At 65.1% G+C, this 50,873-nt stretch carries 41 protein-coding genes, 1 pseudogene and 1 riboswitch; of the genes and pseudogenes, 21 read left to right on the top strand and 21 right to left on the bottom strand.

The window, feature by feature from the left end; all coding sequences use genetic code 11:
• Positions 1–229: 229 nt before the first annotated feature.
• The gene (locus EB835_RS17225) at positions 230–1,321 is read left to right on the top strand and encodes a DoxX family protein (RefSeq protein WP_240688816.1); all 1,092 of its coding nucleotides are present in this window, start codon (positions 230–232) and stop codon (positions 1,319–1,321) included.
• A 25-nt stretch (positions 1,322–1,346) separates the two neighbouring features.
• On the opposite strand, the gene EB835_RS17220 is transcribed toward EB835_RS17225, so the two are convergent.
• On the bottom strand, positions 1,347–2,546 hold the full coding sequence (locus tag EB835_RS17220) for a DUF6882 domain-containing protein (protein ID WP_135810678.1): 1,200 nt from the start codon (positions 2,544–2,546) through the stop codon (positions 1,347–1,349).
• Between the two features lie 215 nt (positions 2,547–2,761).
• On the opposite strand from EB835_RS17220, the gene EB835_RS17215 reads away from it, so the two are divergent.
• The 4 genes from EB835_RS17215 (at position 2,762) to EB835_RS17200 (ending at position 9,469) form a co-directional block, all read left to right on the top strand.
• Positions 2,762–4,495, top strand: a complete 1,734-nt coding sequence (locus EB835_RS17215) for an ABC transporter ATP-binding protein (RefSeq protein ID WP_135810677.1) — start codon at positions 2,762–2,764, stop codon at positions 4,493–4,495.
• Position 4,496: 1 nt separating this feature from the next.
• Positions 4,497–6,617: an ABC transporter ATP-binding protein gene (locus tag EB835_RS17210; RefSeq protein ID WP_135810676.1), complete on the top strand. Its 2,121-nt coding sequence runs from the start codon at positions 4,497–4,499 to the stop codon at positions 6,615–6,617.
• 401 nt (positions 6,618–7,018) lie between these two features.
• Complete coding sequence (locus EB835_RS17205; protein ID WP_135810675.1) at positions 7,019–8,719, top strand: LPXTG cell wall anchor domain-containing protein; 1,701 nt, start codon at positions 7,019–7,021, stop codon at positions 8,717–8,719.
• 255 nt (positions 8,720–8,974) lie between these two features.
• Positions 8,975–9,469: a peptidoglycan-binding domain-containing protein gene (locus EB835_RS17200; RefSeq protein WP_135810674.1), complete on the top strand. Its 495-nt coding sequence runs from the start codon at positions 8,975–8,977 to the stop codon at positions 9,467–9,469.
• Positions 9,470–9,539: 70 nt separating this feature from the next.
• On the opposite strand, the gene purQ is transcribed toward EB835_RS17200, so the two are convergent.
• The 11 genes from purQ to purD form a co-directional block, all read right to left on the bottom strand.
• Positions 9,540–10,277, bottom strand: coding sequence for a phosphoribosylformylglycinamidine synthase subunit PurQ (gene purQ / locus EB835_RS17195; RefSeq protein WP_135810673.1), 738 nt, complete (start codon positions 10,275–10,277; stop codon positions 9,540–9,542).
• Positions 10,274–10,531 carry a phosphoribosylformylglycinamidine synthase subunit PurS gene (gene purS / locus EB835_RS17190; RefSeq protein ID WP_135810672.1) on the bottom strand — a complete coding sequence of 86 codons (258 nt, stop codon included), beginning with the start codon at positions 10,529–10,531 and terminating at the stop codon, positions 10,274–10,276. Before purS ends, purQ begins: the two co-directional genes overlap by 4 nt.
• 118 nt (positions 10,532–10,649) lie before the next feature.
• Positions 10,650–12,086 (bottom strand): NAD(P)/FAD-dependent oxidoreductase, encoded by a 1,437-nt coding sequence (locus EB835_RS17185; protein ID WP_135810671.1) that lies wholly within the window; start codon positions 12,084–12,086, stop codon positions 10,650–10,652.
• A gap of 103 nt (positions 12,087–12,189) precedes the next feature.
• Positions 12,190–13,053, bottom strand: coding sequence for an ABC transporter permease (locus EB835_RS17180; RefSeq protein ID WP_135810670.1), 864 nt, complete (start codon positions 13,051–13,053; stop codon positions 12,190–12,192).
• Between the two features lies 1 nt (position 13,054).
• Positions 13,055–13,993 carry an ABC transporter permease gene (locus tag EB835_RS17175; RefSeq protein ID WP_135810669.1) on the bottom strand — a complete coding sequence of 313 codons (939 nt, stop codon included), beginning with the start codon at positions 13,991–13,993 and terminating at the stop codon, positions 13,055–13,057.
• On the bottom strand, positions 13,990–15,153 hold the full coding sequence (locus EB835_RS17170) for a polyamine ABC transporter substrate-binding protein (RefSeq protein ID WP_135810668.1): 1,164 nt from the start codon (positions 15,151–15,153) through the stop codon (positions 13,990–13,992). The genes EB835_RS17175 and EB835_RS17170 overlap by 4 nt, the downstream gene beginning before the upstream one ends.
• Before the next feature lies 1 nt (position 15,154).
• On the bottom strand, positions 15,155–16,342 hold the full coding sequence (locus EB835_RS17165; RefSeq protein ID WP_135810667.1) for an ABC transporter ATP-binding protein: 1,188 nt from the start codon (positions 16,340–16,342) through the stop codon (positions 15,155–15,157).
• Complete coding sequence (locus EB835_RS17160) at positions 16,339–17,988, bottom strand: amidohydrolase (RefSeq protein ID WP_135810666.1); 1,650 nt, start codon at positions 17,986–17,988, stop codon at positions 16,339–16,341. The genes EB835_RS17165 and EB835_RS17160 overlap by 4 nt, the downstream gene beginning before the upstream one ends.
• Positions 17,989–18,860: 872 nt before the next feature.
• Positions 18,861–20,255, bottom strand: coding sequence for an IS1380 family transposase (locus EB835_RS17155; protein WP_135810665.1), 1,395 nt, complete (start codon positions 20,253–20,255; stop codon positions 18,861–18,863).
• Between the two features lie 268 nt (positions 20,256–20,523).
• Positions 20,524–21,726, bottom strand: coding sequence for an IS110 family RNA-guided transposase (locus EB835_RS17150; RefSeq protein ID WP_135810664.1), 1,203 nt, complete (start codon positions 21,724–21,726; stop codon positions 20,524–20,526).
• A gap of 340 nt (positions 21,727–22,066) precedes the next feature.
• Positions 22,067–24,403, bottom strand: a complete 2,337-nt coding sequence (purD, locus tag EB835_RS17145; RefSeq protein ID WP_135810663.1) for a phosphoribosylamine--glycine ligase — start codon at positions 24,401–24,403, stop codon at positions 22,067–22,069.
• Positions 24,404–24,436: 33 nt separating this feature from the next.
• On the opposite strand from purD, the gene EB835_RS17140 reads away from it, so the two are divergent.
• From EB835_RS17140 to EB835_RS17125, 4 genes are read left to right on the top strand one after another with little or no spacing between them, the layout of a single operon-like run.
• Positions 24,437–25,567: an asparaginase gene (locus EB835_RS17140; RefSeq protein WP_135810662.1), complete on the top strand. Its 1,131-nt coding sequence runs from the start codon at positions 24,437–24,439 to the stop codon at positions 25,565–25,567.
• Positions 25,567–25,962 (top strand): sterol carrier family protein, encoded by a 396-nt coding sequence (locus EB835_RS17135; RefSeq protein ID WP_135810661.1) that lies wholly within the window; start codon positions 25,567–25,569, stop codon positions 25,960–25,962. The genes EB835_RS17140 and EB835_RS17135 overlap by 1 nt, the downstream gene beginning before the upstream one ends.
• Positions 25,963–25,964: 2 nt before the next feature.
• On the top strand, positions 25,965–27,422 hold the full coding sequence (locus EB835_RS17130; protein ID WP_135810660.1) for an aldehyde dehydrogenase family protein: 1,458 nt from the start codon (positions 25,965–25,967) through the stop codon (positions 27,420–27,422).
• 52 nt (positions 27,423–27,474) lie between these two features.
• Positions 27,475–28,371 carry an EamA family transporter gene (locus EB835_RS17125; RefSeq protein ID WP_135810659.1) on the top strand — a complete coding sequence of 299 codons (897 nt, stop codon included), beginning with the start codon at positions 27,475–27,477 and terminating at the stop codon, positions 28,369–28,371.
• A 16-nt stretch (positions 28,372–28,387) separates the two neighbouring features.
• Here EB835_RS17125 and EB835_RS17120 read toward each other — a convergent pair whose 3' ends face one another.
• Complete coding sequence (locus tag EB835_RS17120; protein ID WP_135810658.1) at positions 28,388–29,365, bottom strand: universal stress protein; 978 nt, start codon at positions 29,363–29,365, stop codon at positions 28,388–28,390.
• A 174-nt stretch (positions 29,366–29,539) separates the two neighbouring features.
• Between EB835_RS17120 and EB835_RS17115 the strand changes: the two genes are divergently transcribed.
• Genes EB835_RS17115 through purM form a run of 3 tightly spaced genes read left to right on the top strand, consistent with a single transcriptional unit; the run spans position 29,540 to position 32,620 of the window.
• Complete coding sequence (locus EB835_RS17115) at positions 29,540–29,995, top strand: hypothetical protein (protein ID WP_205749972.1); 456 nt, start codon at positions 29,540–29,542, stop codon at positions 29,993–29,995.
• Positions 29,996–30,039: 44 nt separating this feature from the next.
• A complete protein-coding gene (gene purF / locus EB835_RS17110; protein WP_135810657.1) occupies positions 30,040–31,521 on the top strand; it encodes an amidophosphoribosyltransferase in 1,482 nt (493 codons plus the stop codon).
• A 1-nt stretch (position 31,522) separates the two neighbouring features.
• The gene (purM, locus tag EB835_RS17105; protein ID WP_135810656.1) at positions 31,523–32,620 is read left to right on the top strand and encodes a phosphoribosylformylglycinamidine cyclo-ligase; all 1,098 of its coding nucleotides are present in this window, start codon (positions 31,523–31,525) and stop codon (positions 32,618–32,620) included.
• Positions 32,621–32,895: 275 nt separating this feature from the next.
• On the opposite strand, the gene EB835_RS17100 is transcribed toward purM, so the two are convergent.
• Entirely contained in the window at positions 32,896–33,102 is a 207-nt protein-coding gene (locus EB835_RS17100; RefSeq protein ID WP_135810655.1) for a DUF3073 domain-containing protein, read from the bottom strand.
• A 127-nt stretch (positions 33,103–33,229) separates the two neighbouring features.
• Between EB835_RS17100 and EB835_RS17095 the strand changes: the two genes are divergently transcribed.
• The 3 genes from EB835_RS17095 (at position 33,230) to EB835_RS17085 (ending at position 35,649) form a co-directional block, all read left to right on the top strand.
• Positions 33,230–34,045, top strand: coding sequence for a hypothetical protein (locus EB835_RS17095; RefSeq protein ID WP_135810654.1), 816 nt, complete (start codon positions 33,230–33,232; stop codon positions 34,043–34,045).
• A gap of 129 nt (positions 34,046–34,174) precedes the next feature.
• The gene (locus EB835_RS17090; RefSeq protein ID WP_135810653.1) at positions 34,175–34,750 is read left to right on the top strand and encodes a hypothetical protein; all 576 of its coding nucleotides are present in this window, start codon (positions 34,175–34,177) and stop codon (positions 34,748–34,750) included.
• Positions 34,747–35,649: a hypothetical protein gene (locus tag EB835_RS17085; RefSeq protein ID WP_240688815.1), complete on the top strand. Its 903-nt coding sequence runs from the start codon at positions 34,747–34,749 to the stop codon at positions 35,647–35,649. The genes EB835_RS17090 and EB835_RS17085 overlap by 4 nt, the downstream gene beginning before the upstream one ends.
• Here the strand turns inward: EB835_RS17085 and EB835_RS17080 are convergent.
• Positions 35,646–36,572 carry a LysR family transcriptional regulator gene (locus EB835_RS17080; protein WP_205749971.1) on the bottom strand — a complete coding sequence of 309 codons (927 nt, stop codon included), beginning with the start codon at positions 36,570–36,572 and terminating at the stop codon, positions 35,646–35,648. The genes EB835_RS17085 and EB835_RS17080 overlap by 4 nt on opposite strands.
• Before the next feature lie 72 nt (positions 36,573–36,644).
• On the opposite strand from EB835_RS17080, the gene EB835_RS17075 reads away from it, so the two are divergent.
• Positions 36,645–37,598 carry an EamA family transporter gene (locus EB835_RS17075; RefSeq protein ID WP_135810651.1) on the top strand — a complete coding sequence of 318 codons (954 nt, stop codon included), beginning with the start codon at positions 36,645–36,647 and terminating at the stop codon, positions 37,596–37,598.
• A gap of 59 nt (positions 37,599–37,657) precedes the next feature.
• Positions 37,658–38,980, top strand: coding sequence for a hypothetical protein (locus EB835_RS17070; RefSeq protein WP_135810650.1), 1,323 nt, complete (start codon positions 37,658–37,660; stop codon positions 38,978–38,980).
• Between the two features lies 1 nt (position 38,981).
• Here the strand turns inward: EB835_RS17070 and EB835_RS17065 are convergent, their stop codons facing one another.
• From EB835_RS17065 to EB835_RS17050, 4 genes are all read right to left on the bottom strand, one after another.
• On the bottom strand, positions 38,982–39,860 hold the full coding sequence (locus EB835_RS17065; protein WP_135810679.1) for an AraC family transcriptional regulator: 879 nt from the start codon (positions 39,858–39,860) through the stop codon (positions 38,982–38,984).
• Between the two features lie 115 nt (positions 39,861–39,975).
• Positions 39,976–41,457 carry a phytoene desaturase family protein gene (locus EB835_RS17060; protein WP_135810649.1) on the bottom strand — a complete coding sequence of 494 codons (1,482 nt, stop codon included), beginning with the start codon at positions 41,455–41,457 and terminating at the stop codon, positions 39,976–39,978.
• A gap of 41 nt (positions 41,458–41,498) precedes the next feature.
• Positions 41,499–42,200, bottom strand: coding sequence for a TenA family protein (locus tag EB835_RS17055; protein WP_135810648.1), 702 nt, complete (start codon positions 42,198–42,200; stop codon positions 41,499–41,501).
• Positions 42,195–42,301, bottom strand: a riboswitch (TPP riboswitch). (Overlaps the previous gene by 6 nt.)
• A 126-nt stretch (positions 42,302–42,427) precedes the next feature.
• On the bottom strand, positions 42,428–43,468 hold the full coding sequence (locus EB835_RS17050; protein ID WP_135810647.1) for an ATP-grasp domain-containing protein: 1,041 nt from the start codon (positions 43,466–43,468) through the stop codon (positions 42,428–42,430).
• Between the two features lie 149 nt (positions 43,469–43,617).
• Here EB835_RS17050 and EB835_RS17045 point away from each other — a divergent pair, with 149 nt between their 5' ends.
• Positions 43,618–43,980, top strand: coding sequence for a VOC family protein (locus EB835_RS17045; protein WP_135810646.1), 363 nt, complete (start codon positions 43,618–43,620; stop codon positions 43,978–43,980).
• A 119-nt stretch (positions 43,981–44,099) separates the two neighbouring features.
• Here EB835_RS17045 and EB835_RS17040 read toward each other — a convergent pair whose 3' ends face one another.
• Positions 44,100–45,506: an MFS transporter gene (locus tag EB835_RS17040; RefSeq protein WP_135810645.1), complete on the bottom strand. Its 1,407-nt coding sequence runs from the start codon at positions 45,504–45,506 to the stop codon at positions 44,100–44,102.
• A pseudogene (locus EB835_RS17035) lies at positions 45,491–46,403 on the bottom strand (IS5 family transposase). Before EB835_RS17035 ends, EB835_RS17040 begins: the two are co-directional and overlap by 16 nt.
• A gap of 364 nt (positions 46,404–46,767) precedes the next feature.
• On the opposite strand from EB835_RS17035, the gene EB835_RS17030 reads away from it, so the two are divergent.
• From EB835_RS17030 to EB835_RS17020, 3 genes are all read left to right on the top strand, one after another.
• Positions 46,768–47,301 (top strand): HutD family protein, encoded by a 534-nt coding sequence (locus tag EB835_RS17030; protein WP_135810644.1) that lies wholly within the window; start codon positions 46,768–46,770, stop codon positions 47,299–47,301.
• A 199-nt stretch (positions 47,302–47,500) separates the two neighbouring features.
• Entirely contained in the window at positions 47,501–48,853 is a 1,353-nt protein-coding gene (locus EB835_RS17025; RefSeq protein WP_135810643.1) for a hypothetical protein, read from the top strand.
• A 236-nt stretch (positions 48,854–49,089) separates the two neighbouring features.
• Positions 49,090–50,568 (top strand): catalase, encoded by a 1,479-nt coding sequence (locus EB835_RS17020; RefSeq protein ID WP_135810642.1) that lies wholly within the window; start codon positions 49,090–49,092, stop codon positions 50,566–50,568.
• Positions 50,569–50,873: the final 305 nt, after the last annotated feature.

Raw genomic sequence — 50,873 nt, 5'->3', positions numbered from 1 at the left:
TCACGTACGTGTGCGCTCGTTCAAGGCTTACCGCGTTTGTCGATAGGTGCACTTGTTGATGGATGCGCTAAGGCTTGAACGAGGTTGAAGATGTGGGCTGCTGGGTGGTGGGCAGCCGGCGGTGTGGACTCGCCGCACCTTGTAACACCGCAGTTGTCAGGGCCTCTCGTCTGCGACTGTTGGGAAAACCACACATCAGGCAGGACGCCTTGTCGGTAGTGTATGGTTCATGACTACATCTGATTCAACGAACACCACCGACGAACAGTTCACTGCGTCGGCGTCACGTGTCGACGGTACGGACTCCGCTTCCACTTCAGCTTCCATGACACGACCGGTCCGACGTCGCTGGGTCGGAGTCCTGTGGGCACTCCACTGGTTTCTCCGGTTGACGCTCGCCATCTCGCTCCTGCCGTACGCCTGGACGAAGGTATTCCACACCCAGATGGGATACGCCGACTATTCCGATGCTCTCGTCCAGTACGGAGAAATGAGCCCGATGGGCCTGCTGTGGCGGTTCATGGCCTTCTCTCCGACCGTACAGGGGCTGGCCGGCGCGGCAGAACTCATCGCAGTGATTCTCCTTCTGTTCCGTCGCACAGCCTGGCTCGGCGCGCTCATAGCTGCCATCGACATGAGTATCGTCTTCCTTCTCAACCTCACCTTCGACGTCCCGGTGAAACAGCTCTCGGGAGCGATGGCGCTGGCCGGCCTGATTCTGCTCATTCCCAATGTCCCCCGCGTCGTACGGTTCGTCCTCGGGCGGGCGACGGGTCCTGCCGTCAGCGGGGTCGTATCCCACAACCGCATCTTCGCTGGAATCACCCGGTGGGCCTCTCCGATCCTCGCGGTCATCATCATCGTCGGCAGCGGACTTGTATCCGGCGTCGGCCTCAACTGGGGCCGCCCCGGAACCCCGGAAGAGATCTCGGGAGTCTACGCCGCCGAAACCGAGGGCCAGGCGGCCGCGATCAAGGGGACGGATCACACGACTGACGACATCACTCAGATCGCCTTCGGCCAGATAGGGGAGGGTATGAAGCGGATGAGCATCCGCTACGACAACGGCGACTACCAGGACGGCACCTACACCGTGGACGGTGACGCGATCACCGTCAAGCTGTTCCCGATCCGGAAGGGCGCGCAGGGCCTGCTGCGCGACTATTCCGGAGCGATCGGATTCACTGCCGAGCGGAGCGGCAACGGGTCGTTCTCACTGCGTACCGGAGATGCAGAGCTGACGATCAGCAGCGATGCCGAACGCCGCTTCCTCTTCGACCGGGGTTTCCGGTGGGGACCGGACACCCCGATCAATCGCTGACGATCGAGGCGTCGCAGAAGCGACCTCAGCGACCGAAGAGCTTGGAAAACAGCCTCTTCTTCTTCGGCTTGTCTTCCTTGGCCGAGCCGTCCGCGGGTTCCTGCTGATCCGCAGTACCGGATACGGGCCGGGATGCGGCCGGTGCTTCTTCGTCGGCGACCGGCTCAGGCTTCTCTGCGGCCGGGGCATCGATGTTCTCTGACACATCCCCTGTGGATGTCGCCTGCGCCGAGGCGGGCGCTGTCTCCTCGCCGACCGTTTCGTCTGCTGTCGTGCTGGCAGCTTCAGTACCGGTTCTCGACGAATCGGCCCCGGTGGCGGCGCCCGCCCTGGTCTGAGCGCTGTCCCCGGTTTGAGCGCCTGCTCCGGTCGGGGAGGGCGCTTCGGTGGGGGCGGGCTGTGTCTCGGTGACGGACGGTTCCGAAGTCGCGGCGGCAGCCGTTTTGGCGGTCGGGTCACCTGCGGTCGTTTCACCGGGAGCGGAAGCAGCCTCGGCGGGGGTGCCTGACGAGGCTGCGGCGAACTGCTCGGCGGCCTCGCCCTCAAGCGGTTCGTTCAGGTCGCAATTGGAGATGCGGCGCTGGTCGTCGAAGGACAGGTCTGCGGACCCGTCGGAGAACAGCATGCGCAGACCGCCCTCGGGGAGCTCTGCCGTCGGAATGCCGCGCTTGGCGACATACGACTCGATGGCCGCGCGGTGGTCAGTCACCGTCGTCTGCGTCAGTCCCTGCATGAGCGCACGCACAGAGACCTTGACCTGCGGGGCGGGTAGGGCGATCTCGGCAGCATCGACGAGCAGCCACACCGTGGTTCCGGCACCGGCGCCGGCAGGGTAGTGGGCCCACTTGTCGGTGGCTTCCTTCGCAGCCAGGGTCAGACGCAGTGCGAGTTCTTCGTCGAGGGAGAGCTCAGGGGTCGTGAGCTCGCTGACATCCTCAGCGGCACCGAACCTGCGCACCTCGTGGGAGAGACCGACGACGGCGTCGGGGAACTCGTTGACGTTCTCCCATCCCCACAGCCACGTCTTCTCCCGGTCCGACTCCGAACCGAGCAGATGCGGCCTGGCGCGCAGGACGACATCGTCGGCAGACGTGAACGTCAGATGCGGGTCGGAACTGAAGTCGACCTCCCACTCGGCGTCGGCGATGAGCGCACCGAAATGCGTCTGCACCTCAGTTGAGTAGAAGACGGCGCGATTGACCAGGTCCTGCAGAGTTGAGCTCATGCTTTCAAGCGTATGCGGGAGCGCTCGAGAATCGAGGAGGCACGCGGTACGGGGGTCGTGTCAGTGCCTCATGGTGAGGTAGAGATCTCAGCAGACCGGCCCGTTCCGTCGTCTGAGCGCCTATCTCCGGGAGGGGAATCCATGTAAGGTAGTCTGTTGCGCTTTGCAACTCTCACGACTCATTCATCAGTCACTCTTCACTCAGGACGTTCAACGTGGCATTACTCCGCCTGTCCCTGAAATACGCTAGAAGCTATTGGCCGTTCATCATTCTGGTCGTCATCCTGCAGCTGGCCTCGACCATTGCTGCGCTGTACCTTCCCAGCCTCAACGCTCGGATCATCGACGAAGGCGTGGCCAAGGGAGACACCGACTTCATCTGGTCGACGGGCATGACGATGCTGCTCGTCTGCCTCGTCCAGGTCATCACCGCGATCACCGCAATCTACTTCGGCGCCCGTACGGGAATGGGGGTGGGCCGGGACCTCCGCCGTGCCATCTACCGGCAGGTCGACGACCTGTCGATGCTCGAAGTCGGCAAGTTCGGATCCGCTACCCTCATCACCCGCAACACCAATGATGTCCAACAGGTGCAGATGCTGGTGCTCATGACCCTGAACTTCATGGTCTCGACACCGATCATGTGCATCGGCGGCATCATCATGGCCCTGCGTGAGGATGCGGGGCTGTCCTGGCTGGTGTGGGTCTCCGTGCCCGTCCTCTTCATCGTCGTCGCCATCCTCGTCTACCTCCTCATGCCGCTGTTCCGCCGCATGCAGGGTCAGGTCGACGACATCAACGGCGTTCTGCGCGAACAGATCACCGGTGTCCGCGTCATCCGCGCGTTTGTCCGCGAACCCTTCGAAACCGACCGCTATGCCGATGCCAACCGCGCCCTGACCGAAACTTCGGTCAAGGTCGGCAACCTGTTCGTCCTCATGTTCCCCGCCATCATGATGATCCTCCATCTCGCGACCGCAGCCGTCCTGTGGTTCGGCGGTCATCGCGTCGACGCCGGTCAGATGGAGGTGGGATCGCTGACCGCATTCCTGCAGTACCTCCTGCAGATCCTCGTGGCCGTGATGATGGGCGTGTTCATGATGATGATGATTCCGCGCGCCGTCGTCTGCGCCGAACGCATCGCAGAGATCCTCGACACCCGCAGCACGATGGCGATTCCCTCCGGTGTCACAGAGATGCCCGGCCGCGGCGAGCTCGAATTCCGCAATGTCACCTTCGGATATCCCGGCGCCGAGGTGCCCGTCCTCGAAGGACTGAACTTCACTGCCCAGCCAGGTACGACCACCGCGATCATCGGCTCCACCGGTGCCGGCAAGTCGACGATCGTCAACCTCATCCCCCGACTCATCGACCCGCAGGAAGGCGAGATCCTCATCGACGGCACACCCGTCACCGAGTTCAACCGCCACCAGCTGGCTCAGCTGATCGGTCTGGTGCCGCAGAAACCGTACCTGTTCTCCGGAACGATCGCCTCGAACCTGCGATTCGGCAATGAGGACGCCACCGAAGCAGAGCTGTGGGAGGCCCTGCGCATCGCCCAGGCCGACGACTTCGTGGCCGAGAAGGACGCCCAGCTCGAGGAACGCGTCGCCCAGGGAGGCACGAACTATTCCGGCGGGCAGCGCCAGCGCCTGTGCATCGCCAGAGCCCTGACGGTGAAGCCGCAGGTCTACGTCTTCGACGATTCGTTCTCCGCCCTCGACGTCGCCACCGATGCACGGCTGCGGGCGGCACTCGACGAGTCGACTGGGGAGGCCACGGTCATCGTCGTCGCCCAACGCGTCTCGACGATCCGCGACGCCGATCAGATCATCGTCCTCGAAGCCGGGAAGATCGTCGGCCGCGGCACTCATGAGGAACTCGCGGAGACGAACCCGACCTACCGGGAGATCATCGAATCACAGCTGACCACGGAAGAGGTGAACTGACATGGCCAACGACACCTCAACCGAGACCGTGGTGGCTGCGGAAGACGAATACATTCCCAGCGGCGAAGAGCTCGAGACGAGCGGAGGCGCGCCTCCGCGCAAGGCCAAGCACTTCTGGCCCTCGGTCAAGCGGCTGTTCGGACTCATGGCCAGCGAGAAGAAGGGCATGATCTACGTCGTCGCCCTCGTCGTCGGCTCCGTCGTCCTCACTGTCATCGCCCCCAAGGTGCTCGGCAAGGCGATGGACGTCGTCTACTCCGGAATCATCGGCGCTCAGCTGCCCGAGGGCGCGAACATCGATGACATCATCGCCGGTGCCCGGGCCGAGGGCCGGGACGACTTCGCCGATATGCTCGCCACCGCCGAGGTGGTGCCCGGACAGGGAATCGACTTCACTGCGCTCGGGCAGATCATCATCATCGTCCTGCTCATGTACCTCGTTGCCTCGATGCTCATGTGGGCGCAGGGCTATATCCTCAACGCCCTGGTGATGCGCGTGGTCTACCGACTGCGTGAGGATATCGAACGCAAGATCAACCGCCTGCCGCTGCGCTACTTCGACACCCGGCAGCGCGGCGACATCATGTCGCGAGTGACCAATGACGTCGACAATATCCAACAGGCCCTGCAGCAGGCGTTCTCGCAACTCGTGCAGTCGGCGCTGACGATCATCGGCATCGGCGTGATGATGTTCATCGTGTCCTGGCAGCTCGCACTGCTCGCTCTCATCGCCCTGCCGCTGTCGGCGATCATCGCCGGTGTCATCGGCACCCGATCACAGAAGCTGTTCAAGGCGCAGTGGAAGCACACCGGTGAAGTCAACGGACACGTCGAAGAATCGTTCTCCGGGCTCGACATCGTCCGCGCCTTCGGCCGTGACGAGGTCATGCTCGAGGAGTTCGACCGTCGCAACGAATCGCTGTACAAAGCCTCTGCGGGGGCACAGTTCGTCTCCGGCATGATCATGCCCTCGATGCAGTTCGTGTCCTATCTCAGCTATGTCCTCATCGCCGTCGCCGGCGGCCTCAGAGTTGCCACGGGACAGATGACGCTCGGCGATGCAACCGCGTTCATCCAGTACTCACGTGAGTTCTCACAGCCGATCTCCGAGATGGCCGGTGTCGCGAACATGCTCCAGTCCGGTGTCGCCTCGGCGGAACGGACCTTCGAGCTGCTCGACGCCGAGGAGGAGGACCCGGACGAGGTGCTGCAGCAGCTGCCGCCGCGGACGCCCGGAAAGGTCGAATTCTCCGAGGTGAGCTTCCGCTACGCTCCGGAGACGCCCCTCATCGAAAAGGTGTCCTTCACCGCAGAGCCGGGTCATACGGTGGCGATCGTCGGCCCGACCGGTGCCGGCAAGACCACACTGGTCAACCTCGTGATGCGCTTCTACGAGATCACGGGAGGCACCATCTTCGTCGACGGCATCGACACCCGCGAGCTCAGCCGCGCCGACCTGCGTTCCCACGTGGGCATGGTCCTCCAGGACGCCTGGCTGTTCGAAGGCACGATCGCCGACAACATCCGTTACGGTCGGCTGGGTGCCACCGATGAGGAAGTCGTCGCGGCCGCCCAGGCGACGATGGTCGACCGGTTCGTGCGGCAGCTGCCCGACGGCTATGACACCGTCATCGACTCCGACGGCGGCAGCGTCTCGGCCGGTGAGCGTCAGCTGATCACCATCGCCCGAGCCTTCCTCGCCGACCCCTCACTGCTCATCCTCGATGAGGCGACCTCTTCGGTCGACACCCGCACCGAGGTGCTCGTGCAGCAGGCGATGGCGGCACTGCGGACCGATCGGACGTCGTTCGTCATCGCCCACCGGCTGTCGACGATCCGCGACGCCGACACCATCCTCGTGATGGAGGACGGAGCGATCGTCGAACACGGCAATCACGATCAGCTGCTCGCGGCCGAAGGCGCCTACTACCGCCTGTACATGTCACAGTTCCGCGGGGAGGATGCCGAGGAGCAGTTCACCGCCGAAGTCCTCGCGGAGACCGAAGCCGGTGCACCGGTCGACGAGGCGGGGACCTCCGATGATGACGGAGCGGACGGGACGAACTCGGACGCTGAAAGCGCCGAGTCGCCGGCAGAGGCAGATCCCCCGCAGCGGGCCTGAACCTTCAACACAGTCGCAGGGTCCACGAGTTCGAGCTCGTGGACCCTGCGTCGCATTCACCGCAGAAATCAGGCGACGGGCAATAATCCGCCATAACGTTTTCTCCGCCCGAAACGCCGAATTCAACCTGAACGTGACACTGTTCTCAACGATGGTCCGTGCGGGTTCTCGCCCTGTATCGACGTTGCTGTGCAGGTGAGAGCACAGCCGTCGGCACACACAGACATGTTGCTGGAAACGCGATGAGCGAACGATGTTGCGAAGTGATAAATATTCGGCAAAACGGCTCTATCACTTCTGTCATGACCTAAATGAACTAAAGTCGTGCACTCGCCATTGCCTGCGTATGGTCCTTGCCACAACTGAAAACGGCAACCGGCCAGAACTCTGGAAGGACCATCATGAAACGGTTGGCAATGGCGGCAACATTCGCCTTGGCTCTCTCCCTCGGAGGACTGAGTCCGGCGGTTGCGCAGGCTGACGACAGTTCAGCCACCGAGACGACGGACATCCAAGCTGCGGGGGATGCAGGAAACGCAGAAGCCGACACCCCGGGCACGGAGAACCCGCCCACTGACCCCGGTGAGGACGCCGGTGACGACGGCACACCCACCGAACCCGGTGACGGGGAGCAATCCACTGACCCGGGAGGCGACGAGGACGCAGCTGATCCCGGCGACAGTGACGAATCGACCGACCCCGACGAAGGCTCGGATGAGCCGACTGAGGACTCGACCCCGATCGATGCCTCATTCTCCCTCGACCAGTCGACCATGCCTGTTGACGAGGCGGCGAAAGCCATCCCGTACACCATCACCGGCCTCAAAGCAGGAGACACCGTCACTGCCGAGCCAGGCGAGAACGGCTCGATCACCGTCGACAGCGACGGAACGTTCGCCGGAGACCTCCGCGGAAACACGGAGCTCAAGGTCGGCGACGTCGTCGATGTCACTGTGACTGTCGCCCGCGACGGTCAGGAGTCGAAGACGTTCACCGGAAGCGTGGAGATCACCGAAAACGATGACGGCTCGGAGGCAGCCGTCAGCGTCGATCCGCAGAGTCAAGGGATCGATTCGTATCTCGACAACGGTGTCGACATCACCGTGAACGGCTGCGAGGCAGGCGAAGACGTGACCGTCACCATCGTCCGCAAGGGCGACGACACAAACATCTGGGAAGAGACGAAGACCGCCGGTGACGACGGTTCGGTGTCCACATCCTTCATGCCCGGCACCGGTGGCGATGGATGGATCGATGACTTCGTGGTCAGCGCGACGTGCGGTGACACGAACGTGGAGACGACGTACTCGGTCACTGAGGACGACGACGGAGCCGACGCGGACCTCACCGTCACGCCGAAGATCCAGAAGCTGCACGATTTCCTGGAGAACGGTGTCAACATGACTCTGGTCAACTGTCACGTCGATTCAGATGTGACGTTCCGGGTGAGCACCAAACGCGATCCCGACACCGAGGTCTGGAAGGAGACCCAGAAGGCCGGAGAGGACGCAGCCGGATCCGTCCAGTTCACTCCGGAAGAAGGAGGAGCCGGCTGGGCCGACGATTTCCTCGTCATGGCATCCTGCGGTGACAAGAGCGCAGAGACCACCTTCACCGTCACCGATGACGGCAGCGTCGTCGACCCGAAGCTCTCTATCGACCCCGAACGAATCTCCGGAGTCGACTTCATCGACAGGGACAAGGGTGTGCAGATGACAATCACCGACTGCGCAGCCGACGCCGAAGTGCATTTCGAGGTCTACTCCGGGGACGAGAAGCTCTACGAGCAGACGGCAACGGCTGATGAGGACGGCGCGGCCGGAATCCAGGTCTATGGCCTCGGTGACGATCCGGCATACTATGTCGGCAGCTACAAGGTCGTTGCCGATTGTATGGATGTCAGCAGGTCGGGCGAGTTCGTCGTCACCGGCGGTGAATCCGGCGGCGGAGACGGAGGCGACTCCGGTGAAGCAGGCAGCACCGGCGGAGGCTCATCGATGCCGCGCACCGGCGCTGAGCTCACCGGCCTGACCGCAGGCGCACTGCTCATCCTCGGCGGTGGGGCGGCCATCGCCTTGGCCCGCCGGAAGAACAAGAACTGACAGTGACCGGCGCCCCGTCGGGTTGGTGACTCCACCCGGCCCGACGGCGAGAGGCGGTCCTGGCGGCAACGATCGGCCCCGGTTCCCCGACTTCGAGTCGAAGAACCGGGGCCGATCTGTGGCACTGCCGAACCATTTCGCGTGCACTCAGGCTGAGTCTCGTCGGAGCCTTGATGGGGCAGGACCAACGGCCCTAGCTTTGTCGTCATGGCGGCAAGGAAGCTTCCATGACACTGATGACAGAGGAGCAGAATCATGTCCAATCCCGGACAGCCCACAATCAAACGCGGCGACACAGGCACCGCAGTCCTGCGAGCTCAGCGAGCCCTTCGGAGGACACCCGATCTCAGCGTCGATGTCGACGGTGATTTCGGGCCGGACACCGAAGCAGGGGTCAAGAGGTTTCAGAAGAGTGCCGGACTGAAGGACGACGGGATCGTCGGCGACGAAACCTGGGAAGCCCTGCCCAGCGGCGGACCGATGCCCCTGCTGAAGACCGGGTCGAAGGGCGACGTCGTCCGCGATCTGCAGGAGGTCCTCATCGCAGGAGCTGACAGCGGCGACTGGCCCTCGCCAGGCGAAGCCGACGGCGACTTCGGGGCCGGCACCAAGAAGTCCGTGGAGGGCTTTCAGAAATGGGGTGGGGTCGACACCGACGGCATCGTCGGAGATAAGACCTGGGCCGTCCCGCTGCATGCGACGAACAGCACTCTCGAGACCGCCGTCGGACTCGACTGGGCCGACGACTGAGTCCAGGCAGAGCGCAGAACTCAGGCCCCGCACTTCAGTATGGAACCGAAGCGCGGGGCCTGACTCCCAATCAGCCCTTGGCGACGAGCGTGCGCACGGCCGAGGAGAAGAACCCCTGACCGTCGATTCCACCGCCGTCCTCGGGGCCGAAGCCGGCCTCGACGGCGTGCTCAGGGTGCGGCATGAGGCCGACGACGTTGCCTGCTTCGTTCGTGATCCCGGCGATGTCACGCAGCGAACCGTTCGGGTTGGAGCCCTGGTAGCGGAAGACCACACGCCCGGTGGACTCGAGCTCGTCGAGCACCTCTTCGGGTGCGACGAACCCGCCCTCACCGTTCTTCAGCGGAATGCGGATCGTCTGTCCCCGCTCATAGTCGCCTGTCCATGCAGTGTCCGTGTTCTCCACGACGAGGTCCTGGTCGCGGCAGATGAAGTGCTGGTGATCGTTGCGAATCAGCGCACCGGGCAGCAGGTGGGACTCGCAGAGGACCTGGAAGCCGTTGCAGATGCCGAGCACCGGCATACCGGCATTCGCCGCGGCGACGACGGACTCCATGATCGGAGCGAATCCGGCGATCGCACCGCAGCGCAGATAGTCACCATACGAGAATCCACCAGGCAGGATGACGGCGTCGACTCCGGACAGAGTCGAATCCGCATGCCACAGGTTCACCGGGTCCGCCCCGGCCAGGCGCACCGCGCGGGCGGCATCTCGGTCATCGAGCGTTCCCGGGAACGTGACGACACCGATGGAGACTCCGGACTCGGCCCCCGCCTCGGCGACGGGTTCAGCAGCGACAGCAGTCACGATGCATCCTCGGCCACACGCACCGCCACAACGTTTTCGATCACGGGGTTCGACAGAAGCGTCTCCGCGGCTTCGCGCGCCTGGGCGAGGACTTCCTCGGTGGCTTCGCCTTCGACCTCGAGTTCGAACCGCTTGCCCTGACGGACCTCACCGAACCCGGTGAAGCCCAGACGGGCCAGTCCGCCCGAGATCGCCTTGCCCTGGGGGTCTAGGATCTCGGGTTTGGGCATCACCTCAACGACGACACGTGCCATGCGTGTACTGCTCCTTTGTGAAAGTGTTCGGGAATTCCTCCCGCGCTCGCCCAAAGTCTATCAAGCGCGAAAGGTCCCTCTCCCCGGTGCTCGCACCCCGGACCGGCCCGATGCGAGCTCACGAATCAAAGCCCATTCCCACTGCATCGAGAACCTTGAGCAGAGGCCCACGCCGGCCTTCGTTCTCATCGGATTTGATCAGCGCATTCGTCGTCATCTTGATGCCCAACCACGCGGCGGGTTCGGGTGGGAACGGCAGGGGCAGCCGGCGCACCATCTCGAGCTCCGTCAGCTCTGTGTCCTCACCGGAGAGCAGATCGAGCATGACTGTGCCGGCGAACCGGGACGCGCCCACACCGAGACCGGTGAACCCGGCGGCCATCGCGACCTTCTTCCCATAGGCGGAGGTGAAGAACGAGAAGAACCGTGAGCACGTGTCGATCGGTCCGCCCCACTTGTGCGTGAATCTCAGGCCGGCAAGCTGCGGGAATGTGGCGAAGAAATGCTCGGCGAGAGTCTCAAAGGTCTCGGGCCGCTGGTCGTACTTCCATGACACCTGCCGTCCGAAGTGGTAGACGGCGTCCCAGCCGCCGAAGAGGATCCGGTTGTCCGCGCTCAGCCGGTAGTAATGGAAGCGATTCGCACAGTCGCCGATGCCCTGGCGGCCCTCCCACCCGATCGCGGCCATCTGCTCGTCGGTCAGCGGTTCGGTCATGAGCGCATAGTCGTAGACCGGGACCGTGTGGAGGCTGACGCGTTTGAGCAGGGAGGGGAAGGCGTTCGTCGCCAGAGCGACGCGCTCGGCTGTGATCGTCGCACCGGACGGCGCCGAGTCGGCTGAGCCGCCTGCTGTCGTCCCGGTGCTCCCAGTCGCTTCGACGCGCACCTGCACATACGACTTCCGATCGCTGACGTCGGTGACCTTCGTGCCTTCGAAGACCTCGACTCCGAGTTCGCGGATGACGCGCAGCAGCTCCCAACACAGCTTGGCGGGGTTGAGCATCGCGACCTCGCGAGAGTCCCACAGGGCACCCTTGTATGTCGGGGACTTCACGAGCTCGGCCAGCTGCTGCTGATCGTAGAAGACGAATCCGGACTCAGGATCGTGGGCCTCGCGCAGCTCGGTGACCTGGTAGTCCTCGGTGGCGACGTCGAGCTCACCCGTACGTTCGAACTCGACGTCCATCCCATACTTCTCGACGGCCGCCTCGATCGCGTCGAGGTTCTCCCGCCCCAGCTGCGCGAGCCGCTCGTTCTCATCCGGCAGGTGTGACTCACCGTTGTCATAGCCGTGGGTGAGGCTGGCCGCGCAGAATCCGCCGTTGCGCCCCGAGGCGGCCCACCCGATCGAGTTCGCCTCGACGAGGACGACGTGCCGGTCAGGGTCGCGTTCCTTCGCCTGGAGCGCGGTCCACAGACCCGTGAATCCGCCGCCGACGACGAGGAGTTCGGCGGTGCGGTTCCCGGTCAGCGGCGGCAATGGTGCGGGGCGCTCTTCGGAGTCGAGCCAGAACGGAACGGTCGAGGCGTCGGCCAATGCGGCGTGCACGTCCATGTCACTTCACTTTCCTGGTGGTGCGGTCGGTGTGCACCCCACCGGACGGCGGGTGCGGTTGGGCAGAGCCCGGAGCCCTGCCTCGGCGAGGGGATGGCAGACATCATCCGGCCATCGTCTTGATGATCTCCGTGGCGTTGCCGCCGGCCTTGCGCAGGACGAATCCCACGAAGCCGAGCGCGGCGAGGGTGAGCACGAACATCACCGTCGACATCGCCGCGACTTCGGGGCGCAGAGCCACGCGGACGGCGGAGAAGATGTAGACCGGCCAGGGAGTGTAACCGGGCTGTTGGACGAAGCTCGAGAGGATCGTGTTGTCGAGGCTGACGGTGAACGACATCAGAGCGCCGGCGAGGATGCCGGGAGCCGCGATCGGCAGGGTGATGTCCTTGAACCGGTTCCACGGGGTCGCTCCGAGGTCGGCGGCTGCATCTTCGAGCTGGGTGTCCATGCCGGCGAGCCGGGCTCTGACGATGAAGGTCACGATCGCCATGGAGAACATCGCATGCGAGATGATCAGCCTGACCAAGCCGTTGTTGAGCGGAGTGATGCCCCAATCGACGCCGACGGTGACGAACCACGGCAGGAATGAGATGCCGTCGACGATCTCGGGCGTGACCAGGGTCAGTCCGAGGATCGCGGTCAGGCCCAGCGCCCACCATGCGCCCCTGCGAGCCCTGGCCAGGGCGACTCCGCCGAGCGTGCCGAAGATCGTTGAGACGATGGCAGTGCCCACGGCGGCCTGCAGGCTCGTGACGATCGAGGAGACGATGATGTCGTTGTTGATGCCGCTGATGTACGCGTGCAGGCCGAAGCCGCGGAAGTTCGCGAGCACCTTGCCGTTGTTGAACGAATAGGCGATGATCACAGCGATCGGCACGAACAGGTAGACGAAGACGAGGATGCCCCAGACGTGCAGAGCGATATCGGTCGGTGTCCGGCGTGCGAATGTGTTCTTGCTTGGCATCTCAAGCCCTCCCGTCGTGCAGCGGAACACTGTTGAGTCTGGCCGTGATCGTCTGCCCGAGCTTGAGCAGAGCGAAGCCGACCCCGACGACGACCAAGGTGGAGATGATGAGGATCATCGCCATCGCCGCACCGACCGCCCAGTTCTGAGCGGTGTTGAACTGATTGGCGATGAGCTGACCGACCATCGATCCGCTCGCCCCGCCGAGGACGGTCGCCGTGACGTAGTCACCGTTGAGCGGGATGAATACGAGCAGGCAGCCGGAGACGACTCCTGGCATCGCCATCGGCAGCGTCACCCGCAGGAACGTCTTCACTTTCCCGGCACCGAGGTCGTAGCTGGCCTCTCGCAGCTTCTTGCCCGAGGCATCGATGGCGACGAACAGGGGCAGGATCATCAGCGGCAGATAGTTGTAGACGACGCCGATCTGCACGGCCGTTCGGGTGTAGAGGATGTCGAGTGGGCCGTCGAGGAGCCCGAGGCTCTGCATCCAGTTCGACAGGAACCCGTCGGGGGAGAGCATGATCTGCCAACCGAGGGTGCGGACGAGGAAGTTCGTCCAGAACGGCACCATCACCAGAGCCAGAGCCAGAGACCTGCGGGCGGGTGCGACCTTGATCGCCAACCAGTAAGCGAACGGCAGGGCGATGAGCAGACACAGCAGGGTGCCGAGCAGCGAGATGCGCAGGGTCGCGAAGAACGTCGAGACGAAGCTTGCGCTCATCGCCTCGGGATACCGGTCGAAGGACAGGTGGTCGGTGGCGATGGCGGTGAATTGGTCGGGCTTGTACCCGAAGCTGTAGAAGACGATCAGCGCCAGGGGAATGATGAAGAAGAACAGTGCATAGGCCCACGTCGGAAAGGACATGGCCGCTGGGCCGAAGAACTTCGTCGCGGGCCTCTTCGATCGAGGCTGCTTCGGTCGTGTCTGAGTGCTCATGCTCCGCTCCTGGCCTGGGCGTCGGTGAGGATCTTCGTCCGGATCTGATCGGCCGGAGTCTGCTTGCTCGGTTCGAGACGGTCGAGGACCTTCTGGTCAGGGAAGATGAGGTCCTGCTCGTCGAGTTCAGCCTTCTTCGCCTGCTCTGCCAGTCCCTTCGTCCCGATCGGGTAGCCGATGTAGTCGAGCTGCTCGACCGCAGTGTCCGGGGAGATCATCTGATTGATGAAGGCGTGGGCGGAATCCGGGTGCGGGGCCCCGGTGGCGATCGCCCAGCAGTCCATCCACAGATTCGCCGAGGGGGTGGGGAACACGAACTTCCAGTTCTCCGGATCCTTGACCTCGGTCAGACCCTGCCGGGCGTCGCCGTTGTAGGCGTGCAGAAGAGTGAAGCTGCCTTGGATCATGCTGGTGGCGGCATTGCCGACATAGGCTTTCACGTTCGGGGCCAGATCGTCGACGATGATGTCCCGGGCCTCGTCGAGCTCCCCTTCGTCCTCGGTGTTGAGGCTGAAGCCGAGCGCTCCCAGAGCGATCGCCGAGACCTCCCACGGATCCTCGAGCAGCGCGGTCGTGCCGGCGGCTTCCTTCTGCGCGGCGTCGAGGAAGTCCTGCCAGCTGGTGAGATCCCGGTCGATCTTCGTCGTGTTGAAGACGAACCCCGTGGTGCCCCACGCCTTGCAGATCGAGTATGTGTTGTCGGGGTCGAAGTACTGATGCGTGAAGTTCGGGTCCATATGCTCGAAGTTCGGGATCAGGCTGAGGTCGAGTTCCTGGAGCAGATCGTGTTCGAGCATCTGCGGAATGTTCGAACCCGTCGGCACGACCACGTCATAGCCGGAGGTCCCGCGCGAGGTCGAGAGCTTCGCCACGAGCTCTTCATTCGACCCGTAGGCATCTACCTGGACGAGGATGTCGTTCTGTGATTTGAAGGCTTCGAGGAGCTCGGGATTGTCGTAGTCGCCCCAGGAGTAGAGGTTGAGCTTCGACTCGAGCTCGCCGTCCGTCGGCGGCGACGCCGCCATCTTCGTGGTCTTCCCGCAGGCACTCAGCGCCCCGAGGCCGACCACGCCGAACCCGGCCAACAGCGCTCGCCGGCTCAACCTCGCCGAGGCGGCCCGCGGCGCCAGGAACGTCACATCGGGTCTCACCGGTGCCATCTCAGGCACCACCTTCGCGCGCGGCGCCGAGCGCTCCGGGCTCCCCGTCGTAGACGGCGACGGCGTCGACATCCCAACTCAGCTCCACCTCGGTGCCGGCGCTGATCGGCTCCCGCCCGGCGGCGGGGACGCGGGCAAGGATCTCATCGTTGTCACCGACGGAGATCATGTACTGGATGACATCGCCGAGGAACGAGTACGAGATCACTGAACCACGCGCCGTGTTCGCCTCACCGGAGTTCTCACCTGCCGGGGCGACGTGCATCCGTTCGGGGCGGATGGCTGCACGCACCCGGTCGCCGATCTCGAGAGGTCGGGGCTCACCAGCGGCGGTGGCCGGTCTGAGAGTCAGCGTCGGGGCTGTGAGCACGGCGTTGGCCGTGCGCAGGGTCGCGGTCGTCGAATCGGTGGCAGCCACCTCGGCGGGGATGAAGTTCTGCTTGCCGATGAAGCCGGCGACGAAGCCGTTGTGCGGATTCGCGTAGATGTCCTCACCGGAGCCGATCTGCTGGATGACGCCGTCGTACATGACGACGATGCGGTCGCTCATCGCCAGCGCCTCATCCTGGTCATGGGTGACGAAGACGAAGGTCGTGTCGAGCTTCGTATGCAGACGTTTGAGCTCGAGCTGCATCTCCTCGCGCAGCTTCCGGTCGAGCGCTGACATCGGCTCGTCGAGGAGGAGGACCTGCGGCCGGTTGACCAGCGCCCGGGCCAAGGCGATGCGCTGCTGTTGGCCGCCGGAGAGCTGTTCGGGCCTGCGCCCGGCGAAGTCCTCCATCTGGACGAGCTCCAGGGATTCGCGGACCCGCTGTGCGATCTCGGGTTTGGGCACCTTCGCCTGCTTGAGTCCGTAGGCGATGTTGTCGGCGATGTTCATATGCGGGAAAAGCAGGTACGACTGGAACACCGTGTTGACGGGCCGGCGGTGCGGCGGCAGGGACACGATGTCCTTGCCGGCGAGCAGAATCGCGCCGTCGGTGGGGGTCTCGAAACCGGCGATCATCCGCAGCAGGGTGGTCTTGCCGCAGCCGGAAGGGCCGAGCAGGGAGAGGAATTCGCCCTTGCGCACGGTCAGGTCGAGGCGTTCGATGGCGGTGTTCTCGCCGAAGACCTTCTTCACGCCTTGGATCTCGAGGTGGTCGAATCCGGTGGGCTGAGTCGTCTCGGTGGTGACTGTGGTGGTCATGATGGCCTTTCGGTCGAGGCAGGCGAAGCGGACGGTGCGTCGTGCGGGGCGGCGGCGTCGAAGACGATGCGGCCGTCGACGATGGTCAGCGTGTTCGCGATGCCGGCGATCTCACTCGGGTCGAGGGCGAAGGGGCTGCTTTCGGCCAGGGCGAGGTTCGCTGGTCTGCCGGGGCGGATGCGTCCGTTGATCTCCGAGCGCAGCAGCTCGGCCGAACCTGCCGTGTAGGCGCGCAGCGCGGTTGTCAGGTCGAGGGCCTCGGCAGGCAGCAGCGGCGCCGTGTCCGCGGCTGTCGGGTGTGAACGGTTCACGGCGACGTGGATGGCTTCCCAGGGGTTCGCCGTCGATACCGGCCAGTCAGAGCCCATCGCCAGATGGGTGTCTGCGCGGGCGAAGGAGCCGAAGGGGTATTGCCAGTCGGAGCGCTCGGGTCCGAGGACGGGGATGTTGAGGTCGATCATCTGCTGGTCGAAGCAGGCCCACAGTGCCTGGAGGTTCGCGGTGATCCCGAGCTGGGCGAAGCGCGGCACATCGGCGGGATCGACAACCTGGACGTGGGCGATGTGGTGACGGCGTCCGTCGTCCGGGTTCGCACCGATGGCCCCGAATGCATCGAGTGCGGCCTTCACTGCCGCGTCGCCGATGGCGTGGCAGTGGATGTCGAAGCCGGCGGCGGCGAGGGCCGCGAAGGAGGCCTCGAGGTGGTCGCGGGTGAAGTAGTTCGTCCCGAATCCGCCGCAGGCGCAGGTGTATTCGGCGCTCATTGCGGCCGTCTGTGATTCCACGATGCCGTCGAGCATGAATTTCACCGAGGTGGTGCGGAAGCGGCCATCGGTGCGGCGTCGGTCGCTCAGGCGGGCCACCTCGGCGTCGATGTCTTCGGCTCCACGCGGCCACCACAGGCTGCCGACGACCTCGGAATGCAGGTCACCGGTCTGTTCCGCGCGGACGTAGGAATCGAAGGGATCGCGGTGGCCGCCGTAGTCGCCGACGATGGCGTCCATCCAGGCTGTGACGCCGAGGGTGCTGAGGTAGTTCTGGCCTGCGAGCAGCCCGGCCCGGACTGCGGCCTCGTCGGCCTGTGGGACGTGGGCGGAGACGAGGTCGATGGCCGCTTCGTGCAGGCATCCGGTCGGTGCTCCCGATTCGCTGCGGACGATGATCCCGCCCTCTGGGTCCGGAGTGCCGGCGTCGAGGTCAGTGATCTTCAGCGCCGCAGTGTTCACCCATGCTGAATGGTGGTCGGCGCTGAGCAGGATGGTGGGGTGGTCGGGTGTGACCTCGTCGAGGATCTGCGCGGTCGGGTTGCCGCCGGGGAAGTCGGCCATCGACCAGCCGCCGCCGGTGACCCAGGCGTCAGGTGTGTCCATGGCGAAGCAGCGGACCGTCTCCAGCGCGTCGGCGAGTCCGTCGGCGCCGCTGATGTCGCAGGCCAGGGACTCCTGACCGCCGAAAGTCGTGTGCACGTGGGCATCGACGAACCCTGGGGTGAGGAGGCTGCCGGTTGCGGTGATGGTGCGGGCGGCAGGGGAAGCAGCGGGTCCGGTGCCGATCTCGGCGATGAGGCCGTCACGGATGCTCACACGATTATCCGGCAGTATCGAGTGCCCGTCGAAGATGGTGACATCGAGGATATCGAGGTCCACTGGCTCTGCTGGGTCCACGGGGACGACTGGGTCCACTGCTGCCTCCCGACTGCGTTGTCGTGACAAGGGCGGACCCACGATGTCCGCGCCCTGCAGGATGTCATTGTCGGTTCGGAGAGCGGGGATCGCAAGATCCCGCGCTCAGCCGTTACCGGTTCGTTTCACTGCGGGTGACCAAGGGCAGAATGTGTCCTGCGTCACCGGTAGACCACCTTAACGGAATTTGCGGCGTTACTCCACCGATTCCGTCGCAGTTTTCATCTTCTTTTGCTGGATATCGCAATGTGGATTGTCTATGCCGCTGAATCGGTGTCTCAAACTGCGATATCCGCATAGCAGGAGGAGAGTGCGGGAGGGGCGTGTGGGAAGAGGGGGCCGTGGCGCACGGAGGATGCGCGGGAGGCCGGAACCGTGAAATGAGCCCGGTCGAGGAATTGTCTGGTCGTTCCACGTGGATTTCGACGCCGAAACCGCCGTGGATCGACCAGTAAATGCCGTATTGCGTGCGCGAGGCCACTTGGGGCCCGGAGGTGAAGCGGCACACTCTGCGCTGGGCTGCCCAAGTTTGGAACTGGGCTGCCCAGCGTCAAGTGTGCCGGTTCGTCGGTGGGCGTCGCGGGAAGTCGTCGCCGGACGGTGCTGCGGCCGGGGAGGATCGCCGGACGGTGCTGCGGTCGGGGGGGGGTGCCCCTATGTTTTAGCCTTGATCCACCGATCTGCTTGATGTCCGGGAGTTCACTCGAATTTGAGTTCGGACGCGATGAGTGGGCAGGAAGTAGTGTCCCGGTCTCTCACCGGTCTCTTCCACACTGAGCTTCCCCGAGCGTCCTCCATGACTGCGGTCTCGGGCCCCCTTTTCAAGGGCGGATTGGTCAGGCCGACACCGTCCGGGGTGGTCCCAATGCCGATTGCCATAACCGGGAGAATTCTGTCGCCCACGGCCAGGCTCTTGGCAGGTGGAGGATGAGTTTCCTGGCTCGGTGAGCAACCCGGGCCGGAACCCCGATGATTCGTGTCCGCAGCGTCTGGGCGCGCACTTTGGTCATTCGCCCGCCGATGAGTCCGGCAGCAGCCCGCAGTAAGTTGTGAGTGATCGCTGCGACTGCGAGCCAGGCGGCGTTGGCGTTGAACACCCCGGAGGGCATATGCGCCAGGGCACCATTCTTCAGCTCCGCATTGATCTGCTCGATGATCGCGTGCTTGCGGTGCATGTGATCAGCAGCGACAGCGTCGAAACGATTCCGATCGACGGTGGTGAAGAACGCGTGGTACCGGAACAGATCGAACAAAGCGTCTTGTCCGGCAGCGCGTTTGGTCTCATTGAGTTCGGGGATGCGTCTGACCACCAGACGGCCCGTAGCTTGCAGCGCTTTCTTCTTCGAGGTGAACGCGGTGAATGGGACTTCAGCGACTTCAGCCTTACTGACCCAGGCACCGGTGTCCTCGTCATAGATCGCATCGGGATACTCGATGCCAGTCCATGCGTCATCGCTGATCGTTCCGATCGCTGCTTTGACCCTCTTGTCCATACGTACCGTGATCGACACATTGGCCCCGGCATCATGGGCGGCTTTGGTCACGGTCGACGAGTAGTACGCCGAATCAGCGCGAATGAGCACCGCAGCACCAGGGCTGATGCGTTTGGTGGTGGCCACAGCGTCGGAGACGAACTTGTCAGCACCACGTGCTGACGACGTTGAGCCTTTGCGCAGACGCTGGCCCACGATGAGCTGGTTGGAGCTGCTGGTTGAGGCGGTAGCCAATAGTGCGTTGAGGCCGCGACTGCCCTGGTAGCCGAACCCAGCTCCCTGCTTCGACGCGGAGTGAACGTCGATGACGGTGTCGTCGACATCGACGAAGACTGTCGATGATTGCGCGTTCTCCTGACTGGCCGGCAGCAGCGGCGTGTGTTCATTGAGATTGGTCAGGAAGCGGGAGGAGATCGCGTCGAGTTGTCTCACATGGCCGAAGGCAAAGGAGCGGAGGAATGAACCCAGAGTCGAAGGGGCATAGACGCGGTCGAAGAGGTGTTTCATGCCGCCGTGGCGGAGGATGTTCATGTCATCGATCGAGTCAGCCCCGGCAGCCATTCCGCCGACGAGGGTGGCGAGTTTCGCTGCCGGATTCGCGCCTTTATCGGCCCCGGTAGTGGTCACGGTCAGACGGTCATCAGCAAGGTCTGGCAGGCCAGCGTTCTGGGCCAGTGCCATGATCGGGACCAGCCCGGTGGTCGCGGTGAGATTCTCATCGTCGAAGGAATGGGACACAGTCGTGGGTGTGTGGTTGAATAGCACCTGAGAGGTGCCCCTTTCTGTGCGGGATATGGAGACTTAGAACATCACCATTTTCCCAGTTCAGGAGGGGCATTTCCATTTCACGCGCGGCTTGATCCGGCTACTCGCATCGGTGGATCAAGGTTTAGGTCAAGGGGTAGCGGTCAGATTCTTCAAGAATATTCGCCGGGTCTCGGACGGCAGGGATGATCGGTCCGGGAACCATCTCCCAGACTGATCAGGTGCTTCGTTTCAGTACGGTTCAGGCAGCAGTGACCGCCTCAGACACATGGAAGTAGGCACCGTCACGCAACATGGCGTAGAGGACGTTGCAGCGCCTGCGCGCTAACGCGATCAGTGCCTGGTTGTGCTTCTTATGCTCGGCACGTTTCTTGTCGTAATACGCCTTCGACAGCGGGTCTTTCAACGCCGCGAATGCAGACAGAAACAAGGCTCGTTTGAGGACCTTGTTGCCCCGACGCGAGGAATGATCACCTCGAATCGACGTTCCCGACCGCCACGTCACCGGTGCCAGTCCGGCATAGGATGCGAGGTGTCCGGCTGATTCGAAGTCCTTACCTACCACTTCGGTCAGGATCCTTGCTGCGGTCCTGACGCCGACTGCCGGCATCGACGTCAGGAGCCCGAAAAGCGGATGCTCCTCAACCAGCTCCTCGATCCGCACCAAGACTTCGTCTCGTGACGTTCGTGTCTGCGCCAACGACGTTGCCAACTGGGGCAGGACGAGTCCCGCGGCGTCGGTGCCCGACACCACCACTGTCTGCCCCTCGAGGGCTGTGAAGATCGCTGCCGCCCACCGTTTCCACGCCCTGGGCGCCTGCTTCCGCAGGAGCGTCTCGACACGGTGTTTGCCGGCATGCTTCAGCGCTTTCGGTGTCGGGTACTTCGCCAGCAGGGCCAGCATGGCCGGATGATCCAAGTGCGGACCGATCACGGTCTCTAAACCGGGGTGAATTTGAGTGAGCAGCCCGCGGATCCGATTCGATGTTGCGGTGGCCTGTTTCGCGAGGTCATCGTCGTACCCGCACAGCATCGACAACTCGGCGACATTCTCATCCGCCACGCGGATGCCCCGTAGCGTCTGGGGCATGGTCCGGGCGGCGTCAGCGATGATCGCAGCGTCTCGGGCATCGGTCTTGGCCTCACCGGGGTGGAGGTCGGCGATGCGGCGCATCGCCAACCCAGGCAAGTAGGCGACCCTGATGCCCTCGGCTTGAGCGACCGCGACCGGTAGCGCCCCGATGGTGGCGGGCTGGTCGACGATGAGGAGTAGGGTTCCGTGCTTGGAAAGCCTGGTGAGCAGGGTCTTCAGTTTCGTTTCGTTCTGCGGCAGCGCCTTCGATAACAGTTGTTTTCCGTCGCGGTCTAAGGCGACGGCGTGGTGGTTGTGTTTGCCGACATCGATGCCGATGAATACGTCGATGTCTGCGTGGTTGGTGATCATGTCACTCATCTTCTTCGACTCATGTGACCGGATAGTGATTGTGGTTCGGCTGGCCGGTGATGCTGTGGTGGCTCCTGGGCTCGGCATCCACGTTACGGTCGGGCTCAAGGCATGTGTTCTGCCAGTGGTTCTGGCCCCTATTAGCGATTTCCCTGGTGCCTTCGAACCCCGGTGACTACACCCCCCGGATCATTGGTGACTGGGGGCATCAATCATGCCGGGGTCCTCAGGCCAGCGACCCCTTTCTATCCTGACGGATGAAGGGGCTACTTAAAAGGTAACGGGGGGGGGATCGCCGGGACCGCGCAGCCGGCCTGCGCCGCTCAGCGGCCTGGGCGGCTCAGCCGGGGAAGGTCTGACCGGTGAGCTTCTCGAAGGCCTCGATGTAGCGGGCACGGGTCTTCTCGACCACCTCGGCGGGCAGGGCCGGTGGCGGCGTGTCCGAGGACTTGTCCCAGCCGGACTCCTCGGTCAGCCAGTCGCGGACGAACTGCTTGTCGAAGCTTGCCTGTGACTGTCCCGCCGCGTATTCGGCAGCGTCCCAGAACCGCGAGGAATCCGGGGTGAGCACCTCATCACCGAGGACGATCGTGCCGTCGGCCAGCGTTCCGAACTCGAATTTCGTATCGGCGAGGATGATGCCGCGTTCCCGGGCGATCGCCTCGGCGCGTTGGTAGATCGCGACGGTGAGCTCGCGCAGTTTCTCCGCGGTCTCGGTCCCGACGGTCTCAGCGACGGCCTCGAAGCTGACGTTCTCATCGTGGTCGCCGAGCTCGGCCTTCGTCGCCGGGGTGAAGATCGGCGGTTCGAGGCGGTCGGCCTCGACGAGTCCGGCCGGCAGTGCGATCCCGCACACCGATCCGGTGGCCTTGTAGTCGGCCATGCCCGAACCGGTGAGGTACCCGCGGGCGACGCATTCGACGGGGAACATGGTCAGGTTCGAAACGATCAGACCGCGACCGCGTACAGCCTCGGGCACATCGGAGCTGATGACGTGGTTGCCGATGACCTCGGCGAGCTGATCGAACCACCACAGGCTCAGGCCCGTGAGCACCTTGCCCTTGTCCGGGATCTCCGAGTCGAGTACCCAGTCATAGGCAGAGATCCGGTCGGAGGCGACCATGAGCAGACGATCCGCCGAGGCGGTGTCGGAGGCACCTTCGGGAATGTAGAGGTCGCGGACCTTGCCCGAGTACACGTGCGTCCATCCGGGCAGTTCGGGAGCGTCGGTCGTCAGGCCGGTCGAAGTCGGGGATGTCGATCCCGCCGAGGCGGCTGCGTCGGTGGCAGCAACCGCGGAGTCCAAACCGGGCGTAGCCACGTTCATCTCGGGGACGGGATAGATGTCGGCGAGTTCGATGGCTCCGCGGGCGGCCGCCTCGGCGATATCGGTGCGGTGCTGCTCACCGTCCCACTTGATCTCATCGACCGCGGCATAGGCCTTGGCCCGCGCATCGTCGAGATCAGCACCGAGGGAGACGACGGAGAGCACGCGCCCGCCGGAGGTGACGATGTCACCGGTCTCGGCGATGTCCTTCGTGATCACGGCATCCTCGGGGGCGAATCCGCCGCTGGGTCCGGTCGCGAGCTTCGTGCCCGCGTGCAGGACGCTGATATCGGGTTGGGTTCCGGCGGTGTCGAGTCCGCGGATGATGTCCCCGGTGCTCGGCGTGCCCGGATAGTTCTCCGCTGCCATGACCACCGTCACCGAGGAGCGCGGATCCCATTCCAAGGGTGTGACCTCGTCCAGGCGGCCCTCGGCTGCGGCGAGCAGCGCCTGACCCAAGGGGCTGCTCAGTCGCGCGAGCACGGATTGGGTCTCCGGATCGCCGAAGCGGACATTGAACTCGATGACGCGCAGACCCTTCGACGTCAGCGCCAGACCGCAGTACAGCAGACCGGTGAACGGCGTGCCGCGGCGGACCATCTCATCGACGACGGGCTGGGCGACGGTGTCGACGATCTCCTCGACCGTGCCCGCCGGCAGCCATGGCAGCGGCGAATAGGCGCCCATGCCGCCGGTGTTCGGGCCGGTGTCGCCGTCGCCGATGCGTTTGAAGTCCTGGGCGGGCGTCAGGGGGACGGTCGTCTTGCCGTCGCAGAGGACGAACAGGGAGACCTCGGGGCCGTCGAGGAAGTCTTCGATGACGACCCGGTCGGAGACCTCGAGGCACGACGCTGCGTGGGCGATCGCCGCATCGAAGTCCTCGGAGACCACGACTCCCTTGCCGGCTGCCAGGCCGTCGGCCTTGACCACATGCGGGGCGCCGAATTCGCGCAGCGCCGCCGAAGCCTCATCGGTCGAGTAAGCGACCACGGTGCGTGCTGTGGGCACCCCGGCCGACTCCATGACCTCCTTCGCGAAGGCCTTCGACCCTTCGAGGTGGGCCGCTTCCGCGCTGGGGCCGAAGACGGGGAACGAGGCCTCGCGCAGAGCATCGGCGACACCGGCGACCAGCGGGGCTTCGGGGCCGATGACGACGAGATCGACATCGAGGGTCTCGGCCAGCGCGGTCACGGCGGCGGCATCCGAGGCATCGACGGCCTCGGTGTGGGCGATCTGCGCGATTCCGGGATTGCCTGGCGCGGCGATGACGGCGTCGACCTGCGGGTCGCGTGAGAGAGCGAGGACGAGGGCGTGTTCGCGAGCGCCCGAACCGATGACAAGAACCTTCACGCCACCAGCCTAAAGGGTCGTAGGCTTGAGTGCGTGACCTTCTCGACTTTCACCCCCACTCAGGCGGCCGAGCTCGCCGTCGTCCGCCGCTGCGATTTCATCGAATCCCGGCACATCGGGTCCGCCGTCGTCCTCGACCCGCAGGGATCACCCCTGATCAGCCTGGGTGCCCCGGACGTTCCAGTCTTCACCCGGTCGAGCCTCAAACCGCTGCAGGCCATCACGGCGATGAGCCTCGGTGCGCACCTGACCGGACCGGCCGCGGCGCTTGCCACCGCCTCGCACAAGTCCGAGTCCGGGCACGTGGCGGTCGTGTCCTCGATGCTCGAGGACGCCGGACTGAGAGTTGATGATCTGCAATGCCCGTCCGCTCACCCCGCCGACGGTGCCTTCCGCCGGGAACTGCAGGAACAGCTGCGCGCCGCGGGGGAGGCCGACACCGACCCGCGCTCGCCCCTGTACTTCAACTGCTCCGGCAAGCACGCGGCGTTCCTCACCGCCGCCCGGGCCATCGGCGCCGACACCGCGTCCTACCTGTCCCCGGACAATCCCGTTCAGCAGAAGGTCGCCGAGGTGGTCACCGCCTTCGCCTCGGAAACACCGGCCGCGGTCGGCGTCGACGGCTGCGGGGCACCTGTCTTCGCGCTCAGCCTCACGGGGCTGGCCCGCGCCATCGGCCGGGTGGTGAGGATGGGCAGTGCTGATGCTGGCGGTCCCGCCTCGGCGAAGGGGCAGGAGTGGACCGCCTTCGAGTCCGAAGCGCGGACGCTCATGGACGCGGTCTTCGCCGACCCGTGGGCCATCGAAGGCCACGACCGGCCGAACTCGACCGTCATCGAGCGTCTCGGGATCTTCGCCAAGGGCGGGGCCGAAGGCGTCATCGTCATGGCCACCAGGTCCGGGTATTCGGTCGCCGTGAAATGCCTCGACGGATCCTCCCGGGCCACCGGGCTCGTCGCTCTCACCCTGCTCCGGCGGGCGGGGGCGTTCGACGCCGAGCCGGGAGCCGCCTCGGCGCCGGTCGACGACACGGTGGACGCAGTGATCGCAGCGATCACGGACCCGGTCACCGGGGGCACGGATTCCGAGGGGCGGACGAACGTTGTCGGACGCCTGGAGCTCGGGGAGGATATTGCGAAGATCGGTGAGAGGAAGAGGGACTGATGGCGATTCGCAGAAGGATCGACCCTGACCAGGGGCGCGGCGCACTGGGGATGTGGCTGACCCAGGCCAGGCTCGACGCGGCACCGGCCGATCGGTCGACGATCGCCACCGCCGTGCGCTTCGCCCTCGAAGAACTCGCCTCCCGCGCCGAAGGCAACAGCGTCGAGGTCCGGGTACCACCGTTCGGGGTCACCCAGTGCATCGCCGGTCCCCGGCATACCCGCGGCACCCCGCCGAACGTCGTCGAAACCTCCGCCGAAGTGTGGCTGGGACTGGTCACGGGACGCACCGATTTCGATACGGCGCTCGCCGCCGGCGACATCGAAGCCTCGGGAACCCGAGCCGACCTCGGCGATTTCCTGCCCCTGTTCACCGCTGCAGAACTTGAGGACTGAGAATGAGCGCACAGATCACGCAGACGACGTCGTTCATCGGCGGACGACATGTGCCGTCCCTGCTCACCTACGCCAATATCGACCCGGCGACCGGCGGCCACCTCGGTGATATCGCCCGCGCCGGAGCCGACGAAGTCGACCGAGCCGTGCAGATGGCGGCGAAGGCGCAGCAGGAATGGAAGCGCTCGAGTCCCGAACACCGCTCCCGGCTGCTCATCGCCACCGCCGCAGTCATCACCGCCAACCGTGACGACCTCGCCCGAATCGAATCCGAGGACACCGGCAAACCGCTGACACAGGCCTATGCCGACGTCGACGTGTGCGCCCGCTACTTCGAGTTCTACGGCCACACCATCGAGTCCTACTACGGCCATGCGATCCCGCTGGCCGAGGACATGCATGTCTACACCCGCCGGGAACCCTTCGGCGTGACCGGACACATCGTGGCCTGGAACTATCCGCTCCAGCTCATCGGCCGCGCCGCCGCCACCTCACTGGCCACCGGCAACTGCGCCGTCGCCAAACCCGCGGATGAGACCCCGCGATCGACCGTGCGGCTGGCCGAACTCATCCACTCCGTCGGATTCCCCGCCGGAGCCTTCAACGTCGTCACCGGCCTCGGCGCCGAGGCGGGTGCGGCACTGAGCGCCCACCCCGGAGTGGCACATCTGGGCTTCGTCGGGTCGACGCAGACCGGTTCGGCCATCGCTCACGCCGCAGCAGAGAGGGTCGTGCCCACGGTCCTCGAGCTCGGCGGGAAATCCGCGAACATCGTCTTCCCCGACGCCGATGTCGATGCGGCGATCCCGTCGCTGGTCCGCTCCATCATCCAGAACGCCGGGCAGACCTGCTCGGCCGGATCCCGGCTGATCGTCCACCGCGACATCCACGCCGAGGTCATCGAGAAGATGGCGGCCGCCCTGTCGCAGGTGACCATCGGCTACGGTCTCGACGACCCGATGCTCGGGCCTCTGATCTCCGGGAGACAGCACGAGCGGGTCGCCGGATTCCTCGCCGAGGTGGGGGCCGGGTCCGCCGGGGCCGGGCAGGTCGTCACCGGCGGCACACGGCCCGACGGCTTGGCCGACGACCTCGCCGAGGGGGCATTCATCACCCCCACCATCGTCGATTCCGTGTCTCCGCAGTCCCGGATCGCACAGGAGGAGGTCTTCGGCCCCGTCGTCGTGACTCTGCCGTTCGGCGACGATGACGAAGCCGTGGCACTGGCCAACGGAACCGAATACGGGCTGGTCACGGCCCTGTGGACGCAGAACCTCTCCCGCGCCCACCGACTGGCCGCTGAGGTCGATGCGGGCCAGATCTTCGTCAACACCTACGGTGCCGGCGGGGGAGTCGAACTGCCCTTCGGCGGGTTCAAGAAGTCCGGCTACGGTCGCGAGAAGTCCATCGAAGCCCTCGACGAATACACGCAGACGAAGACCGTCGCCATCAAGCTGTGACGGTGCGGCTGCTGACCGAGCGATATCGGATGGCGAACCCGACGGTGCGCCGATGACCTTCCCGGTGCTCGGCCTCGTCCTCATCGCTTCGGTCGCCCACGCCTTGTGGAACCTCGCCGCGAAGTCCGTCACCGGCAGGGGCTATGCCTTCGTGCTCGCCTACCACGGGCTTTCGGCGATCCTGCTCGCCCCGGTCGCGATCGTCATCATCGCCGCCGGCGCGCAGCCGCTGAGCTGGGGACTCGTCGGTGCGGCGGCACTGAGCGCGGTGTTCCACATCGCTTACTCGGTGGCCCTGCAGTCCGGCTACGACCACGCTCCCCTGGGCGTCGTCTACCCGACGGCGCGAGGCACCGGACCGGTCGTGACGATCATCATCGCCGTGGCCGTCCTCGGTGAGCGCCTCACCTTCGCCGAGGTGGCCGGAGCCCTCATCGTCATCGCCGGAATCGCTGTCGTCACGATCCGTCCCCGCGGAGGCGGGATGGGTCCCGCCAGCAGCGACGGGCTGCGGCGCGGCCTCGCCTGGGGCGGGCTGATCGGGGCGTTCATCGCCTCCTACACGCTCTGGGACGACTTCGCGGTCAACCATGTCAGCGACTCTCCGCTGCTCTACTTCGCCGTCTCCGAGGCCTGCGTCGGTCTCATCATGAGCGCCGGGGCATTCGCGCTGCCGGGAGGCCGGGAGAAGCGCGCGGACTTCCGTGAGATCCTCCGCTCACACAAACGGGCGCTCGTGACCGTGGCGGTCCTCTCCCCGCTGGCGTATGTGCTCGTCCTCTATGCGATGCAGCAGGCACCGGTGGCGCTCGTGGCCCCGGTGCGCGAAACCTCGATCATCGTCGGCACACTGCTGGCCTGGTGGTTCTTCGGGGAGAAGAACGTGCTCCTCAAACTCGTCGGCGCCCTCGTCGTGGTCTTAGGCATCGGGCTGATCGCGCTGGGGTGAGGGCCGGGTTCGCGGCTCAGCGGCGGCGACCGGGCTGACGGCGGCTGACCCGCACCACCCGCACCGGGCACACGGCATGCGAGAGCACACCCTGAGACGTCGATCCGAGTACCGTGGCGACGAACCCGCCGCGGCCACGGGAGCCGATGACCATGAGATCGGCGGTGTACGTGGCACTGACAAGCACCTCGGAGGCGGGCGCATCGAAGACCGAGAACCGCACCTCGAGCTCGGGGAAGTCGGCCTTCAGCGAGTCGGCAGCGGTCGAGAAGGCCGTGGCTGCCTCGTCATACATCCGGATCAGGTGTTCCTCGCTGGGCATCCACTCGGGCGAGAGGATATGCGTGGCGGTGATCCCGATGAGGCGCAGCGGAACTCCGTAGATCGCGGCCTGAGCGGCGGCGGCGCGCAGCACCGGTGTGTCGGTCTCGAAGGGATCGACGGCGGCGACGACCTCCCCGGTGAAGTCGGGACGTGTACGTCCGGCCGCCTCGGCGCCGCGGTCATCGGTCGAGCGCACGGGATCATCGACGGGCAGGGGAGTCGTCGGCATGATCCGGGTCGGCCACGTGCTCGGGATGACGACGGTGGGGCACTGCGAATGCGCAGGCATCGCCAAGGCCACGGACCCGAGGAGGCGACCGGCGAATCCGCCGCGACCGCGCGCCCCGACGACGGCGAGGGCGGCGTTCTTCGAATGTTCGACCATCACCCCGGAGGCGTCACCGGGCACGATCGTCGTCGACACCGGAACGGCGGCTGCGGTGACGGTGGCGGCGGCCGCCTCGGCGATGTCTTCGACGGTCTTCTTCACGGCGACGTCGAAATCGGCGGGGTAGACGATATCGGCCTGGCTCATATTGACGCCGGGGACGGTGTAGGCGGAGACGATGCGGATCTCGGCGGAGGTCTTCTGAGCGTGCGCGATCGCCCACTGCAGGGCGCATTCGGCGTTGTCGGAACCGTCGATGCCGACGATGATCGTGTGGGACATATCGGAACCTCTGTCTTCTGTGACCGTCAATCTGGTTGTGTCCAGTTTATGGGAACTGGCATGAGACTGCCTGGGAGGAACCTCAGGCTGACTCGACTAGACTGTTCGCGACCTGTTGTTCCGGGGTATCCCGGCGATCCATCGGCCCCGACCGGCCACGTGTCCAAGGAGATCATGAAGGACCAGATCGACGTCTCCGTCCGTCGCAGCCCCAAGTACTCGGTATTCATGGGCATCGGCGCGGTGCTCGGCATCGTGATTGCGGGGATCCTCTCGGTCTTCGTCGACCCGGCCGATATGCCGATGGGCTATACGGTGGCCAAGGGGCTGGGCCTGATGCTCCTCGTCCTGGGAATCGGGGGACTGTTCCTCGGCGGACTCACCGCACTGATCCTCGATTGGAGGGGCCGGAAGCGGTCGAGGGAGTATCGGGTCGGTGCGCAGATCGATATGGTCGATGACCCGAAGGAGATCGCGCGTCGCCGGCTCGCCGAAGCCCGCGGGGAGGATCCGGATGCCGGCGGTGCCGAGGACGAGGCCGCCTCGGCGGACACGGATGCCGCGCCCTCGGTCGAGGATGATGACGATTCGGGAGCCGGCCGGGATTCGGCCCCCGGTTCCGCAGTCTGATCACCGGGTCAGAGCGTCTGCACGGGTATGAGACAATTTCACTCGTGGCAAGAGGAGACGGGCAGCTGACGCACGAAATCGACCCCCAGGACCGCGGACCGCAGGACGAATGCGGTGTGTTCGGAGTCTGGGCCCCCGGCGAGGAAACCGCCAAGCTCACCTACTTCGGGCTCTACGCTCTGCAGCACCGCGGACAGGAATCCGCCGGCATCGCTGCCAGCAACGGACGGCAGATCCTCATCTACCGTGACATGGGTCTGGTCTCCCAGGTGTTCCACGAACGCGACCTGGAGCTCCTGCAGGGCCATATCGCCGTCGGGCACACCCGGTATTCGACGACCGGATCACCGTCGTTCGAAAACGCTCAGCCCACCCTGGGGCCGACCCCGTTCGGCACCGTGGCACTGGCCCACAACGGCAATCTGACGAACTTCGACGCGCTCGAAGCCATGGCCGACGCCCGCAGCGACCACGCGACGAAGGTCGTCGAGGCGGCCACGAAGAAGACGGCCCGCACCCGGCCCTTCCGCGATTCCTCGAATGACACCTCATTGGTCACCGAGCTCTTCGCGACCGAAGACGGAGAGAACCTCACCGACGCGGCCCTGAGTCTGCTGCCCCATGTCGAAGGGGCGTTCTCGCTGGTCTACATGGACGAACACACCCTCTACGCCGCCCGTGACCGGCACGGGGTCCGCCCTCTGTCGCTGGGACGGCTGGAGAACGGCTGGGTCGTGGCCTCTGAGACCGCGGCACTCGACATCGTCGGCGCGAAGTTCGTCCGCGATGTCGAGCCCGGCGAGCTCATTGCCATCGACGAAGACGGCCTGCGCTCACACCGCTTCGCCGAACCGGACCAGGCCCGCTGCGTGTTCGAATACGTCTATCTCGCGCGCCCCGACAGCATGCTCGCCGGCAAGAACGTCCACGCCGCCCGTACCCAGATGGGCAGGCAGCTGGCCGAGGAATATCCGGTCGACGCCGACCTCGTCATCGCCACCCCGGAATCCGGAACGCCGGCGGCCGTCGGCTATGCAGAGGCCTCGGGCATCCCGTTCGGTCAGGGACTGATGAAGAACGCCTATGTCGGACGCACATTCATCCAGCCCTCGCAGACCCTGCGGCAGCTGGGCATCCGCCTCAAACTCAACCCGATCCGGGAGAACATCGAAGGCAGACGCCTCGTCGTCGTCGACGATTCGATCGTGCGCGGCAACACCCAGCGGGCCCTGGTGCGGATGCTGCGCGAAGCCGGGGCGGCCGAGGTCCATGTGCGCATCTCCTCCCCACCGGTGAAGTGGCCGTGCTTCTACGGCATCGACTTCGCCACTCGTGCCGAGCTCATCGCCAACGGCCTGACCACGAACGAGATCTGCGAGAACCTCGGTGCGGACTCCCTGGGCTATATCTCCCTGGACGGCATGATCGCCGCCACTCAGCAGGAGCGCAGCCAGCTGTGCACCGCCTGCTTCTCCGGCGAGTACCCGATTCCCGTCAACAACACACCCGCCGACAAAGGATGCTGAGTTGAGTTCCGAAGCGAACCCGAAGTCCACCACCTACGCCGCCGCCGGCGTCGACGTCGAGGCAGGAGACCGCGCCGTCGAACTGATGAAAGCCGCCGTCTCGGCCACCCACAACTCTCACGTCGTCGGTGGGACGGGCGGATTCGCCGGACTCTTCGACGTCTCCGTGCTCAAGGACTTCGACCGTCCGCTGCTCGCCTCGTCAACCGACGGAGTGGGCACGAAGGTCGCCATCGCTCAGGCCCTCGACAAGCACGACACCATCGGATACGACCTCGTGGGCATGGTCGTCGACGACATCATCGTCTGCGGCGCCCGCCCCCTGTTCATGACCGACTACATCGCCTGCGGCAAGGTCGTCGCCGAACGCATCGCCGATATCGTGCGCGGAATCGCCGACGCCTGCGCTTCGGCCGGTGTCGCGTTGGTCGGCGGGGAGACCGCCGAACATCCGGGTCTGCTCGGGGTCGACGAGTACGATGTCGCCGGTGCCGCCACCGGTGTGGTCGAGGCTTCGAAGCTGCTCGGACCCGAGAAGGTCCGTTCCGGGGACGTGCTCATCGGACTGCCGTCCTCAGGCATCCACTCCAACGGCTACTCCCTGGTCCGCCACATCATCGCCGAAGCGGGATGGGGTCTGGACCGGCAGGTCGAGGAATTCGGCCGCACCCTCGGCGAGGAGCTGCTCGTCCCCACCCATGTCTACACCGGTGAGCTCGCCGCACTCTTCGACGCACTGCCCGATGCCGTGCATTCGGTCTCGCACGTCACCGGCGGGGGGCTCTCAGCCAATGTGGCGCGCGTGCTTCCGCAGGGCCTGGTGGCGAAGATGTCCCGTGCCTCCTGGGAGATCCCGGCGGTGTTCTCCGTGCTCGGCGAGCTCGGCGGAGTGCCGCAGGACGATCGGGAGCGAACCTGGAACCTCGGTGTCGGCATGGTCCTCGTCGTCGACGCGGAATCGGTCGACGGTGTGCTCGCTGCGAGTCCCGGCGCCTGGGTGCTCGGCGAAGTCGCGGCCGACGACGGTTCTCTGACCTCCGACCCCTACTATGTGCAGGGCGCCAAGGGCGTCGACGGCGGTGCCGCAATCCTGCAGTGAGGCTCGCTCAGCGCCGCGTCGCGGAGCATCCCTCACCCGTACTCGCACACCCTCGTGCTCCTGCACGAGGGTGTGCTGCTTTTGGTGAGTGATGGCCGCGGGCCTGGAGGGAATGCTGCCAACGGTGGGAGATGTACGTGAGGGCACGGCCGCCTCGGCGAGGGGATGCCCCGGCGCCAGAGACACGTGTTCGCACGACCATATGCGTGCACGACAGAGGGCGGGGACCGAAGTCCCCGCCCTCTGTGATGTCAGTTCAGCCGTGTGCGGCTGGTTCAGTCGTCCTCGTCGTCATCGTCGACGTTGTATTTGTCGGCGTAATCAGAGTAGTCGGGTTCATCGTCGTACGGATCGGACGGACCAGACTTGCGCGCGTCGGCGCCCAGCTCCTGCTGGAGTCTATTAAGGTCGGTATCCGGGCTGTAGTACTTCAGCTTCCGAGCTACCTTGATCTGCTTTGCCTTTGCGCGGCCGCGACCCACTGGCGTGACCCCCTCCGTCGTCAATGGGGCGAGATGCCCCGGACTAGATCTCTGCTATGCGCTTAAATCCTACCTGTTCATACTGGGAAGTTCCATTTTGTGGGTCGACCTTGGATAGGCTGAGCCCATGGCCTACCGTCGCGATTATGTCGTCACCCTGCGGATCTTCGAACCTCTTGTGGTGCATTCCGAATTGCAAGACAGACAGGTGGAGGACAACCGGTCACGCATCGAGGAGCAGGTTTCCCACGACGCCGACAAGCGCTTGATCTCCCTGCCTCCTTCGCCCGTGGCCGATTCTTTTCGGCGCACTCCGATCTTCCTTCCGGCGTCTCAGACCGCGGACGGGGTGGACCGTTTCTGTCCTGCTCAGGAGGACATCCGCGGCTGGGAGGCCCTCGACTCGCTCACCGAGCACACGTCGAAGGCGACCTTGGACATCGTCGCTCCGAAGTCCGCACGTCGACGTGCCGCCAGCCGACGTGCGGAGTGGCTGCAGGACGCCAAGGACACGCGGATCTTCACCCGGGTCTCGGCTTGGGATGTGCCGCCGTCGTGGTGGCTGTTCTTCTCACTGACCGAGGACCAGATCATCACGGAGGAGACCGACGAGGGACTGCGAGTACTCATCCGCACGGACATTCTGGCCGCCTCGGCGCGGATGGAATGGGCCTCGGAGACGATCGCTGACAGTTCGAAGGTCGTCGATATGGTCGAGCAGACCTCGGTTCTGGCCGAATGGATCGACACCTTCGATATGAACTCGATACTCGAACTCGACCTCGGCGGGATGTCCGATGTGCTGTGGCCGAGTGACGCTGCGGAACTCGTCGACTCGTGGGTCACTGCGCTGAGCAATGATGATTCCGAGTCCGCCGTCGCCGCCTTCCAGAAGTATGCGGCAGGCTGGGAGCAGCTCAACCTCTACGCCCGCAGCTCCTGACCCCTCTTGCTACCTGACGGGGGCTCTGCAACCTGGCGCCAGGTTGCAGAGCCCCCGTCAGGTAGTTCTGGGCGGATAGGATTATTGTCAGCGAACGAGCCGCACCCGAGAGGACGAGTCCCGCAGCGTATGGAAGAGAAGAAGCGCCGCCTCCTGACGAGCCAGGACCCCGCCGCGGACTCGGCTGCCACGTCCGCTGCAGACGGCACCGACCAATCCGCCGCAGCCGACTATCACAGCGACAAAGCCCCGACCCGTGTGAAACCGCTGTCGAAGGTCTCCATCGCCTGGCGCATCGTCGTCCCTGCCGTTGCGTTCGTCATCCTCACCTGCGGACAGTTCCTCAACACGAACGACTTCTTCCCGCTCGGCTCGCTGACCCAATACGCCACTGCCAAAGACCTCAACGGCACCGTGAACTCCACCTGTATCGAAGCTCAGTTCCCCGGTGAGGACGAACCGCGCCGCCTCGGCTTCAACGCCGCGACCGTCGGCATCGAACGCGGCGATGTCGAATCCCAGCTCGACCGCGTCATCGCCCACCCCGAGCTCATGCAGTCCCTGGCCGACTCATACGTTCGGCTGCATCCGAACGAACCGAAACCCGAAACGATGATCCTCTGCCGCACCACCACCCAACTGCAGAACGGTCTGGCCGTCGGCGAACCCGAACAGACGACGCTGGCGACCTGGGAGGTCCGATGACCGGCACTCCGACATTGACGACCACCCCCGCCGAGGCGGCCCCCACGAACCCGTTCCTCCGCTGGTTCATGCCCGTCGTGCCGCTGGCTCGGGCGGCCGTGTTCCGCGTCTTCATCTACGTCTTCATCATCATCGATGTGCTCACGATCTCCGGTGACGTCATCGCCCACGGCTGGACACCTGAGTTCTATCAGCCGCTGTGGCTGGCGCGGTTCCTGCACATCCCCGCGGTCAGCGTGCTCGGTGCGCAGATTCTGCTCGCCGCCATCATCGTGTTCTCTCTGCTCGCCGCCGCCGGAATCCTCCAGCGCATCAGCGGCTGGGCGGTGGCGATCAGCTTCGGCGCGTGGATGTTCTACACCCAGGGCTACGGCTACGTGGCACATGATCATATGGCGCTCGTCATCGCCGCTTTCGTCCTGCCGACGATCGGCATCGCCCGATTCCGCGACGTCAGCACCGCCTCGGCGCGGGCCGGCTGGGCGCTTCGGATCGTGCAGATCTCGGTCGTGCTCACCTACTTCTACTCGGTGCTGATGAAGTGGATCGCGTCGGGCAACATCACCCACTGGGCGAACGGCGCAGTCATCATCTGGGCGCTCATGCGCCGCGGCGCCGAATGGTCGAAGCCGTTCCTCGAGATGCCCGGCCTCCTCATCGCCGCACAGTGGGCGACGCTCGTCTTCGAGTTCCTCTCACCGGTCGCCCTGTTCCTCAAGGGCAAGTGGCTCTACGCTGTCGTCGCGTTCTTCTGCCTCTTCCACCTCATGACCTACCTGGCACTGGGCATCCACTTCCTGCCGACCGTCATCTGCTGGGCGGCGTTCCTGCCGCTGGAGAAGCTCGTGCCCAGGCGCTTCAGCGGCACACCAACCAACACAAGCACCGGCGCGGCCTAGTCCTCGACTGCTGGTTCCTCGTCCGCTGTGCCCCCGGTCTGGCTGAGAGCCGCGATCACCGCGCGCACCGCGACCCGTTCGGCCGTGTCCGGGCGCATCACCGCAACGATCCACCGCGTCGTCGTCACCCCCGTCAGCGGTACCAGTGCCAAACCCGCATCTCGCGGTGTCGTGAATCGGGGGAGGAGTGCGACCTGATCCGAGGAGGCGACGATCGCCTCAATGAGACGGTTGTCCCGAATGCGTTGGACGACGTCGAGGTCGCGACCGGTGACGTGCTCGATCGAGGTGAGGATCGTGTCGAAGGGATACCCGCGCGGCACTCCGACCCAGCGGCAGCCGACGACATCGTCCGGGGTCAGTGACGCGCGGCCGGCGAGCGGATGGTCGCTCGCGAGGGCGACGTCGATGGGCTCGCGGGCGAGCGGAACGACGGTGAGTCCGTCCGTGCCGAGGGGGCGTTCGGCGACGAGGCTGTGCGCGACGACGATGTCGACGTCCCGGGTCAGCCCCGCGAATTCGTGTTCGGCGAGGTCGACGTCGTCCATCCGCAGCTCGACCGCCGGGTGCTCCTGACGCAGTCGCCGCAGGGCGTCAGGGAGGAGATAGGTGAGGGCACTCGGCAGTCCGGTCAGGCTGATCTCTCCGACAGCCTCGCCGAGGTGGCCCTCCCACTGCGCTTGCACGCGGGCCAGCGTACGGGCCACCTCCCGCCCGCCGTGGGCGAGCAGACGTCCCGCGGCGGTAAGCGTGAGTCCGCGTCCGGCGGGTTCGACGAGGGTGCGGCCGATCTCGCGGCCGGCCTGCCGCAGCTGCTGCGAGACGGCCGACGGGGAGCGGTGCGTGACGTCGGCGACGGCGGTGACGCTGCCGTACTCGTCGAACAGGCGGAGCAGTTCGAGGTGCCTCGGATCAATATCCATGAAGCCAGGCTACACAGTAGCTGAAGCATCGTGCGATTGTGCTTCAGTATGACCGGGCCCGAGAATAAGGCCATGTCTTTCAAACACTGTCTGCTGGCCGCCTCGGTGGCGGTGATGTGGGGGTTGAACTTCCTCGCGATCGACCTCTCGCTCGACCAGTTCCCGCCATTCTTCCTCGTTGCCCTGCGCTTCGGTCTCCTCGCGCTGCCGGCGCTGCTGTTCGTGCCGAAACCGGACGTGAAGTTCCGCTGGATCGCCGGCTACGGGCTCGGCTTCGGGGTCCTGCAGTTCGCGTTCCTCTACTGGGCGATGGCCACCGGCATGCCCACCGGCCTGGCATCCTTGGTCCTCCAGGCCTCGGGACCCTTCACCGTGCTGCTGGGGATGACGTTTCTGCGCGAGCGGGTCCGTGCCTCCCAGATGGTGTTCCTCGTCGTCGCGATGGCCGGCCTCGGAGTCGTCGGCTGGCAGCGCCTCGACTCATCGGCGAGCTTCCTGCCCTTCCTCCTGACCGTGGCCGGCGCGTTCGGGTGGGCGATCGGCAATATCTGCAATCGGCAGGCGAAGTCGGTCGAACCCGTGAAGTTCACGATGTGGATGTCGATCATCCCGCCGCTGCCGATGCTCCTCATCTCGCTCATCGTCGAAGGACCGACCGCGATCGGCACGTCGATGACGACGCTCGGCTCGGCGACCGGCATGATCGGTCTCGCGGGGCTGATCTACACCGTCGTCATCGCGACGATCCTCGGCTCCGGCATCTGGTCGTGGCTGATGTCGCGCAATCCCGCCGGGGTCGTCGCCCCGTTCTCCATGCTCGTACCCGTGGTCGGTATGAGCGCGGCCTGGCTCGTCCTCGGGGAGACCGTGACTGCCGGAGAGCTGTGTGGTGCCGTGCTCGTCATCATCGGGGTCCTCGGTGCCGGGCTGAAGGCGGCGAAAGGGGCACGGATCCTCGCCGAGGCGGTGCCCATCGACGAGACAAACATCGAGGAGCCGCGTTCCGACGTCCCCAGCGGGACGTGATGACGGCAACGGAGACGTGATGACGGCAGTGGAGCACGCACCGATTTAGGGTGGTGCCCATGACCGCATCGGAGAATCGCCCGCTCACCGCCGAGGATCTGCTCGCGTCTCCGCGGGGACGATCGCTGGTGTTCGGGCTGGCACTGCGCGGCCGGACAGACGAATTCGACGACGGAGCTGAGCCCCTCACCGAGGAGGCGCGTGCCTTGGATGAGTTTCGCAGTGCGGTGTTCGCCGCCGGTTCACACATCGACAGGGCGCAGGGGCTCGCCGTGACGGTGTACCTGCGCGCGGACGACTCGGAGGTCGAATCGGAGCCGGAACTCCAACTGGAGCCGACGAACGTGAGACCCGTCGCTGTCGCGACACAGCTGCGACGAGTCACTCCGGTGACGCCGACCCAGGCTGATCTTGAGAACGAGATGGCCGAGGTCATCACCGGCGCCATGTACTGGCAGCCACCGCACGGCGACGACCAGATCGCCTCCGACCCCGTGGTGCGCGAAGCCCTGCGCCCTTTCGCCGAGAACCTCATCGACACCGGGCTGCTCGACAGTTGGTCGCGCCCGCTCAAAACAGATGATCAATGGGCCCTGGCCTGGGATGATGCAGAGCACCGTGGTTCACTGCCGGCGGTCTTCGACCTTGAGTCGGACCCCGCCGACTCTTCGGAAGAGCATCCGGAGATCACTCTGACCGATCTCTATCCGCCCGACGGGGGTGGGGAGATCCGGCAGCCCTGGGGACTCGGCGAGTGGCTCGCAGATGTCCTCACCACGGAAACCCGGTACCGTCACGACTTCGCGAAGAATCCGTATGAGGAGGTCTCGGGCGAATGGTGGTCGACCCCGCCGGCCGGCCTCTGGTCATCGACGGCGACTTGGCCGGACGGAACCCCGATCGGCGTCGAGCTCGTCGAAGACGATTTCGGTCTCAATCGTGCCCGGGCCTGCCGCCTGAGACTGAACCCGGACGCCCGCATCGCCGAGATCCGTACACCTGAGGACTGGGCCGATCTGTGCCGTCGCCACCCGCTCGACGTCACCGCCGGGCGCCGTCAGGTCTGGTTCGAGACCACCGGGCGCAAGGGTCGCTGGGTCATCCCAGACTGGTCGCAGGTGGCCGAGGAATTCGACGGCGTCCACGTCGGTCTGTCCGGCTACCTGCGTACGGCAGGCGTGGTCATTGACGTAGCGCAGGGCCACCTCGGCGAGGAGTCAGAGACCATGCCCACGATGGGCAATACCGACGATCAGACCGCGAGCCTGATGGCGGGTTGGCACCCGGATACGACGTTCTGGCTGGGTGATGTCATCGACACCGTCGCCGTGGTGGTCGAATGGCACTTCGACGACGATGCCGACCGGTGGGTGCGGGGCTGAATCAGGCTCGCTCCACGGGCAGCCAGAGTTCGGTCGTCGCGGTGCTGAAGTCCTCGGCGTGATCGAGGATCGACACGATCGAGGGTCCCGGACGCAGCCGCCACGGGTTCGATGGGAACCATTCGCCGGCCGTGGCCGCCCACGTGTCCTGCAGCGCCTTCGGGTACGGGCCGCTTGCCGTGAAGACGGCCCACATTCCGGCCGGGACATCGATGGCATCGAGGTCACCCGGCGCCGAGGCGGCCGCCGAGACAGCGACCCCGTGCAGATAGGTGAGATCGGTCCCTTCCCGATAGTCCGGATCCACACCGTCCGTGACCTGGAGCAGACCGGCCGGTGTCGTGTCCGAGAGCGTCTTGAGCCGTTCGTGCTCGGCGGTCGGGAGCGAAGCGACGAACTCGCGGATATGCGGGTTCTCTCCCTCGTGGATGAGCGGCACGCGCACAGCATGGCCGATGAGTGCGAATGCGGGGTGGTCGATGATTGTGGTGTCCATGGTCGAACTCCCTTCGATCGTCAGGCGGAACCTGAGTGACTGTTGACTGCGAAGGGGACCGCCAGTGCGCCGAATCTCGGACGGGGCCGCACCGTGGACGGACCGAAATGCGCGTGTGAATGCCTCGGTCGATCCGTATCCGTACTGCACCGCCACGCTCAGCAGATCCTCACCGTCGATGACATCACCTGCGGCGACGGTCATTCTGCGCCTGCGGACATATTCCGACAGCGGCATTCCCGCCAGCGATGAGAACATCCGACGCAGATGGTACTCGGTCGTGCCGAGCCTGGCAGCCAGCGCATCGACCTCGACGGACTCTGCGGAATCGGCAGACAGATTCGACTCGATGACGTCGATGAGTGTGTTGAGTTCAGCGATCACGGTCTCTCCCTTCACTCATCCATACTCCCGGCGAGCCGGGGTGCCCCGCCCGACGATCTGTGCCCGATTCGATCAGGTCTGAGGCGCTCGGGCGTTCCCGCGGTGACGCGCTCGATCAGTCTCCGGGGCTCAGGCTCGGGGCTTCGGCGATGCCGAACCGGGTCTTGAGCGCTCGGCGGGCCGCGAACCAGCCGTTCATTCCGTGCACGCCGGGGGCCGGTGGAGTCGCAGCCGAGCACAGGAACGCCCCGGGGGCGCCGAGGCTGTAGGAGTCCCACGTCAGACGCGGGCGGGCCATCATCCGGTAGAAGGTCACGACGCCGGTGGCGATGTCCCCGCCGATGTAGTTCTGGTTGTGCCCGGCCATCTCGGAGGCGGGAATGGCGTTGTGAGCGACGATGCGGTCGCGGAAGCCGGGCGCGAAGCGTTCGATCTGCCGGGTGATGTATTCGGTCGGGTCGAGCGGGCAGTCGAAGGGCACATGTGCGTAGGTCCACAGCGGCCGCAGCCCGCCCACCTCGCGGGAGGGATCGAAGACGGTCGGGTCGGAGACGAGGCACACGGGATCGGCAGGCATGCGTCCAGACATCACGGTCGCCTCGGCGGCGGCCATCTGCGCACGTGAGCCACCCACGTGAATGGTGCCGGCGCGGTTGACGTCGGGGTCGGACCAGGGAACCGGACCGTCGAGGACGAAGTCGACCTTGGCCGCAGCATTGCCGTGCTCGAACGTCCGCAGGCTCCTATCGACCTGAGCCGGCAGCAGCCCGGAGAAGATCTTCGCCGCCCCCAACGCCGAGGTGTCGAGCAGGTAGGCGCGGGCCTTGGGCAGGTCGGTGACATGGCCGATCGGCGAATTCGCGTGCACGGTCCCGCCGTGGGTTTCGAGATCGGCGACGAGGTGGTCGATGATCGCCTGGGACCCGCCGATGGGTGAGGGCCAACCGCCGGCGTGAGCGACCGTGGAGAGCATCGTAGCCGTGGCGGCCGTGCCCATCGCCGGCAGCCCGCCGATCGCATGCGCGGCAACACCGGTGAACAGGGCCTGGCTTGATTCGTGGGACAGCGGAATGTTCCATGCGGGGCTGGCCTGGCCCAGCAGCCGGAGCCCGAACTTCACGACATTGGCGATTCCCGGCAGATCGCGCAGGGTCGTCGGCACCGAACGTTTGTCACCGAGCGAGAGCCAGATGGCGTCATCGACGCGGTCGAGCAGCGGAGCGAAGAAGCGCCGCCATTCCGGTCCGGCCTCGCCGAGGCGGTCGACGGTTTCGTCGAGATCGTGGAAGGCCAGCGCGGCGAGTCTGCCGTCGAGCGGTTGGGCGTAGGAGATCTCGGGAGTGGTCAGCTCCATACCGCGGGCGCGCAGGTCGAAGTCGACGAAGAAGGGGCTGGCGATCGCCAGAGGATGGACCGCCGAGCAAATGTCGTGGGTGATGCCCGGGGCCAGGCCGAGGTCGAGAGTGCGGGCCCCGCCGCCGATCGTCGATTCGGCTTCGAAGACTTCGACGGTCAGTCCCGCCCGAGCCAGAGTGACCGCGGCAGCCATGCCATTGGGGCCGGAACCGACGACGACTGCATCCACCTCAGTGCTCATGAGTTCAGTCTAGGGGAGTAGGGCAGCGGGGCTGCCTCGAGTCAATGAGAATCGGTCCGGTAGACGTCGTCGAAGAAGGCACATTCGAGGTCGACGGCTCGCTGCCAGGCGCGAGCCAGGTGGGTGGCTTCAGCAGCTCCGGCGGCTTCGGCGGGGAAGACTCGTTCGAGTTCGTCGACGAGGAACTGCACCCACGCACGGAAGGCGTCGCCTCGGTGCAGGTCGATCCACCCTCGGTGCACCTGGCGTGGAGGTGTCGCATCGCGGGACTCTGCCCAGTCGAGGTAGAGCCATTCGGCGACGACGAGGACGATGAGCAGCTGCGGATACTCCGCGGAGGCGACGGCGTCGTCCATGAGATCCCGGAAGCCTGTCGTCGGTGCAGTCAGTTCGGGGTCGCGGTAGTCGGCAGGACTGACGCCGAACTCGGCGAAGGAATCGACGAAGTAGGTGTCCTCATCGGCGACGAGCATCCCCAGCTGCTTGGCGAACCGCAGCCTTGCATCGAGCGCGTCGGCATGGGCGACGCACGCGCCGAGCATGGACAGGAACGACTCGAAGAACTGGTAGTCCTGCACCAGGTAGTCCCGCATGACAGCATCGTCGATGGTGCCGGCGAAGAGTTCCCGGACGAACCGGTGATCGACGGCCTGAGCCCATTGTCTGCTGGTCGACCTCAGCAGTGCCGATACTGCTCCGTCGGCGGCCACTGTGATCGATGTGTCGAGTTCTGCAGTTGCCATTGCGCTTCCACTCCCTCCGCCGGTGCTCACCGGATCAGGTTCAAAGGGTCTGCGTGTGCACTCTCAGCGCCGATTCTTCCGGCGCTCCCCTGCAGCACCTCGACACTATCACCGGGACAAGGAGGGTTCTCAGGGAGAGAGGACGGGGTGCGACGGACTGATCGGCATCGACGTCCCACACCGCTGGTGCGATCGCCTCACCCTTGCCATCGGGCAGCGCGGCCAGCTCAGCGAGCCGACGCAGCTGAGGGGATCGGTGGGGCCACCTCGGCGAGGGTGTCGGACACGTACTCCGCGATACGGTCGGCGGCGGGCTGACGGCCCGACGAGCGTTCGGCCGCCTCGACGGTGGGGTTGTAGTTCGTGTTCGTGTTGATGTCGTAGACGACCTGCCGACCATCGAGAGTTTCGATGAACTCCACGCCGGCGATCTCGATACCCAGCTCTGCCAAGAGGGCCTCGAGGCGACCGACGAGGGGAGTGTCCCGGGTGATCTCCGGGCGCAGTGCGAACGGTTCGATCGCCGTCGCACCAGCGCTCGCCGCCGTCGCGCGGGCAGAAGCGTCGGGACCGGGGATCTCGCAGGCGTCGGCCGGACACAGTTCGAACGAACCGTCGGAGACGTCGACGCGCACGGCATAGTGGAACCGACCGCCGATGAATTCGGCACGGGTGATGAACGGCTCGGCCGGGCGCACATATTCCTGGACGAGGGTGATCCCGTCGATCGGAGCGTTCGCACCGTCAGGAGCGAAGTCGGCGGCAGCCGCGTCGAGTTCGGCATGGGAATCGAAGCGACGGACACCGAGGCCCTTCCCGCCCTGGTTGTGCTTCGTGATGAATGGGGGAGTGAAGGGTGCGGCCGCCTCGGTGAGGGCTTGAGCACCGAAGGCCGCGGCCGTGTGCGGCACATCGAAACCGTGACCGGACAGCCGACGATGCTGCCGAATCTTGCTCACCTCGAGCTCATAGACCCCACGACCGTTGATGACTCGACGGCCCGCGGCATCGAGCCAGTCGAGGACCGCACGGCCGTACTCCTTGACGTGCGGATCCGTGCGCGTGTGCGCCGACGCTGACAGCCGTGACCAGAACAGCCCGTGCGGGGGTTCGGCGGCGAGGTCGATCGTGGTCTCGGGCAGCAGCCATTCGACGTAGGCCACGCCGAGGCGGTCGAGCGCCTCCGTGAACGGGGTGAGCCATTCGGGGTTGTCATGGATGATGTACACCGCCGGAGCATCGATGGCGGGCAGGGTATGTGAACTCATCGTGGACCTTCACTCGAGGGATGCCGGTGCGGCCGAGAGAAGAGGAGGCATCGGCGGATCTGCTCAACAATCCTACGCCTTGACGGCCGTGGCCCGCCCGCCGTCCTAAGATCCTTCGACATGTCAGTGCGGCGGCGTAGACTCAGGTCATGGCTATTGCAAAGCAGCCCGTTGTCGTGCTCGACGCCCCTGACGCCGGTGAGCTCGCGGAGTTCTACGGAAAACTCCTGGACTGGTCGGTCACCGTCGAAGAGGACGGCACCTGGGCAGAAGTCGTCTCCAGTTCCTGGCCGCCGATCTGCATCCAACAGGTCGAGGACTATCACGCACCCAGTTGGCCCGGTCAGGCCCACCCGCAGCAGATGCACCTCGACGTCATCGTCGACGATCTCGACGTCGCCGAAGAGGCAGTGCTCGAGATCGGTGCGGGCAAGGCCCCTGACCAGCCGGGTGAGACGTTCCGCGTCTTCCTCGACCCGGCCGGCCACCCGTTCTGCCTGTGCAAGGGCTGACCGGCCCCTCCCAGCGCTGATCCGGAGAGACCGTCGGCGCTGATACGCGCCGGCTCAGACAGACGTGCCCGGACAGGACGGAGATCCTGACCGGGCACAGTCGTGGGTGAGCGTGCGGATCAGACCAGGTCGGCCTCCTCGTTGAGCTCCTGGGCGAGGTCCTTCGCCTCTTCCTTCGACGCCGCCGACGGAGTCGAACCCCACAGCGGACGACGATTGCTCTCAGGCACGAAGTGGATCGTGACGAGCCCGATGACTCCTGCGGCCATGAGGTAGATCGCCGGCCACATGAGGAATCCGGTGGCGTTGATGAGCGAGGTCATGACGAACGAGGTCGTGCCGCCGAACAGCGAGATCGAGACGTTGAACGCGATCGCCAGAGCACCGGCTCGGACCATCGTCGGGAACAGCGACGGCAGAGTCGAGGGCATCGTGGCGCTGAAGCAGATGAGGCTGAGCCCCATGATGAGCAGGCCGAGGAAGACCACGAAGTCGTTGTGCCCGCGGATGAGCCACAGCGACGGGAACGAGAGCACGATGAGCGAGAGCGCACCCGCGCGCACAACGGCTTTGCGGCCCACCCTGTCCGAGAGCTTGCCGATGACCGGGATGAGCGCCAGGCAGCAGGCCATGACGATGATCTGCAGGACCTGCGAGGTCAGTTCGGAGACTCCGCCGCTGCCCTGGAGGTCCTCGACCATCGGGAAGTACACGGGAATGAACGAGGTGAGCATGTAGTTCGTCACGTTCCAGGCCAGCACCAGACCACAGCAGGCCAGCAGGTTCGGCCACAGCTTGAAGATCTTCTTGAACTCGCCCTTGGCATGGTTCTTCTGCTCCTCCTGTTCGGAGAGCTTCTCCATCTCCTTGTAGGCAGGAGTGTCGGCGAGCTTCGTGCGCAGGTAGACGCCGATGAAGCCGAGAGGCAGAGCGACGAAGAATGGGATCCTCCAACCCCACGACTCGAGGAATTCGGGAGTCGAAACAGCCTGCATGATCGTGGCGACGAGTGCACCGAGGACGTAGCCGGTGAACGTTCCGACCTCGAGCAGGCTGCCGAGGAAGCCGCGGCGACGGTCGGGTGCGTATTCGGCGATGAACGTCATCGCATTCGAGTACTCGCCGCCGGTGGAGAAGCCCTGGAGCAGACGGCAGGCGAGCAGCAGGAACGGTGCCCACAAGCCGACGGTCGCATAGTCGGGGATGACACCGATGAGGAAGGTGCCGGCGGCCATCATGATCATCGTCATCGCGAGCACCTTGTTGCGCCCGATCTTGTCGGCCAGAGGGCCGAACACCAGACCGCCGAGAGGACGGACGAGGAAGGCGACGGCGAAGAGTCCGGCAACGATGACGGTCCCGATCGGTCCTGAGTCCTCCGGCAGGAAGATTCCCTCGATCACGACTGCGAGGTAGCCGTAGACGCCGAAGTCGTACCATTCGGTGATGTTGCCGATGGCCGCGGCACCGATGGCCCGCTTCGTGACGTCGGGCTTGGGGCATGTCTCCTTTATCGGCGGAGCCATGTCAGAATCGCGCTGATCACGACTGCAGCTCGATAGGTGATGGCGAGCTTGTCGTATCTCGTCGCTAACCCTCGCCATTGCTTGACGTAGGCAAACGAACGCTCCACAACGTTACGGTTCCGATAGGCGCCGGCGTCGAACACTGGCGGCCGGCCACCTTTGCTGCCGCGCTTTTTCCTTGTCGCGATCTGGTCTTTCTTCTCCGGGATCACCGCCCGAATACCGCGGCCGCGCAGGTAGTCGCGGTTGCCTTTGGACCCATAAGCTCGATCGGCCAAGACCGCGTCCGGACGTGTGCGAGCACGACCACCACCAGCCCGCGGCACTCGAATATCGGCCAGCACTTGCGGCAGGATCACTCCGTCATGACGCTGCCCGCCGGTGATCACCACAGCCAAAGGCCGACCTTTACCGTCGACGGCGTGGTGGATCTTCGTTGTCAGCCCACCGCGTGAGCGACCGATGCCGTGTCCGGCTGGTTCACATTCCTGATCGGGCAGATTCTTGTAGTTCGATGTAGCCCCCTGTGTCCTGGTCAGGGCGTGTCGTGTTCGTTGCGTGCTGGTGGGCACGGTTGATGGTGCCATCGATGGAGATGTTCCAATCGATGTCACCGGCTGCGTCGGCTTCAGAGAGCACTCGGGCCAGCACACGGTCCCAGGTGCCGTCGGCGGCGTAGCGGCGGTGGCGTTTCCATACTGTCTGCCAGGGGCCGAAGTGTTCGCGTGGCAGGTCGCGCCAGGCGATGCCGGCTCGGTAGCGGTAGACGATTCCTTCGACGATTCGGCGGTTGTTCTCAAATGGTCGGGCTCTCTTGCCGGCGTTCGAGGGCAGTAGCGGTTCGATTCGTGCCCACTGCTCATCAGTGAATACTCGGTGTCGTTGCTGTGTAGTCACCAATCCAGCGTGTCAGCCCAAGAGCCCCACATAAAGGAGACATGCCCTAGTCACTGTGATCTCTTCCGGCCGCCACCGCCGGCGGACATTGTCCGGTCCGAACATGTCCCTCCCTCCGATTGCCGGTGAGAGGCTTGCGGGAACGCGACCCGGGCGCGAACTCGCAGAGTGTGAGAATCACGCGCAGTCGTCTCCGCGAGCCCCTCATCGTTCTGATTGATGTCGTTGCTCTCAGCCGGGTCGCCCCGACGAAAAACACCACTCAAGGCTAGTCCTCTCAGCTCTCATAGCAACCCCGTTTGTGAGGGAACCCCCGATATCGAGGCTGTGAACAACCCGTCGCGGGTCCGTCTAAAGTAGTTCCATGCGCGTTCTCACCAGCTTCGATGATCGTGATCCCGTTCCCTGGGCCAACGGTGCCGGGGAGACGACCGAGCTCGTCTCCCTCGCCGACTCCGAGAGTCTGACCCCGCTTGCGCGGCCGTGGCGACTGAGCATCGCACGGCTCGATCGCACCGCCGAGTTCTCCGCCCTGCCCGGGATGGTGCGCACCTTCCTGCCCACCGCCGAGGTGGTGCTGTCCGTCGACGGTCGAACGCAGCGCATTCCCCGGCTGACTCCGCTGCGCTTCCGCGGGGACCAAGCCGTCGTGCTCACTGAACTGGGTGAGCCGTGCTTCGCAGTCAATCTGATGGTCGCTCAGGCGGATTCGGTCGACCCGCCTCGGCGAGGGCTGGTGATGATCGGCCCCGATGAGGAACGCACAGTGAGTGCCGACGACGGCGCCGCCTTCCTTCTCACCCTCGCGTCGAACCCTGACCACCCACGTTTCCAGCTGCTCGAACTCACCGGTTGCGATGGTCCGACCGACCGCCTCGGCGGAGTCCTCCTGCACTGAGGGAAGACGGGACTCTCACGGCTGGGGAAATGATGTGAAACGGGTGTCTGCCGCATCACACCGGTCTTCGTTTTCGCAGGTCATCGCCTCTGCCCGCAGTCCAGGGGGTCAGCGATCTCCCAGACTGGGAGGGGGTGGGTCAGGTTGCCCGGACACTCGAGTCCGATACTGGTGAGAAGTACGTGTTTATGGAGGACCATTGGCATCGAATCACGGCGAACCCGACCAGACGGACAAGCAGCGGACGACTCCCGGCAGTGAGGCCCCGACGAGTGCGCCGCAGCACTCTCAGACCCTGCCGCTCATCACCGAGGAGATCGCGGAGAAGCCTCGCACCGAGGCGACGCCGACCGAGCATGTCACCACTCCGGTGATGCCGCCCAATCCGATCAGCCGTGACGATCGGACCGGAGCAGATCCGGCAAAGACCGTGTCGGCGGAAGCCGTGGGCGCCGGGGGCGGACAACAGGCTGCCTCGGTACCGTCGCCGGACGGCCGTGAGGCGGCCGAAGCGGATGGCGATGCTGACGAGAAGAAGTCCGAAGGACGCATCTCGGCGACCCAGCTCATCGCGGGTGCCGGTGCTGCGGCGACCTCTTCGGTCATCGGCGGTCAGCTCGGCGTCGCCGGCACCGTCGTCGGTGCCGGCATCGCGAGCATCGTCACCGGTCTCGCTGTCACCCTCTACGGACGCAGCCTCGACAAAGGCAAGGAGAAGATCCAGGAGGTCGGCTCCAAGCTGGCCCCGGCTGTTAAGGCGAAGATCGCAAAGAACCCCACCGCGAAGACCGCAGCTGTCGATCAGACCCTCGCCGAGGATTCGGCCTTCGCCCCGCCGGAGCCCGCGGGTGTCTACGCAGACGCGACAGCCGCCTCGGCGCCGGGAGACGAAACGGTCGGCGACGAATCAGACACCGGAGCTGACGAAGAACCCCGCACCTGGTGGCAGAAACTGCGTCGCAAGCGGGTTCTCTACCCGCTGACGATCGGTGTCGCCGCCTTCGGAATCGGCCTCGGCGGCGTCGTCATGGCCGAGTCCTTCACCGATGCCGACATCTCCCCTGGCACCTCGCAGATCTCACGATCGGTCTCCGGGCAGTCGTCAGTCGGTGAGGAAACGGATACCGGAAACTCCGATTCCGGATCCTCCGGCGAGGGCTCGAACAGCGGCTCCGAGTCGGGTGCGGACAGTCAGCAGAGCTCCTCCGACAGCGGGTCGGGCGGTCAGACCGGCCAGTCCACCTCGGCGGGGGAGACCGACACTCAGGGCGCGGATTCCAGTCAGAACGGGCAGGGCACGAACTCCTCGACGGACACCGGAACCGACACCGGTTCGACAACTGCCGACGGCACCGAATCGGGCGGCGGAACATCGGCCTCGGACAGCACAGGAGGCAGCGGGAGTGCGGGCGACTCCAGCGGCGGAGCGGAGGGCTCCTCGGGGGCCGGCAACAGCGGATCCTCCGCGGGCGGCGGCGGATCGTCGAGCTCGGGAACCGGCGGATCGGCCGGCGGTTCCAGCGGTGGATCGGCCGCCTCGGCGCAGGGCTGATTCCGGCACCAGCAGGTCAGGGAATTTAGACAGTCCACCCTTGGTTGTACCGATCAGAGAACCTCGCTAGGTTGAAAGTGACTCCGACGATGTACTTCCGACGTCGGGAAATCGAGATCAGGTGAGGCGCGCGCAACCGTCCGCTCCACAGGCCCGGTGGAAGGCACATCTCTCTGTCGGGCACGGGCGGAGGAATGCGCGAGGTCGCCTGATGTCAAACGGTTGAAGGAGATGTGATGACGCAACATACAGATCATGAATACGCCGGACATGACAATACGAAGCCGTCGACGACCGAGTCCGGTGCGCCGAGGGAATCCGATGCCCACTCGCTGAGCGTCGGCGCGAATGGACCGCTGCTGCTCCACGACGTGGCGCTGGTTGAGAAGCTTGCTCGCTTCGACCGTGAGCGTGTGCCCGAGCGCAGCCCGCACGCCAAGGGATCCGGCGCCTTCGGTGAGCTCGAAGTCACCGCAGACGTCTCCGCCTACACGAAGGCCGACTTCCTGCAGCCGGGCAAGAAGACCCCGATGCTCGCCCGTTTCTCCACCGTTGCCGGTGAGCTCGGTTCGCCCGACTCCTGGCGCGATGTGCGCGGATTCGCGCTGAAGTTCTACACCGAAGAGGGCAACTTCGACATGGTGGGCAACAACACCCCCGTGTTCTTCGTCCGTGATCCCATGAAGTTCCCCGACTTCATCCACTCGCAGAAGCGCCTGCCCGACTCGGGTCTGCGCAGCAACAACATGCAGTGGGACTTCTGGTCGCTCTCCCCCGAGTCGGCGCACCAGGTCTCCTACCTCATGGGACCGCGTGGACTGCCCAAGAGCTGGCGCCACATGAACGGCTACTCCTCGCACACCTACATGTGGGTCAACGCCGAGGGCGAGAAGTTCTGGGTCCAGTACCACTTCCACACCGACCAGGGCGTGGAGAACATGAGCAACGAGGAAGCCGGTCGGATGGCCGGCGAGGACGCGGATATGCACCGCCGCGACCTGTTCGACGCCATCGAGCGCGGAGACTACCCGTCGTGGACCTTCAGCGTGCAGATCATGCCCTACGAAGAGGCCAAGGACTACCGGTTCAACCCCTTCGACCTGACCAAGACCTGGTCGAAGAAGGACTACCCTCTCATCGAGGTCGGCAAGTTCACCCTCAACGAGAACCCCTCGAACCACTTCGCACAGATCGAGCAGGCGGCCTTCAGCCCCTCGAACACCGTGCCGGGAACCGGGCTCTCGCCGGACAAGATGCTTCTGGGGCGCGTGTTCTCCTACCCGGATGCACAGCGCAATCGCATCGGCACGAACTTCAACCAGCTGCCGGTCAACGCTCCTGTCACGAAGACGAACTCGTACGACAAGGAAGGCCAGATGCAGTACCACCACTCGGGTAATGCACCGGTCTACGCCCCGAACTCGTACGGACGGTCCTACCAGGACGAACAGGGCCCGGTCGACAACGGTTGGGAAGCCGACGGCGAGCTCGTGCGCAGCGCCTACAGCCTGCACGCCGAGGACGACGACTTCGGCCAGGCACACACCCTGGTCCGCGAGGTCTATTCGGAGGAGGAGCGCCAGGGTCTCATCGAGACCGTTGCCGGCGGACTCTCCGACGGAGTCGAGGAGCCGGTGCTGTCGAACGCGATCCAGTACTGGAAGAACATCGACGCCGAGGTCGGCGCGGCCATCGAAGCCAAGGTCAAGGGCTGAGGCCTGATTTGACTCGACCGAGCGGCGGCTGACCGCTGACGTCGAAACGGCGGCCCGGATACCGAACAAGGTACCCGGGCCGCCGTTTTCGTCCCCTCCCTTCCCTCCCCGAACTACCCGACGGCGGCTCTGCAACCTCGATCCTTCTATGTCTTGTCAAGCAGGTTGAGGAACGGTATCTAGTGTCGCGTGTCGTTAATTCCTGAATGGTTGGGTGTTTGGGAGAATTGGTTTATGGCGAATTCTCCCGCTCCGGCTCTGACCCTGCTCGAGGATGAGGAACCACTGCTGCGTGAGTGGTTGAG

It is taken from the genome of Brevibacterium sp. S22 (genome assembly GCF_004745485.1).
Lineage (GTDB): Bacteria > Actinomycetota > Actinomycetes > Actinomycetales > Brevibacteriaceae > Brevibacterium.
The sequence above is the reverse complement of the archived record's forward strand: the minus strand, read 5'-3'. Positions and strand labels throughout refer to the sequence as shown.

Coding starts and splice junctions, on each gene's coding strand:
- EB835_RS17225 (WP_240688816.1), top strand. CDS start 230: ATGACTACATCTGATTCAACGAACACCACCGACGAACAGTTCACTGCG.
- EB835_RS17220 (WP_135810678.1), bottom strand. CDS start 2,546: ATGAGCTCAACTCTGCAGGACCTGGTCAATCGCGCCGTCTTCTACTCA.
- EB835_RS17210 (WP_135810676.1), top strand. CDS start 4,497: ATGGCCAACGACACCTCAACCGAGACCGTGGTGGCTGCGGAAGACGAA.
- EB835_RS17205 (WP_135810675.1), top strand. CDS start 7,019: ATGAAACGGTTGGCAATGGCGGCAACATTCGCCTTGGCTCTCTCCCTC.
- EB835_RS17200 (WP_135810674.1), top strand. CDS start 8,975: ATGTCCAATCCCGGACAGCCCACAATCAAACGCGGCGACACAGGCACC.
- purS (WP_135810672.1), bottom strand. CDS start 10,531: ATGGCACGTGTCGTCGTTGAGGTGATGCCCAAACCCGAGATCCTAGAC.
- EB835_RS17185 (WP_135810671.1), bottom strand. CDS start 12,086: ATGGACGTGCACGCCGCATTGGCCGACGCCTCGACCGTTCCGTTCTGG.
- EB835_RS17180 (WP_135810670.1), bottom strand. CDS start 13,053: ATGCCAAGCAAGAACACATTCGCACGCCGGACACCGACCGATATCGCT.
- EB835_RS17175 (WP_135810669.1), bottom strand. CDS start 13,993: ATGAGCACTCAGACACGACCGAAGCAGCCTCGATCGAAGAGGCCCGCG.
- EB835_RS17170 (WP_135810668.1), bottom strand. CDS start 15,153: ATGGCACCGGTGAGACCCGATGTGACGTTCCTGGCGCCGCGGGCCGCC.
- EB835_RS17165 (WP_135810667.1), bottom strand. CDS start 16,342: ATGACCACCACAGTCACCACCGAGACGACTCAGCCCACCGGATTCGAC.
- EB835_RS17150 (WP_135810664.1), bottom strand. CDS start 21,726: ATGATCACCAACCACGCAGACATCGACGTATTCATCGGCATCGATGTC.
- EB835_RS17135 (WP_135810661.1), top strand. CDS start 25,567: ATGGCGATTCGCAGAAGGATCGACCCTGACCAGGGGCGCGGCGCACTG.
- EB835_RS17130 (WP_135810660.1), top strand. CDS start 25,965: ATGAGCGCACAGATCACGCAGACGACGTCGTTCATCGGCGGACGACAT.
- EB835_RS17125 (WP_135810659.1), top strand. CDS start 27,475: ATGACCTTCCCGGTGCTCGGCCTCGTCCTCATCGCTTCGGTCGCCCAC.
- EB835_RS17120 (WP_135810658.1), bottom strand. CDS start 29,365: ATGTCCCACACGATCATCGTCGGCATCGACGGTTCCGACAACGCCGAA.
- EB835_RS17115 (WP_205749972.1), top strand. CDS start 29,540: ATGAAGGACCAGATCGACGTCTCCGTCCGTCGCAGCCCCAAGTACTCG.
- EB835_RS17095 (WP_135810654.1), top strand. CDS start 33,230: ATGGCCTACCGTCGCGATTATGTCGTCACCCTGCGGATCTTCGAACCT.
- EB835_RS17090 (WP_135810653.1), top strand. CDS start 34,175: ATGGAAGAGAAGAAGCGCCGCCTCCTGACGAGCCAGGACCCCGCCGCG.
- EB835_RS17085 (WP_240688815.1), top strand. CDS start 34,747: ATGACCGGCACTCCGACATTGACGACCACCCCCGCCGAGGCGGCCCCC.
- EB835_RS17080 (WP_205749971.1), bottom strand. CDS start 36,572: ATGGATATTGATCCGAGGCACCTCGAACTGCTCCGCCTGTTCGACGAG.
- EB835_RS17075 (WP_135810651.1), top strand. CDS start 36,645: ATGTCTTTCAAACACTGTCTGCTGGCCGCCTCGGTGGCGGTGATGTGG.
- EB835_RS17070 (WP_135810650.1), top strand. CDS start 37,658: ATGACCGCATCGGAGAATCGCCCGCTCACCGCCGAGGATCTGCTCGCG.
- EB835_RS17060 (WP_135810649.1), bottom strand. CDS start 41,457: ATGAGCACTGAGGTGGATGCAGTCGTCGTCGGTTCCGGCCCCAATGGC.
- EB835_RS17055 (WP_135810648.1), bottom strand. CDS start 42,200: ATGGCAACTGCAGAACTCGACACATCGATCACAGTGGCCGCCGACGGA.
- EB835_RS17050 (WP_135810647.1), bottom strand. CDS start 43,468: ATGAGTTCACATACCCTGCCCGCCATCGATGCTCCGGCGGTGTACATC.
- EB835_RS17045 (WP_135810646.1), top strand. CDS start 43,618: ATGGCTATTGCAAAGCAGCCCGTTGTCGTGCTCGACGCCCCTGACGCC.
- EB835_RS17040 (WP_135810645.1), bottom strand. CDS start 45,506: ATGGCTCCGCCGATAAAGGAGACATGCCCCAAGCCCGACGTCACGAAG.
- EB835_RS17030 (WP_135810644.1), top strand. CDS start 46,768: ATGCGCGTTCTCACCAGCTTCGATGATCGTGATCCCGTTCCCTGGGCC.
- EB835_RS17020 (WP_135810642.1), top strand. CDS start 49,090: ATGACGCAACATACAGATCATGAATACGCCGGACATGACAATACGAAG.